This window comes from Pacificispira spongiicola, from assembly GCF_012926505.1.
Lineage (GTDB): Bacteria > Pseudomonadota > Alphaproteobacteria > UBA8366 > Aestuariispiraceae > Pacificispira > Pacificispira spongiicola.
This window is the reverse complement of the sequence record NZ_JABBNT010000005.1, coordinates 454,034-510,869: the sequence shown is the minus strand read 5'-3', so window position 1 is coordinate 510,869 and position 56,836 is coordinate 454,034. Positions and strand designations below refer to the sequence as shown.

Annotated in this window: 54 protein-coding genes and 1 tRNA gene (1 of these 55 only partly in view); 41 read left to right on the top strand and 14 right to left on the bottom strand. The window is 60.8% G+C overall.

The window, feature by feature from the left end; genetic code table 11:
* The first annotated feature begins 14 nt into the window (after positions 1–14).
* The 6 genes from HH303_RS18260 to HH303_RS18235 all read left to right on the top strand — a co-directional run bounded on the left by HH303_RS18260 (position 15) and on the right by HH303_RS18235 (position 3,431).
* Positions 15–509, top strand: coding sequence for a UPF0262 family protein (locus tag HH303_RS18260; RefSeq protein ID WP_169626796.1), 495 nt, complete (start codon positions 15–17; stop codon positions 507–509).
* A 92-nt stretch (positions 510–601) separates the two neighbouring features.
* Entirely contained in the window at positions 602–1,042 is a 441-nt protein-coding gene (locus tag HH303_RS18255; protein WP_169626795.1) for an arsenate reductase ArsC, read from the top strand.
* Between the two features lies 1 nt (position 1,043).
* Positions 1,044–1,631 (top strand): Maf family protein, encoded by a 588-nt coding sequence (locus HH303_RS18250; RefSeq protein WP_169626794.1) that lies wholly within the window; start codon positions 1,044–1,046, stop codon positions 1,629–1,631.
* Positions 1,625–3,019, top strand: coding sequence for a ribonuclease E/G (locus HH303_RS18245; RefSeq protein ID WP_169626793.1), 1,395 nt, complete (start codon positions 1,625–1,627; stop codon positions 3,017–3,019). Before HH303_RS18250 ends, HH303_RS18245 begins: the two co-directional genes overlap by 7 nt.
* A gap of 1 nt (position 3,020) precedes the next feature.
* Entirely contained in the window at positions 3,021–3,245 is a 225-nt protein-coding gene (locus HH303_RS18240) for a DNA gyrase inhibitor YacG (RefSeq protein WP_169626792.1), read from the top strand.
* A gap of 110 nt (positions 3,246–3,355) precedes the next feature.
* Positions 3,356–3,431: transfer RNA gene (locus HH303_RS18235), tRNA-Phe, on the top strand.
* Positions 3,432–3,457: 26 nt separating this feature from the next.
* Here the strand turns inward: HH303_RS18235 and HH303_RS18230 are convergent.
* The gene (locus HH303_RS18230) at positions 3,458–4,078 is read right to left on the bottom strand and encodes a LysE family translocator (protein WP_169626791.1); all 621 of its coding nucleotides are present in this window, start codon (positions 4,076–4,078) and stop codon (positions 3,458–3,460) included.
* 237 nt (positions 4,079–4,315) lie between these two features.
* On the opposite strand from HH303_RS18230, the gene HH303_RS18225 reads away from it, so the two are divergent.
* On the top strand, positions 4,316–5,551 hold the full coding sequence (locus tag HH303_RS18225; protein WP_169626790.1) for an aminotransferase-like domain-containing protein: 1,236 nt from the start codon (positions 4,316–4,318) through the stop codon (positions 5,549–5,551).
* 8 nt (positions 5,552–5,559) lie between these two features.
* On the opposite strand, the gene HH303_RS18220 is transcribed toward HH303_RS18225, so the two are convergent.
* The 3 genes from HH303_RS18220 to HH303_RS18210 are packed head-to-tail and all read right to left on the bottom strand — an operon-like array spanning position 5,560 to position 8,381.
* Positions 5,560–6,060 (bottom strand): peptide deformylase, encoded by a 501-nt coding sequence (locus HH303_RS18220; protein WP_169626789.1) that lies wholly within the window; start codon positions 6,058–6,060, stop codon positions 5,560–5,562.
* Positions 6,057–7,019, bottom strand: a complete 963-nt coding sequence (locus HH303_RS20325) for a GNAT family N-acetyltransferase (RefSeq protein ID WP_169626788.1) — start codon at positions 7,017–7,019, stop codon at positions 6,057–6,059. The genes HH303_RS18220 and HH303_RS20325 overlap by 4 nt, the downstream gene beginning before the upstream one ends.
* Positions 7,020–7,037: 18 nt before the next feature.
* Complete coding sequence (locus HH303_RS18210) at positions 7,038–8,381, bottom strand: glutamine synthetase family protein (protein ID WP_319637464.1); 1,344 nt, start codon at positions 8,379–8,381, stop codon at positions 7,038–7,040.
* Positions 8,382–8,636: 255 nt separating this feature from the next.
* Here HH303_RS18210 and HH303_RS18205 point away from each other — a divergent pair, with 255 nt between their 5' ends.
* The 8 genes from HH303_RS18205 (at position 8,637) to HH303_RS18170 (ending at position 17,091) form a co-directional block, all read left to right on the top strand.
* Positions 8,637–10,022: a glutamine synthetase family protein gene (locus HH303_RS18205; protein ID WP_169626787.1), complete on the top strand. Its 1,386-nt coding sequence runs from the start codon at positions 8,637–8,639 to the stop codon at positions 10,020–10,022.
* A gap of 2 nt (positions 10,023–10,024) precedes the next feature.
* Positions 10,025–11,302 (top strand): NAD(P)/FAD-dependent oxidoreductase, encoded by a 1,278-nt coding sequence (locus tag HH303_RS18200; RefSeq protein ID WP_169626786.1) that lies wholly within the window; start codon positions 10,025–10,027, stop codon positions 11,300–11,302.
* 62 nt (positions 11,303–11,364) lie between these two features.
* On the top strand, positions 11,365–11,703 hold the full coding sequence (locus HH303_RS18195) for a PilZ domain-containing protein (RefSeq protein WP_169626785.1): 339 nt from the start codon (positions 11,365–11,367) through the stop codon (positions 11,701–11,703).
* 176 nt (positions 11,704–11,879) lie between these two features.
* Positions 11,880–13,919 (top strand): TonB-dependent receptor domain-containing protein, encoded by a 2,040-nt coding sequence (locus HH303_RS18190; protein ID WP_319637463.1) that lies wholly within the window; start codon positions 11,880–11,882, stop codon positions 13,917–13,919.
* Between the two features lie 40 nt (positions 13,920–13,959).
* Positions 13,960–14,829, top strand: a complete 870-nt coding sequence (locus HH303_RS18185) for a heme/hemin ABC transporter substrate-binding protein (protein WP_169626784.1) — start codon at positions 13,960–13,962, stop codon at positions 14,827–14,829.
* A gap of 82 nt (positions 14,830–14,911) precedes the next feature.
* A complete protein-coding gene (locus HH303_RS18180; protein WP_227421905.1) occupies positions 14,912–15,943 on the top strand; it encodes a FecCD family ABC transporter permease in 1,032 nt (343 codons plus the stop codon).
* Entirely contained in the window at positions 15,936–16,754 is an 819-nt protein-coding gene (locus tag HH303_RS18175) for an ATP-binding cassette domain-containing protein (RefSeq protein ID WP_169626782.1), read from the top strand. Before HH303_RS18180 ends, HH303_RS18175 begins: the two co-directional genes overlap by 8 nt.
* 28 nt (positions 16,755–16,782) lie before the next feature.
* Positions 16,783–17,091 carry an antibiotic biosynthesis monooxygenase family protein gene (locus HH303_RS18170; protein ID WP_169626781.1) on the top strand — a complete coding sequence of 103 codons (309 nt, stop codon included), beginning with the start codon at positions 16,783–16,785 and terminating at the stop codon, positions 17,089–17,091.
* A 33-nt stretch (positions 17,092–17,124) separates the two neighbouring features.
* Here HH303_RS18170 and HH303_RS18165 read toward each other — a convergent pair whose 3' ends face one another.
* Together HH303_RS18165 and HH303_RS18160 are read right to left on the bottom strand one after the other, a co-directional pair.
* Positions 17,125–18,699, bottom strand: coding sequence for a DHA2 family efflux MFS transporter permease subunit (locus HH303_RS18165; protein WP_169626780.1), 1,575 nt, complete (start codon positions 18,697–18,699; stop codon positions 17,125–17,127).
* Positions 18,696–19,838 (bottom strand): HlyD family secretion protein, encoded by a 1,143-nt coding sequence (locus HH303_RS18160; protein ID WP_169626779.1) that lies wholly within the window; start codon positions 19,836–19,838, stop codon positions 18,696–18,698. The genes HH303_RS18165 and HH303_RS18160 overlap by 4 nt, the downstream gene beginning before the upstream one ends.
* A 216-nt stretch (positions 19,839–20,054) precedes the next feature.
* Here HH303_RS18160 and HH303_RS18155 point away from each other — a divergent pair, with 216 nt between their 5' ends.
* On the top strand, positions 20,055–20,711 hold the full coding sequence (locus HH303_RS18155) for a TetR/AcrR family transcriptional regulator (protein ID WP_227421904.1): 657 nt from the start codon (positions 20,055–20,057) through the stop codon (positions 20,709–20,711).
* A gap of 106 nt (positions 20,712–20,817) precedes the next feature.
* Here HH303_RS18155 and ald read toward each other — a convergent pair whose 3' ends face one another.
* Entirely contained in the window at positions 20,818–21,945 is a 1,128-nt protein-coding gene (gene ald, locus HH303_RS18150; protein WP_169626778.1) for an alanine dehydrogenase, read from the bottom strand.
* A gap of 191 nt (positions 21,946–22,136) precedes the next feature.
* Between ald and HH303_RS18145 the strand changes: the two genes are divergently transcribed.
* Positions 22,137–22,610, top strand: coding sequence for an Lrp/AsnC family transcriptional regulator (locus HH303_RS18145; protein WP_169626777.1), 474 nt, complete (start codon positions 22,137–22,139; stop codon positions 22,608–22,610).
* Between the two features lie 3 nt (positions 22,611–22,613).
* On the opposite strand, the gene HH303_RS18140 is transcribed toward HH303_RS18145, so the two are convergent.
* Together HH303_RS18140 and HH303_RS18135 are read right to left on the bottom strand one after the other, a co-directional pair.
* A complete protein-coding gene (locus tag HH303_RS18140) occupies positions 22,614–23,222 on the bottom strand; it encodes an HAD family hydrolase (RefSeq protein ID WP_169626776.1) in 609 nt (202 codons plus the stop codon).
* 172 nt (positions 23,223–23,394) lie between these two features.
* Complete coding sequence (locus HH303_RS18135; RefSeq protein WP_169626775.1) at positions 23,395–27,060, bottom strand: vitamin B12-dependent ribonucleotide reductase; 3,666 nt, start codon at positions 27,058–27,060, stop codon at positions 23,395–23,397.
* A 350-nt stretch (positions 27,061–27,410) separates the two neighbouring features.
* On the opposite strand from HH303_RS18135, the gene HH303_RS18130 reads away from it, so the two are divergent.
* The 11 genes from HH303_RS18130 to HH303_RS18080 all read left to right on the top strand — a co-directional run bounded on the left by HH303_RS18130 (position 27,411) and on the right by HH303_RS18080 (position 38,382).
* Positions 27,411–29,852, top strand: a complete 2,442-nt coding sequence (locus HH303_RS18130; RefSeq protein WP_169626774.1) for an FAD-dependent oxidoreductase — start codon at positions 27,411–27,413, stop codon at positions 29,850–29,852.
* 120 nt (positions 29,853–29,972) lie between these two features.
* A complete protein-coding gene (locus tag HH303_RS18125) occupies positions 29,973–30,335 on the top strand; it encodes an NADH:ubiquinone oxidoreductase subunit NDUFA12 (RefSeq protein ID WP_169626773.1) in 363 nt (120 codons plus the stop codon).
* Positions 30,336–30,368: 33 nt separating this feature from the next.
* Positions 30,369–30,848, top strand: a complete 480-nt coding sequence (locus tag HH303_RS18120; protein ID WP_169626772.1) for an MlaD family protein — start codon at positions 30,369–30,371, stop codon at positions 30,846–30,848.
* A gap of 12 nt (positions 30,849–30,860) precedes the next feature.
* The gene (mlaD, locus tag HH303_RS18115) at positions 30,861–31,310 is read left to right on the top strand and encodes an outer membrane lipid asymmetry maintenance protein MlaD (RefSeq protein ID WP_169626771.1); all 450 of its coding nucleotides are present in this window, start codon (positions 30,861–30,863) and stop codon (positions 31,308–31,310) included.
* Between the two features lie 24 nt (positions 31,311–31,334).
* Positions 31,335–32,090, top strand: a complete 756-nt coding sequence (locus HH303_RS18110) for a class I SAM-dependent methyltransferase (protein WP_169626770.1) — start codon at positions 31,335–31,337, stop codon at positions 32,088–32,090.
* Positions 32,087–32,509, top strand: coding sequence for a DUF2155 domain-containing protein (locus HH303_RS18105; RefSeq protein WP_169626769.1), 423 nt, complete (start codon positions 32,087–32,089; stop codon positions 32,507–32,509). Before HH303_RS18110 ends, HH303_RS18105 begins: the two co-directional genes overlap by 4 nt.
* Positions 32,510–32,758: 249 nt before the next feature.
* Positions 32,759–34,129, top strand: a complete 1,371-nt coding sequence (cysS, locus tag HH303_RS18100; protein WP_169626768.1) for a cysteine--tRNA ligase — start codon at positions 32,759–32,761, stop codon at positions 34,127–34,129.
* A gap of 27 nt (positions 34,130–34,156) precedes the next feature.
* A complete protein-coding gene (gene cimA, locus HH303_RS18095; RefSeq protein ID WP_169626767.1) occupies positions 34,157–35,746 on the top strand; it encodes a citramalate synthase in 1,590 nt (529 codons plus the stop codon).
* Positions 35,743–36,438: a class II aldolase/adducin family protein gene (locus HH303_RS18090; protein WP_169626766.1), complete on the top strand. Its 696-nt coding sequence runs from the start codon at positions 35,743–35,745 to the stop codon at positions 36,436–36,438. The genes cimA and HH303_RS18090 overlap by 4 nt, the downstream gene beginning before the upstream one ends.
* Position 36,439: 1 nt before the next feature.
* Positions 36,440–37,528: an S-methyl-5-thioribose-1-phosphate isomerase gene (gene mtnA / locus HH303_RS18085; protein WP_169626765.1), complete on the top strand. Its 1,089-nt coding sequence runs from the start codon at positions 36,440–36,442 to the stop codon at positions 37,526–37,528.
* Between the two features lie 116 nt (positions 37,529–37,644).
* Positions 37,645–38,382, top strand: a complete 738-nt coding sequence (locus HH303_RS18080; RefSeq protein WP_227421927.1) for a substrate-binding periplasmic protein — start codon at positions 37,645–37,647, stop codon at positions 38,380–38,382.
* 13 nt (positions 38,383–38,395) lie between these two features.
* Here the strand turns inward: HH303_RS18080 and speB are convergent, their stop codons facing one another.
* From speB to HH303_RS18065, 3 genes are all read right to left on the bottom strand, one after another.
* The gene (gene speB, locus HH303_RS18075) at positions 38,396–39,361 is read right to left on the bottom strand and encodes an agmatinase (protein WP_169626763.1); all 966 of its coding nucleotides are present in this window, start codon (positions 39,359–39,361) and stop codon (positions 38,396–38,398) included.
* 70 nt (positions 39,362–39,431) lie between these two features.
* The gene (locus tag HH303_RS18070) at positions 39,432–40,085 is read right to left on the bottom strand and encodes a ribonuclease T2 family protein (protein ID WP_169626762.1); all 654 of its coding nucleotides are present in this window, start codon (positions 40,083–40,085) and stop codon (positions 39,432–39,434) included.
* 93 nt (positions 40,086–40,178) lie between these two features.
* Positions 40,179–40,907, bottom strand: a complete 729-nt coding sequence (locus HH303_RS18065; protein WP_169626761.1) for a ribonuclease T2 family protein — start codon at positions 40,905–40,907, stop codon at positions 40,179–40,181.
* A 329-nt stretch (positions 40,908–41,236) separates the two neighbouring features.
* On the opposite strand from HH303_RS18065, the gene HH303_RS18060 reads away from it, so the two are divergent.
* The 6 genes from HH303_RS18060 to boxB all read left to right on the top strand — a co-directional run bounded on the left by HH303_RS18060 (position 41,237) and on the right by boxB (position 48,739).
* Complete coding sequence (locus HH303_RS18060) at positions 41,237–42,541, top strand: extracellular solute-binding protein (RefSeq protein ID WP_169626760.1); 1,305 nt, start codon at positions 41,237–41,239, stop codon at positions 42,539–42,541.
* Positions 42,542–42,614: 73 nt separating this feature from the next.
* On the top strand, positions 42,615–43,493 hold the full coding sequence (locus HH303_RS18055) for an ABC transporter permease subunit (RefSeq protein ID WP_169626759.1): 879 nt from the start codon (positions 42,615–42,617) through the stop codon (positions 43,491–43,493).
* Positions 43,493–44,338, top strand: a complete 846-nt coding sequence (gene ugpE / locus HH303_RS18050) for a sn-glycerol-3-phosphate ABC transporter permease UgpE (RefSeq protein ID WP_169626758.1) — start codon at positions 43,493–43,495, stop codon at positions 44,336–44,338. Before HH303_RS18055 ends, ugpE begins: the two co-directional genes overlap by 1 nt.
* A gap of 1 nt (position 44,339) precedes the next feature.
* The gene (locus tag HH303_RS18045; RefSeq protein ID WP_169626757.1) at positions 44,340–45,419 is read left to right on the top strand and encodes a sn-glycerol-3-phosphate import ATP-binding protein UgpC; all 1,080 of its coding nucleotides are present in this window, start codon (positions 44,340–44,342) and stop codon (positions 45,417–45,419) included.
* Between the two features lie 219 nt (positions 45,420–45,638).
* A complete protein-coding gene (gene boxC / locus HH303_RS18040; protein WP_169626756.1) occupies positions 45,639–47,291 on the top strand; it encodes a 2,3-epoxybenzoyl-CoA dihydrolase in 1,653 nt (550 codons plus the stop codon).
* A 20-nt stretch (positions 47,292–47,311) separates the two neighbouring features.
* Entirely contained in the window at positions 47,312–48,739 is a 1,428-nt protein-coding gene (boxB, locus tag HH303_RS18035) for a benzoyl-CoA 2,3-epoxidase subunit BoxB (protein WP_169626755.1), read from the top strand.
* A gap of 72 nt (positions 48,740–48,811) precedes the next feature.
* Here boxB and HH303_RS18030 read toward each other — a convergent pair whose 3' ends face one another.
* Both HH303_RS18030 and HH303_RS18025 read right to left on the bottom strand, forming a co-directional pair.
* The gene (locus tag HH303_RS18030) at positions 48,812–49,456 is read right to left on the bottom strand and encodes a DsbA family oxidoreductase (protein ID WP_169626754.1); all 645 of its coding nucleotides are present in this window, start codon (positions 49,454–49,456) and stop codon (positions 48,812–48,814) included.
* Positions 49,457–49,574: 118 nt separating this feature from the next.
* The gene (locus tag HH303_RS18025; protein ID WP_169626753.1) at positions 49,575–50,480 is read right to left on the bottom strand and encodes a helix-turn-helix transcriptional regulator; all 906 of its coding nucleotides are present in this window, start codon (positions 50,478–50,480) and stop codon (positions 49,575–49,577) included.
* A 160-nt stretch (positions 50,481–50,640) separates the two neighbouring features.
* Between HH303_RS18025 and HH303_RS18020 the strand changes: the two genes are divergently transcribed.
* From HH303_RS18020 to HH303_RS17990, 7 genes are all read left to right on the top strand, one after another.
* Positions 50,641–51,105, top strand: coding sequence for a flavodoxin domain-containing protein (locus HH303_RS18020; protein ID WP_169626752.1), 465 nt, complete (start codon positions 50,641–50,643; stop codon positions 51,103–51,105).
* Between the two features lie 3 nt (positions 51,106–51,108).
* Positions 51,109–51,579 (top strand): 4-hydroxylaminobenzoate lyase, encoded by a 471-nt coding sequence (locus tag HH303_RS18015; RefSeq protein ID WP_169626751.1) that lies wholly within the window; start codon positions 51,109–51,111, stop codon positions 51,577–51,579.
* Between the two features lie 45 nt (positions 51,580–51,624).
* Positions 51,625–53,184: a benzoate-CoA ligase family protein gene (locus HH303_RS18010; protein WP_169626750.1), complete on the top strand. Its 1,560-nt coding sequence runs from the start codon at positions 51,625–51,627 to the stop codon at positions 53,182–53,184.
* Entirely contained in the window at positions 53,181–53,984 is an 804-nt protein-coding gene (locus HH303_RS18005) for an alpha/beta fold hydrolase (RefSeq protein ID WP_319637458.1), read from the top strand. Before HH303_RS18010 ends, HH303_RS18005 begins: the two co-directional genes overlap by 4 nt.
* A gap of 99 nt (positions 53,985–54,083) precedes the next feature.
* Positions 54,084–55,073, top strand: a complete 990-nt coding sequence (locus HH303_RS18000; protein ID WP_169626749.1) for an MBL fold metallo-hydrolase — start codon at positions 54,084–54,086, stop codon at positions 55,071–55,073.
* A complete protein-coding gene (locus HH303_RS17995; protein ID WP_169626748.1) occupies positions 55,070–55,519 on the top strand; it encodes a MaoC family dehydratase in 450 nt (149 codons plus the stop codon). Before HH303_RS18000 ends, HH303_RS17995 begins: the two co-directional genes overlap by 4 nt.
* Positions 55,512–56,836 carry the 5' portion of an NADPH-dependent 2,4-dienoyl-CoA reductase gene (locus HH303_RS17990; protein ID WP_169626747.1) on the top strand. 673 nt of this gene lie beyond the right edge of the window, so the window shows 1,325 of its 1,998 coding nt (coding positions 1–1,325); it begins with the start codon at positions 55,512–55,514; its stop codon lies beyond the right edge, outside the window. Before HH303_RS17995 ends, HH303_RS17990 begins: the two co-directional genes overlap by 8 nt.

The following is a 56,836-nucleotide window of genomic DNA, read 5'->3' as shown; positions in this document are numbered from 1 at the left end:
AGGGAGGATCGGCCATGACCACCGCGAAATTCGATGAAGCGACCGATAAGATCGTCGCGCTCGACCTGGATGAAGGCACCATTATTCGCCGCAGTGTCGAGGTCGAACACGAGCGCAAGGTCGCCATGTACGACCTGCTGGACATGAACCGGTTTCGGCCCGTCGGCGATTTCAAGGGACCTTATAAGGTGCGCCTGGGAATCGAGGACGGGAAACGCATCGTTTTCCGCGTCGATAACGAAAAAGGCGACCATCTGACGGATATCAACCTGCCGCTGTCGCCCTTTCGGCGGATCGTCCGCGACTATTTCCAGATTTGCGGCAGCTATTACGACGCCATCAAGAAGCTGTCGCCCAGCCAGATCGAAACCATCGATATGGCCCGGCGCGGGTTGCACAACGAAGGGGCCGACGTCCTGGTCGACGCGCTGAAGGATAAGATCGAAGTCGATAAGGCGACGTCGCGGCGGCTGTTCACCCTGGTCTGCGTTCTCCATATTCGCGGCTGATCGCGGCGGGAAGGGGGCGAACCGGACGGATGTGGGCGGATCGAATGGCAGGCGGACCGAATGGCTGGCGGAACTAGGGCTGGGCGCGCGAAATGATCTATTCCGCCGACGACCTACCCGATGCTGTCATGTTTTGCTGCACGATGAATTCCATCCGCTCCCCCATGGCGGAAGGGTTGATGAAGCAGCTTCATGGCAACAAGGTTTACGTGGATTCCGTTGGTGCCCGATCCGGGGAATTGGACGGCATGATGGTGCAGGTGATGGGCGAGATCGGCATCGATATGTCCGGCCATCGCTCCAAAACCTTCGATGAGTTGGAGGATACGTTCTTCGACACGATCGTCGCCCTGTCGCCGGAGGCGCAGCACCACGCTGTCGAATTGACCCGGACCATGGCCTGCGATGTCGTGTTTTGGAACACCTTCGACCCGTCGATTATCGATGGCAGCAGAGAGCAAAGGCTTGACGCCTATCGCCAAGTACGCGACCAGATCCGCCAACGTATCCTGAAGACATTTCCGGTAGAATGATTTGACCGACGGCCCCACTTTCGTTTTAGCCTCCGCCAGCCCGCGCCGCCTGGATTTGCTGGCGCAGATCGGTATCGTCCCGCATAAGGTTGTACCGGCGGAGTTAGACGAAACGCCGTTGAAAGGCGAATTGCCGCGCGCCCATGCGCAGCGACTCGCATTGGAAAAGGCGCGTGTCGTTTTCGACGCATTGGAACGTCCGGCCCTGGTCCTGGCGGCAGATACCGTCGTCGGTCTCGGTCGCCGGATCCTGCCGAAGGCAGAAGACGAAAAGACGGCGCGGGACTGCCTCACGCTGCTGTCCGGGCGGCGCCATACAGTGTATGGAGGCATATCGCTGATCGGAACCGACGGAAGGGTCCAATCGCGATTGGTTGAAACGGCGGTCATCTTCAAGCGCCTGCACCCGACGGAAATCGATGCCTATATCGCGTCGGGGGATTGGCGGGGCAAGGCGGGCGGTTATGCCATCCAGGGCCTCGCCGCGGCTTATATCCGCCGGGTATCCGGCTCTTATTCCAATGTCGTCGGCCTCGGCCTGTTCGAGACGGCGGCCCTTTTGAAAGCGAACGGTTTGGGCACATGGTAAGCGCGTCTGAAATTTATATCGAAACCTCACCGGGGGAACGGCGGGCCGGTCTCCTGGATGGGGACGGGCGCGCCATCGCCATTGAAGTGGAACGCCCCTCCCGGCCGCGTCTGACCGGCGCGATCTACTTGGCGCGCGTCCGGTCCATCGACAAACGCCTGGGCGCGGCTTTCCTGGACCTCGGTCCGGCGGGCTCCGCCCTGTTGGCGCGGGCGAAGGACTTGACGGAGGGGGAGGCGATCCTCGTCCAAATTTCCCGCGACGCCCATGACGACAAGGGACCGGCGGCGTTGCGCCAAGTCATCCTATGGGGCCGCTATATCGGATTGCAGCCAGGGCGCGGCAACGGGTTCCAATGCGCGCGCTCTCTGGGCCAAGGGCGGAACCGTGCCATGGCGTTGGAAGCGGCGGAGGCCGCGATCGCCGACCAGACCGATCTAATCCTGCGCGCGCCGTCCTGGACGGTGGAAGGCTCCGTCCTGGCGGCGGAGGCGGCGGCGCTGCGCACGCTGTGGCAGGATATCCAGACGGCGGCGAAGAGCGCGAAAGCCCCCGCCGAATTGCTGCCGCCGACGGATTTCGTGACCTGGATGCTGCGCGATGCAGGGCCGGAGGCACGTATCGCCTTCGATGACCGCCTCGACAAGGCGCGGGCGGAGGAACTGTGCGCAGAGTTCTATCCTGACCTTGCGGATACGCTGGCGCTGCATAGCGGCGGCAAGTCCCTGTTCGATGAGGCGGGCTTGTCCGAAGTCCTGGAAGAGACGCTGGCGCCGGAAGTGCCGTTGCAAGGCGGTGGGCGATTGTTCATTGAGGAAACCCGTGCGCTGACCGCCATCGATGTCGATATCGGTACGGCGGAACAAGGCGGGCCCAACGCGACCAGGGGCCCGTCGAAGGCAGAGGCGGTTCATCGCCTGAACCGTCGCGCCGCAGAGGAAATCGCCCGCCAGATCATCCTGCGCAAGATCAGCGGATTGGTCGTCATCGACTTCGCGGGGATCGAAGGGCGCGGCAAGATGAAGTCGTTGCTGGATGTGTTGCGCAGCCGTTTGCGCGGGGCGGAAGGGCATACCGACGTCCTGGGGATCACCGCCGCCGGATTGGTGGAGGTGACGCGTCAGCGCATTGGCCCCAGCCTTGCCGATCTGTATCTGTCGGACCGTGCCGTCCGTCGCATGTCGCCGGATGCGGAAGCGGCGGAGGTTTTGCGTCGTGCCCTGCGTCTGAAGGGCGCGGGCAAGCCGGTCGCCGATCTCTCCCAGGCCGCGGCCGATGCCTTCAAGGGCACGATGCGCGAAGCGTTGAAGGAGGCCGAAACGCGGCTGGGGCAGGGCATCGAATTGCGCCCCGGTGCCGCGCGTATCGATGTCAGGCTGGAGAAATAGGATGTTGGACCCCGACCGGACGAGCATCACCCAGCGCAAGAAGCCAAAATGCCCGATCTGCGGCAAGCCGACGGAGCCGACGCTGAAACCGTTCTGTTCGACGCGCTGCAAGCAGGTCGATCTGAACCGCTGGCTGGGGGAGGCCTATCGCATCGAAACGGACGAAGGACCGGAGGATCAGATGGACTCCGTCCGGCGGTCGCGGTCGGATGACGAAGACGTTTAGAAGCGGCGATAAAATTCCGTAACAAAGTCCTAAACAGGACTTGTCAGACGCGTTCGTATCCCATAAACAGGCGTCGCTCTGGACGGAACGCCGTCCACTGTGGAGCCTGTGCCCAGGTAGCTCAGTTGGTAGAGCATGCGATTGAAAATCGCAGTGTCGGCGGTTCGACTCCGTCCCTGGGCACCACTTCCCCCTTACAAATTTTGTCGGTTCTATCGGGTTGTGGCTATTAGCACGCTGCCGCCGATCATGAATGTGCCGCCGGTATAGCCCATGCGCCGCCGGGCGCGATGGCTGCGAAACGTTTGGCGGGCGCGGGCGGCGATCATTGCGTAGGCCCCTAATAGAACCATGACGACCAGTGTCGATGTGACTGTCAGGATTGTCAGTTGCGGCAATAGTTCTTTTGCCGGATCGATGAACTGCGCCAGGAACGCCATATAGAAGACGATTGCCTTGGGGTTGAGGATCGCCGTCACCGTACCGGCCCAGAAACTGCCCCAGGATGATGTGACGAGAGGCGCCGTTTCCTGTGTCTCGGTGTCGCGCCGTGCTTCCGCAATCTGGCGATATCCCAAATAGGCCAAATAGACGACGCCCGCCCATTTCACGATTTGGAACAGCGCGGCGGAGGCCGCCAGTATGGCCCCGACACCGGCGAAGGACAGTCCCATCAGGACGATGCCGCCGAGGACGTCTCCAAGGATGCACATCATGGCCGCGCGTTTCCCCCGCGTGATGGACTGTCCGATCACGAGCAGGACGCTCGGTCCCGGGATAAGCGTCAGGACGATGCAGGCGGACGTGAAGGCGAGCCAAGTTTCGATGGTCATACGACAGCTTTTCCCAAATGTTTCCATGCATTCTTGGCGTATCAGGCTCCACCGGACAACAGGTGCCCCGGTCGTCAGTCCTTGCGGTCAGCGGAACAAATACGTGATTAAAAAATGTGATGGTAATTTTATTTCAAAATAGAGGCCCACAAAAAAATATTCTTGATGTTTGTCGTGTGTGGCGCGATATAAGGGCAGTGATGTTGACCTATTATGCTTCTGGGGATCGAAACAACCATGCGTGCCGATTGGACCTCGTTCATTGCTGAAGACGCCCGGGCTTTGACGGCCTCTGAAATCCGCGACCTGTTGAAAGTGGCGGAGCGACCGGAGGTTATTTCCTTTGCCGGTGGGGTCCCCGACGCCACGTTGTTTCCGTTGAGCGAGTTCCGCGCCGTCTATGCCGAATTGATGGCGGACGAAGCCGCGGGCCGGTCGGCGCTGCAATATTCGATCAGTGAGGGGTTGCCGGACCTGCGCTCTTGGATTGCCGACGATATGGCGGGAGATGGCGCGAAGCGATCCATCGACAATATCCTGATCACCAATGGGGCGCAGCAGGGCCTGGATTTGCTGGCGCGACTGCTGCTGTCGCCGGGGACGCAGTTGATTGTGGAAAAGCCCAGCTATCTGGGCGCGATGCAGGCCTTCGCCTGCCGCTCCCCGGCCTATGTCGGTGTCGGCATGGATGCGGAAGGGCCGCTCCTGGCGGAAATGGAAGCGGCGTTCCAGGGCGGTGCGCGGCTTGCCTATCTGCAGCCCGATTTCCAGAACCCGACGGGTCTGCGCTATTCGCTGCAACGGCGCCGCGACGTGCTGGCGCTGGCGCAGCGCTATGGCGCGTTGCTGATCGAAGATGCGGCCTATTGCAAACTGTCCTATGACGGGGCGGCGTTGCCGTCGCTGCTGGCCCTGGATGGGGAAGGGGCGGATAGCGCGGATGCCGGGACCGTCATCCAGTTGGGCACTTTCTCCAAGACACTGGTTCCCGCGATGCGCATCGGCTGGCTCACCGCGCCGCGTCCGCTGATCGACCGGATGGTCCTGATGATGCAGGCCAGCAACCTGCACGTCTCCACCGTCAATCAGGCGGTTGCCCTGCGCGCCGCGAAGAAAGCCTTCCCCGGTCACCTGGGGACGGTGCGGCGGGTCTATCGCGCGAAACGGGATGCGATGGTGTCGGCGCTGACCGACTTCATGCCCGGAAACGTAACCTTCACCCGCCCGGAAGGCGGCATGTACGTCTGGCTGACCCTGCCGGAAGGGTTCGATGCCCGTGCCCTGCTGGAACAGGCGCTGGAGGCGGAAAAGGTCGCCTTCGTGCCCGGACAGGCCTTCTTCTGCGACAAGTCGGGTACGAATACCTGCCGGCTCAGCTTCTCCGCCGGGTCGCCGGAACGGATTCGCGACGGGATCGAACGCCTCGCCAACCTGATCCGGCGCGTCCACAATCAGGTCGGTGAAGCCGCTTAACGAGACGCTTAACGAGTGGGGGCCAGCTTCGAGAACCGCTTCACAAGCCGGTCCCGTTTCAGTTTCGACAGGCGTTGAATCCAGAAGACGCCGTCCAATTGGTCGATTTCGTGCTGGTGGCAGACCGCCAGGAAATCCTCCGCCGTTTCCTCCCATTCCTGCCCCGTCGCATCCTGATAGGACAGGCGGATTTCGGCGGATCGTTCCAGCGTATCCGTGACGCCGGGCATGGACACGCTGCCTTCCTCATGACGGTTCAGGGTCTCCGACATCCAGGTGATGCGGGGGTTGATATAGGGGCGGATGCGGTTCTCGCCCGGCATGTTCAGGATATAGACGCGTAAAGATACGCCGATATGCGGCGCGGTGATGCCGATGCCGGACACGCTGCGCAGGGTGTCCGTCAAATCCGCGATCAGGTCGGTGATGGAGGCGTCGAAGGTCTCAACGGGCTGCGCGGGTTGACGTAGGCCGGGATCGGGATAACGCAGAATCGGTCGGACGGTCATGTATAGAACCCCGCAAGAGTTAGTTCGCGGGCCTGCTTTCCGGCCAGACCGCGTTTGAAATCGGTGACGCCGCCAGCCTCCGTCTCATTGATGCCGCCCAGGTCGAACAAGGCGACGCCGTCTGCCTTCATCCGCTGGATTGCATCCCACAGCAGCAGGTGGTGCCCCTGGATATCGCGACCTTCCGGCAGGGTCCAGCCGACTTGATAAGTCGCGGCGCTGCCGTGGCGGAGGATCAGGACACCCGCGGCGGGCCTGCCGTCCAGCATGGCAAGGCCGATGGGCATGGTCCCGGTTACGCCGAAACTGCGCCCGAACGCCTGCAGCAAATCCGGGGAGGGGCCGCTATATCCTTTCTGCTTCCGGTCATGCATATAAATTCCGGCGAAGGGGGCGAGCGGCTTCGCATTATCGTCCCAGACCAAGTCCGGCGCGGGGCTGCGGGACTCCGCCTTCTTCAATGTCGCACGCCAGCTTTTCCGCATTCCCGCACGGATATCTTCCAGATCCTGCGTCAGGTCCAGCAGCAGCGTTTTGTAGCCGGGTCCCGCCTTCCGCTTGTAGCCCAGGGAGTCGAGCATGGCCCTGTTCGCTTGGGTATCTTCCAATTCCGGGATGATCCGGCGCATACGGCCCAGGCGGCGAGGGTAAAGGTCGGCGAAGGCCTGGAAGAAGGCCGCGTTCTGCCCAGCGGTGCCGAATCCGTAATACCAGACCGGGCCACGGTCCAGGGTCACGGTGTGCAGCGCCCCGCCCAGGGCCCCGGTTTCATATAGCTGCACGAACCCGGCAGGAACGCCATCCCAGGACAGACGCCCAAGGCGGCATATTTGCTTCGTCGCGGCGCAGTGGGCGGCGGCGTAGTCCTTGCTTTGCAGCAGGTTGAGGGGAACGCCTGTCTCGTCCTTCAGGTGCCAGGTCTTGGCCGTCAGGACATCCCATTGGATGGAAAGAGACACGGGCGCTCCCAACTCCCCTTAGACATTCAGCAGCAGGTTTTCGCGTTCCCAGGAACTGATCACTTGCTGATACAGGTCGTATTCGTAGTTCTTGGTGTCCATGTAGGCCTTGGCGAACAATTCGCCCAGCGTGTCCTTCAACGGCTTGGCATAGTTCAGCTTGTTCAGCGCGTCGCCCTGGTGCCGCGGCAGGCCGAAGGCAAATCGATAGGCATCGCCCTCCACCGGGTTGGACGGGCTGATCTTTTCCTTCATGCCGAGATAACCGCAGGCCAGCGTCGCCGCCAGTGCCAGATACGGGTTGGCGTCCGATCCGGCGAGACGGTTTTCGATGCGGCGGGCCTCCGGTTCCGAATCCGGGACGCGCAGGCCGCATGTCCGGTTGTCATGGCCCCAATGCACGTTGATCGGCGCATCGGAATAACGGGCGATCCGGCGGTAACTGTTGACGTTCGGCGCCACCAGCGGCATCGCCGCGGGCATATAGCGCTGCAAGCCGCCGATATAGTTCAACAGCGTTTTCGAATCCTTGCCGGTCTTGGTCGAAAACACGTTCTTGCCCGTATACATATCGACCAGCGACTGGTGAATATGCATGGAGGAACCCGGCTGGTTCTGATGCGGTTTCGCCATGAAGGTGGCGTACATGTCATGCTTCAACGCCGCCTGACGGACGACGCGCTTGAACATGAAGACCTGGTCCGCCAGCTCCAGCGGATCGCCGTGATTGAAGTTGATTTCCATTTGCGCCGCGCCGGCTTCGTGCGCCATGGTGTCGACGTCAAGATTGGCGGCGTCGCAGAAGTCGTAGATATCCTCGACAATCGGGTCGAATTCGTTCGCGGCCTCGATCCCATAAGCCTGACGGCCCGATTCCTGACGCCCGGACATGCCGATCGGCGGCTCCAGCGGATAATCGGGGTCCAGGTTCTTTTTCACGAAATAGAATTCGAGTTCCGGCGCGACGATCGGCTTCAGGCCTTTCTTCGCATACAAATCCAATATTCGACGCAAGACTTGGCGCGGGGCGATATCCACCGGCGTTCCGTCCAGATGATAAACGTCGCAGACGACCTGTGCGACCGGTTCTGGATACCAGGGGACGAGGCGAATCGTATTCGCGTCCGGCACCATGGCGATGTCCCGGTTGGTATCCGACACGACGTCGGTATCCCAGACGAATTCGCCGGTCACCGTCTGGATGAAAATGCATTCCGGAATCCGCATGCCGCGGTCTTCCAGGCCTTTCAGGAATTTATTGGCGGGCAGGATCTTGCCGCGCGCGATGCCGGACATGTCGGGGACAAGGCATTCCACCTCGTCGATATTGCGAGTGGCTACCCATTCGTTCAGATTGGTCACGTGAAGCCTCACCGGCCGCGTCTTAAATCCCCCGGAAGGTCCCGATCCGTCCTCGCGACGGTCGGATTTCTTGGTTCCCCTTCCGCACCAGGACAGCGCGGCTCCAAAGATTGTGATCACATTTTTTATGCCTTATAGTCTTACGAGACCGCAAGCGCTAATCGGCGTTTGATCTTTAAACCTCCTCTTCAGCCACCCGGTTGCCATATTGCGCCGACGGGGGTCGGCGGAAAAATTCAGAAACGGTGATCACGGATGACCGATTGGTTGAGTAAGCAAGAAGTTGACGCCTTTGTGAAGGCTAATCCGAACTTGAAGGGGGTGGATATGCTCCTCCCCGATATGTGCGGCATCCTGCGCGGCAAGCGGATCGGGGTCGAGGCGATCGACAAATTGCATGAAGGCGGCGTGGCCCTGCCGGGGTCTACCTATCTTTTGGATGCGACGGGCCGGAACTGCGAAACGATCCATTATGGGACGCGCGACGGCGATCCGGATTTCAACTGCCTGGGCGTGGCCGGAACGCTGAAACCCGTTCCCTGGGCGAATGCGCCGACGGCGCAGGTCATCGCGTCCATGGTGACGCGCGACGGCGATCCGTTCTTTGCCGATCCGCGCTATATCCTGGCGCGCGCCGCCCAGCCGCTGGTCGATATGGGCTATACGCCGGTGACCGCGATCGAACTGGAATTCTATCTGCTGGATGCCCGCCTGGACGAACAGGGGCGTCCGTCGACCGCCGCGTCCCCCGCGACGGGACAGCCGCAAACGACGACACAGGTCTATGGCATTGAGGAACTGTACGAGTTCGAGGATTTCCTGACAGATGTCGAAGACGCCTGCGTGGCGCAGGACGTGCCCGCCGATACGGCGACGGCGGAATACGGGCCGGGCCAGTATGAAATCAACCTGCATCACGTCGACGATCCGATCAAAGCCTGCGACGATGCCATCCTGCTGAAGCGCATTATCAAGGGCGTGGCGCGCAAGCACGGCATGGTCGCGACCTTCATGGCGAAACCGTTCGCGGAACGCGCGGGCTGCGGCATGCATATTCACCTCAGTCTGATTGACAAGGACGGCAACAATATCTTCGCCGGTGCACACGATCAGGAAACTGGCCTGCCGGTCGCGCCGTCGCTGAAACACGCCATCGGCGGTCTCGCCTCCAGCATGGCGGACAGCATGGCCATCTTTGCGCCGAATGCGAATTCCTATCGTCGGTTCCAATCCAATTCCTATGCGCCGATCAATACCGCTTGGGGCGTCGACAACCGGACTGTCTCCTTGCGTATTCCGCGCGCGGATGCGAAAGGGATGCGTGTCGAACACCGTGTCGCCGGGGCCGATGCCAACCCGTATCTGACGATGGCGGCCGTCCTTGCCGGGGTGCATCACGGTCTGGTCAACAAGATCGATCCGGGGCCGATCGAACGCGGCAATGCCTACGACAAGCCGGTGACGCATTTGCCGCTGCGCTGGTGGCAGGCGCTCAATCAATTCGGCGACAGCACGGTGCTGCCGAAATATCTGGGCGCCCATTACTGCGAGACCTATGCGGCTGCCCGCAGCTTTGAAAACGATACGTTCCAGGCGCATATACCGCCCCTGGATTATGAATGGTACCTGCGCACGGTGTAATGATGGCGAAGTTTGACGCGACACATTCCTATTATCGGGCCACGGCCCATGACGCGCCCAGTCATTTCCCGCTGGAAGGGGAAGTCACGGTGGACGTTGCCGTCCTGGGCGCGGGCTATACCGGCCTGTCCGCTGCCTTGGAACTGGCGGAAGCCGGGTATTCCGTCGCCGTGGTGGAGGCGGAGACCGTCGGTTTCGGCGCGTCCGGGCGTAACGGTGGGCAGATTTGCACCGGGTTCAATAAGTCCATGGCGCAGATCGGCCGGATGATCGGCGAGGAATATGTGCAGACGGCCTGGGAGATCGGCGACGGTGCGTCGAAGCTGGTCAAGGATCGGGTGGAGAAATACGGTATCGATTGCGATCTGAAATGGGGTTATCTGCACGCTGCGGAGCGCAAAAGCCAAATGTCCGACCTGCATGAGATGCAGGAGGAATTCGCCAAATTCGGTTACACGGAAACCGAATTGCTGGTCGGTGGCGACGTCAAACAGCGGATCGGGTCCGACCGCTATGTCGGGGCCTTGTGGGAAGGCCGGGCAGGGCACCTGCATCCCCTGAATTTTTGCCTGGGCTTGGCGAAGGCGGCGAGCGCGGCGGGGGTGAAGATTTTCGAACGCAGCCGTGCGACGAAACTCAATACCGGCGACCGTCCCGCGATCCATACCGCGAAGGGCGTCGTCCGTGCGAAGCACATGATCCTGGCCGGGAACGCCTATCTGCGTGAAACGGAACCGTATCTGTATCGCCGCATCATGCCGGTCGGCAGCTATATCATCGCCACGGAACCGTTGAGCGAGAGCGAGGCGCAAGCCATCCTGCCGCAGGACGATGCGGTGGCGAACTGCAACTTCATCGTTGACTATTATCGCCTCAGCGCGGATCGGCGGATGTTGTTCGGCGGCCGCGCCACCTATTCCGGGATTGAACCGAAGGATTTGGGATCTTTTGTCAGCCCGCGTATGCTTCGGGTGTTCCCGAGGCTGAAAGGCGTGCAGATCGATCATGTCTGGGGCGGCCATATCGGGATTACCGTCGATCGGCTGCCGCATTTGGGTCGGATCGGAAAGAACACCTATTTCGCACAGGGCTATGCCGGGCATGGGCTGGCGCTTAGCAATATGTGCGGTAAGATATTGGCGGATACCCTGCGCGGTCAGGCGGAGAAGTTCGACGTCATGACGCGTTTCAAACATCCCGTTTTCCCCGGCGGGCGGTTCAGAACGCCGTTGCTGACGTTGGGAATGTTCTGGTATCGGCTTAGAGACGCGCTTGCCTAACGACGGATATGGCTTGATCCTTGCATCTATGGGACGGGGGCGTTTCGGGTGAAAGGGTAATCATGTTCAGTCGCCTTATCAGCATTATCAAACCCGGCGACCGCCGCAAGGAACGGCGCGTGAAAGTGCGTCTGCCCGCCGAAGTCGGGGGGATCAAGGGACGATTGACTGATCTGAGCCTCGGTGGCTTCGGCTTCTATCCGGATCAGGAAGGCTTGGATGTTGGGGATGAGGTCATGGCCTCGCTGATGCCGGACGAGTTCACGACATTGGATATCCCCAGTCGTGTCGTCGGCACGGATGAGGAAGGTATGGTCCTGTGCATCGCATTCATGAAGGTGGATGCGGACCAGTTCGACCCGCTTCAAGACATCATCACGACTCAAACGGTCGGCCATTAATTCCATAGAAACAGAGGGTTTCCTGGACGGTCCTGTCGGGGGCCGTTGGGATTTTATTGAATTTACATATTGCAATTGCGAGTAATTCGCACTATCAAGCCCGCCGTAACGGTCACCCAGCCCTCTCGCTAGGCAGCCAGTAAGAACTGCAAAAACGAGAAATAGGAGCTTGGGTCGTGAAAGCGAGAACCATCACATATGCCGGTATTTTGCTGGCGACGGTGAGCCCTGCCGCCCTGGCGCAGGAAACCGAAACCGTGCGAAGCACCACCACCATGGACCGCATTGTCGTGTCCGCCGGTGCGGAAAAAGTGGCCATCGATACGCCGCAGTCGGTGTCCGTCGTCGATCAGGAAGACCTGGATACGGAACAGGCGACCACCATTGGGGATGCCGTCACCGATCTGCCGGGCGTGAAGGCGGTCGGGTCCGACCGGGTGCTGGGGGAAAGCTTCAACATTCGCGGCTTTGGCGCGCCGGAATCGCCGGCGGACGAAAACCGCCTGATCATTACCGTCGACGGTGCCCAGAAATTCTATGAACAGTACCGGATGGGGTCGCTGTTCACCGATCCCGAACTGTATAAGCGGATCGAAGTCCTGCGCGGTCCGGCATCGTCCACGCTTTACGGTTCCGGTGCCTTGGCGGGGGCGATCAACCTGACGACCAAGGATGCCAGCGACTTTCTGCGCGACGGCGAAGATTACACGCTGCGTCAGAAACTCGGCTTCAATTCCAACCGACACGGTTTCCTGACCTCCACAATCGGCGCGGCGGAGCCGGTTGAGAATTTCGAGGTCGTGGGCGCGTTGAACTATCGCCGCTCCGGCAGCTTCGAGGACGGCCATGGCGATGAAATCAACGGCTCCGCCTTCCGCGCCGAGTCGGGGCTGATGAAGGGGAAGTATACCTTCGGGGACGATCTTCAGCATGAGGTGAAGGCATCTTATCAGCTGTGGCACACGGATAGCAGCGGTCAAGATTATGCCCAGACCGGCACGTCCAGCGGTTTCGGCACGATCGACCGCGAAGTCACCGACCAGACGATGGTTTTCGGCTACGGCTACACGCCGGTCGACAACGATCTGATCGATGCCGACGTGACGCTGTCTTACACGAGTTCCCAGAACGAGCAGGATAACGCGTCCAGCCCCGGTGGGTCGCAAATCTACGATCCGATCACTTATGACTATGAAATCTGGAGCTTGCGCGCACAGAACACCGCGTCGTTCGTTGGTGACGGGTATGAAAACTTCCTGACGGCGGGCATGGAATACGTGCTGCAAAAACGTACTGCGGACAAGGAATCCACAACGAGCTTCAGCGGCACGAATGTGAGTATTCATCCGGGCGGGGAAGGTGACCGTATCGGTGTCTTCGCTCAGAACGAGTTCATTTGGAACGATACCCTGACCCTGATCCCCGGTATCCGCGTCGATTGGCAGGAATTGGAGCCGAATGACGACGTGACTGGCAACCGTCAAGATTTCCAAGCCTCTGCTGTCTCGCCCAAATTGGCGGCGATGTACAAGTTGAACCGGAACTGGGGCGTCTTCGGGTCGGTCGCCTATACCGAACGTATGCCGGTTATCGACGAACTGTACGACGGCGGCAGCGGCAATGCCCAACTCGGGTCCGAACAGTCGCTAAACTATGAAGGCGGCGTGTCGATGACGCTCGACAATGTCGCGTTGGAACGGGATGCCCTGTCTGCGAAGGGAACCGTTTTCCTGAACAAGGTCAACGACCTGATTGAGCGGGCGGCGCGCACCGCCCCTTATCGAAATGTGGGGGAAGCGGAGATCAAAGGGGTCGAGTTGGAGGCCTCTTATAACTCCGACTACTTCTACAGCCGGGCCGCCTACACGATGATCCGTGGTGAAGACACGGAAACCGATGCCCATCTGGACACGATCCCTGCGGACGAATTGGTCCTGACGCTGGGCGGCCGCATGCCGGAATACGATTTGGACTTCGGTTGGCGCGGGGTCTTTGCCCGTGAGCAGACGAAATTCAGCTCTACCTTCACCACACCCAGCGACGGCTATGTCGTCCACGACGTCTATGTCAATTGGACGCCGGATGAAGGCTACCTGAAGGACGCGGAATTCCGCTTCGGGGTCGATAACGTCATGGACAAGGCCTATCGCGAATTCCTGGCCAATGACCAGGCGAAGGGCCGGACGTTCAAGCTGACCCTGGCCAAGCAGTTCTAAGACGGTCTTTGGGACCAATCAGGAAAAGGATGGAACGACGATGAAGCTGTTCATGCCGACCATTGCCGGTCTTCTATTTGCCGGGGGCGCCGCTTTTTCGAACGGTGTCGCCGCCGACGAAGCCGCCCCGCAACGTATCGTATCGGCGGGGGGCGACCTGACCGAAATCGTCTACGCCTTGGGCGCGCAGGATCGGTTGGTCGGGGTGGATAGCACGTCGGTCTATCCGGCAGAGGCGACTGGAAAGGCACAGATCGGCTATGTCCGCCGCATCTCGCCGGAAGGGATTTTGTCCCTAGAACCCGATCTTGTCCTTGGTGCCTATGACATGGGGCCGCCGGCGGCATTGGATCAATTGCGCGCCGCCGGGGTCGCCGTGGCCCTGGCGCCGGATCAGGAAACGGTGGACGGCGTTCCGGCGAAAATCCGCTTCGTCGGACAGGCAATCGGTCTGCCGAAACAGGCGGATGCCCTGGCGGCGGAGGTGCGTTCCGCCATGGTCGCCGAAATCGAGAAGGCCCAGGCCTGGACGGGCGAGCGACCGAAGGTCCTGTTCGTTTTGACGATGGGCGAAAGCGGGCTGACCGTCGGTGGGACGGGCAGTTCCGCTGAGTCCATCATCGAAATGGCGGGTGGCATCAACGCGGCGAAATCCATCGAAGGGTACAAACCGATGACGCGGGAAGCGGTTTTGGCCGCCCAGCCCGACGTCGTGTTGATGATGCAGCGCGGCGCGGATCAGCACGGTGGGACCGACAAGGTTCTGGAGCGGCCGGAATTCGCACTGACGCCTGCCGGGAAAAACAAACGGGCGATCATCATGGACGGCATGTTGTTGCTGGGTTTCGGGCCGCGCACGCCGCAAGCGATCGCCGAACTGGGAGAGGCGTTGCGCAAGAATGGCCAGTAGCACCATGTCCTCTCGGGTATCCGCTCCGACAGCCCCCGGTGCTAACCGGGGGTGGTCACGCATCCTGGGCGGGCGGACCGCGATGCTTTTCCTCTTGCTGATGCTGGCGCTGATCCTTGCCGCGCTGGCGGAACTGATCTTCGGGGCCGTCAATCTGTCGCTCGGTGAAATCTACCGGGCCTTGATGGGGGAGGGCGATGCGCTCAGCAGCGCCATCGTCACCGAAATCCGCGCGCCGCGTCTGTTCCTGGGTATGGCGGTCGGGCTTGGGCTCGCAATGTCCGGCTGCTCGCTTCAGGGCGTGTTGCGCAATCCGCTGGCCGATCCGGGATTGATCGGGGTGACGGGTGGGGCAGCGGTCGGCGCGGTCGCGACCATCGTGCTTGGCGACGCCATCATCACCGATTTGCCCATGGCGGTGCGCCCGTTTCTGCTGCCGGTCGCGGCCTTTACGGGCGCGGCCTTCGTGACCACCGTGGTCTTCGGCGTGTCGCGGCGTGCGGGGACGACTTCCATTGCAACCTTGATTCTGGCCGGTGTGGCGATCAATGCCATCGCCGGGGCCTTTATCGGGGCGATGGTCTATATCAGCGACGACCGGCAACTGCGCGACCTGACCTTCTGGACGATGGGGTCTTTGGGCGCGTCCAACTGGACGCTGGTTCTGATTTCCGCGGGCATTGTCCTGGCCGCCGTGGCGGGTATCGCCCGCATGGGACGGGCGCTGGACCTGTTCCAATTGGGGGAACGGGCAGCCTATCACGCCGGGTTAGATGTGGAGGCGACGAAACGCAATGTCGCGATCCTGAGCGCGATTGCGGTCGGCGCGGCAACCGCCGCCGCCGGGCCCATCGGCTTTATTGGTCTTGTCGCGCCGCATATGGCGCGCCTGATCGTCGGGCCGGAACATCGGCTGGTGCTGCCGGCCTCCGCCCTGATCGGCACAACGTTGCTGTTATTTTCCGACCTTCTGGTCCGCACCGCCGTGCCCCCCGCCGAACCGCCGATCGGCTTGGCGACCAGCCTGATCGGCGGTCCGTTCTTCCTGTGGCTGCTGTTGGCGCGGATGCGCACGCGCGGGGGGGGAGTCAATGGGGGTGGGTTCAATGCTTGAAGCCCGTGATGTCACCGTTCGTTTCGGACGCCATATCGTCGCCGTCGATGGGGTCAGCCTGGGCGTGTCGCCGGGGGAGGTGATGACCCTGTGCGGCCCCAACGGCGCCGGAAAATCCACTCTACTGGCCGCTCTGGCGGGCGACCGGTGGAAGGGGGAAGGGTCGGTCCTGATGGACGGCCGCCCACTGCCCAATTATTCCTCCGCTGAATTGGCGACCCGCCGTGCGGTGTTGGAACAGACCCCGACCCTATCCGCCGCCTTCACGGTCGGGCAACTGGCGGGCCTTTCCATTCCGATGCAGGTGCCGCCGGAACGGACGGAAGAAATCGTTCGGGAGTCGCTGGACGATGTCGGCCTTTCCGCCAGGGCCGGTCACCGGGCGGATGTCCTGTCCGGCGGTCAGCGTCATCGCGCGCATCTGGCCCGCGTCCTCGGCCAGCTTGCCGGGGCGGAATACATGGCTAAGGCAGGTGGAAAGGCCTCGACCGGCGGGCGGTACCTCCTCCTCGACGAACCGACGGCGAGTTTGGATCTCGTGCACCAGATCGCGGTCATGAAGGTTGCCCGGCGCGCAGCGTCGCGCGGTGTCGGTGTCCTGGTCGTCCTGCACGACTTGAACCTCGCCGCCGCCTTTTCCGACCGTATCGCATTGCTGTGCCAGGGACGATTGGTCGCGCTGGGATCGGCGGCGGAGGTGATGACCGCCGAGCGGTTGAGCACCATCTATGAAACAGAAATCGACGTGGACCGCGGACCGCAAAACAATTTGCGGATCACCCCGGTCCTCGCGCCATCTGCGGCGGTTTAGTTGCCGCTCTTTAGAAAGGATACAGACCATGTTTGTTGCCATGAACCGCTTTACCATCGTTCCGGGCTGTGAGGCCGAATTCGAGGATGTCTGGCGGAATCGGAAGTCCACGCTTCACGAAATGGAGGGCTTCGTCAGTTTTCATCTGCTGAAAGGCCCGGATACGGAAGACGGCGCGCTCTATGCCTCGCACACGATCTGGAAGGATCGCGGGTCGTTCGAGGCCTGGACGCAGTCCGACAATTTCCGTCAGGCCCATGCGAATGCCGGGAACAACAAGAAGCTTTATGTCGGCCCGCCGAAATTCGAAGGCTTCGAATCCGTCGTCGGCGACTGATCCGGACCGTCACCGTCCAAGAGAAGAAGACCGTCAGTGACCACCGCCGCCACCACCGGGGGCGGCGGGTTTCTGCATCATCGGCGTCGCTATGACGAGCAGCACGAACAAAACCGTCAGCACGAAAAAGACATCGGCAAAGGCCATGACGGAGGCCTGCTGCCGCACCATGCCATAGAGGGAACTCAGCGCGGCGGTATCGGCCAAGGGGCCGAGCGGGCTGAAGCCCGACGTCATCGTTTCCAGAGCCTTGTCGGCGACGTCGCGGCCCCAGGTCAGCGTTTCGCGGATGCGCGCGATATGCAGGTCTTCCCGGTCGGACAGGATCGTATTGATGATCGCAAGACCGACGGCGCCGCCCAGATTCCGCGTGACGTTGAACAGGCCGGACGCGTTTTTCAGCGTGGCGACGGGCAGAGTTCCCAGCGACAGGTTGGTGATCGGCACCATGCAGATCATCAGCGATACGCCGCGTAGAACCTGCGGCCAGAACAACTCCCAGAAATCCCATTCGACCGTGATTTTGGACGCTTCCCAGGTGCCGAGCCCGAAGCCCAGGAATCCCAACGCCACCATGACTCGCGGGTCGAGGATACGCATCAGGCGCCCGGCCACCGGTGCCGTCAGGAACATGCAGATGCCCGTGACGAACATGGTCTCGCCAATCATCAACGCCGAATAGTCGCGCACCCTGGCCAGATAAAGCGGATACAGATATGTCAGCCCGTACAGCCCAATCCCCATGGCGAAGCTGAAGGTCGCGCCGGTGGCGAAATTGCGGTTTGCGAAGGATCGCAGATCGACAATCGGCTCCCTTGCCATGAAGGCCCGCAAAAAGAAGACGACTCCGGAAATGGCGCCGACGGCGGCGAACAGGACGATTTCGTGATCGTCGAACCAGTCGTTCGCCGGACCTTCTTCCAGCACGAATTCCAAACTGCCAAGAAAGGCTGCCATGGACAGCAGCCCCAACCAATCGAACCGATCCAGAAGGGACAGGTCCGGTTCGTCGAAATCGACCAGGATCAAAGTGGATATCGTCACCAGAATGCCGGGGACGATGTTGATCAGGAACAGCCAGTGCCAGGAAAACAGTTCCGTCAGGTAGCCGCCGATGGTCGGCCCGATTGTCGGGGCCAGGGTGGCGACCAACCCGATCAGAGGGGAGATCACCGGCTGTTTCTCGCGCGGAAAGACCGAAAAGGCGGCGGCAAAGACGGTCGGGATCATGCCGCCGCCGATAAAGCCCTGCAGCGCGCGATAGATGATCATTTCGTCAATCGACGTTGCGGTCGCGCACAGGAAGCTCATGAAGGTGAAACCGCCGCAGGATACCGCGAATAGCCAGCGCGTGGAAAAGGCGCGCGACAGGTAGCCTGACAGCGGGATCATGATGACTTCCGCGATCAGGTAGCTGGTCTGCACCCAGGAGATTTCGTCCGCGCTGGCCGACAGACCCGCCTGGATTTCGGTCAGGGACGCGGACACGATCTGGATGTCCAGGATCGCCATGAACATGCCGAAAACCATGCACAGGAAGGCAATGACCTTCCGGGGCGTTACCTCGGAGACGGCCTGGGGGACGGCCTGAACGCCGCCGCCGCTCATTTCCAGGTGTCCGTTTGCGCGAGGGCCGGTTGTTGACGGGTATCGATGCTGACCACCACCGACATGCCCGGCCGCAGAACGGCACGCCCCGCATGCGGGGCTTCCACGGATATGCGGACCGGCAGACGCTGCACGATCTTGGTGAAGTTGCCCGTGGCATTTTCGGGCGGCAGCAGGCTGAACAAGGCGCCCGACGCCGGTGACAGGCTTTCGACTATTCCGGTCCAATCGTTTTCCGGATAGGCATCGACGGCGATGGTCACCTTCTGGCCGGGTTCCAGATGCGCCAGCTGCGTTTCCTTGAAATTGGCTTCGATATAGACGTCCTGGATGGGAACGATGGCCATCAGGCGGCTGCCTTGCTGGACCAGTTGCCCGACTTCGACCGACTTGTTGCCGACAAGGCCGGATACCGGCGCGCGCACGACGGTGAAGGAAAGGTCGCGTTCCGCCTGGGATAGGGCGGTCAGCAGGGATTCCATTTCGCTTTCCGCTTCGGCGCGTTGCGCGTCCAGAACCTGAACGTCGGCTTTTGCCGAATTGACGGCGGCGATATTGGCGCTGACGGCGGCGCGGGCCTTGTCGCGGTCGGCGCGAGCGTCATCGACGGCCTGCGCTGTGACATAGTCGCCCTTGGACAGTTTGCTTTGCCGTTCAAAGGCGCGGGTGGCTCGGTTCAGTTCCGCCTGGCTGGACGCAAGATTCGCTTCCGCTTCTTCGATATCGGTTTTCGCGGCTTCCACTTGGACGGCGATACGATCAATGGCGGCCTTTTGCGAAACGATCCGGTCCTGCGCCGCCTGAACGGCCAACCGATAATCCGCGTCATCGATACGCGCGATTTCCGCACCGGCCTGGATATACTGGTTTTCCTGAACGGAAACGGATTGGACATAGCCGGAAACCTTCGCCGACATCAGCGTCATATCGGCGGCGACATAGGCATCGTCCGTGCTTTCTACGAAGCGGCCATTCGTCCACCAATTATAGCCGAAGTAGCCGCCGGTGCCGATCGCGGCCATTAGGATGACCAAGGGGATCAAACGCTTCGGCTTGAAACCGCGTCTCTTGCGAGGGCTCTGTGCATCGTCCCCGTCGACGGGCTGGATATTCTGAACGGTGGATGGGGCGCTGCTCATGGTGCTGTCCTTGAAAAGTATTGACCGAACCGTTCGGTCAATGGCATTTATATATCTGACCGAACCGTTCGGTCAATGATTGCCGAGGCTTTATTTTGCGGCGAAGAAATTTTTGACCGGATCGGTGTCCGCCCGCTCAACGGTTTTGTCGCGTGGGGCGAGTCGGCATACCATCTGGTTTCCTGAATGGGACCACCCTTTATCGGATGTAAGACTATGAGCAGTGCCGCACAGATGACCAACCCAATCGACGCGACGTTCGACGAAACGGAATCGCAGAAGCGGAAGGACATCCTGGAAGGGGCCCGCGCGGTTTTCCGGGCAGAAGGCTTCGACGGTGCGAGCATGGGCAAGATCGCGGCCGCCGCGAAGGTCTCAAAAGGAACGCTCTACGTCTATTTCGACAGCAAGGAGGCCTTGTTCCGGGAATTGGTGATTGCCGATCGGAAGGATGCGGCGGAACGGATTTTCCGGATCGAACCGGCGGAGGCGGCCGATTTTGTCGAGGCGCTGACGGAACTGGGAATCCGCTTTACCAGTTCGATGTTGAGCCGCGACCACATCGCGCTGATTCGCATGGTGATGGGGGCGTCAGAAAAATTCCCTGAGGTCGGCCAGGAATTCTTCCGTACCGGTCCCAGTTACGGCATCAGCCGATTGGCGGACTGTCTTCGTCAGCAGGTAGAGGCAGGGCAATTGCAGATCGACGACGATCTGGAACTGGCTGCGGCGCATTTCCTGAACCTCTGTCAGGGCAATTTGGCGAAGCAGGCCTTGTTCGGCATTCGCGATGTGCCGACGCCCGAAGAAATCCGCCGTACCGTCGAGAGTGCGGTCCGTATTTTCATGCGGGCCTATGGCAAGACGGCGTAGCGCGGTCCCTGTGCATTCCTAGAAAAGCAAAACCCGCCTCCCCGAAGGAAGGCGGGTTCAAGCGCCGACATGGTTGGGATATCGACGCCGGTATGCGTTGAAACAATCAGTAGGGAATGCCCAGCACTTCCTCGGTGGCCGTGAAATCCAGGCCATGGGCCTCCGACACGGCCTTATAGGTGACCTTGCCCGCCGCGACGTTCAGGCCCTGCCGCAGATGCGGGTCCTGTGCCAGTGCGACGCGGTAACCCTTGTTCGCCAAGGCCAGCGTGAAGGGCAGAGTGGCATTGTTCAGCGCGAAGGTGGAGGTCCGCGCCACCGCGCCCGGCATATTCGCGACGCAGTAATGCACGACGCCTTCTTCCACGAAGGTGGGGTCGGCATGGGTCGTCGGACGCGACGTTTCCAGACAGCCTCCCTGATCGATGGCGATGTCGACGACGACCGATCCGTCCGGCATGGTCTTCAGCATCTCGCGGTTGATCAGTTTCGGGGCGGCGGCGCCCGGTACCAGGACCGCGCCGATGACCAGATCCGCCTCCTGGATCGCGCGTTCGATGGCGTCGACCGTGGAATACAGCGTCCGCAGGCCGGTGCCGCGGAACATGTCGTCCAGTTGCGCGATCCGGTCCAGGTTGCGTTCCAGGATGGTGACTTCCGCCCCCATGCCCAGGGCGATCCGCGCCGCGTTCATGCCGGACACGCCGCCGCCGATCACCAGAACCTTGCCCGGCGGGACGCCGGGAACGCCGCCCAGCAGGACACCGCGGCCGCCTTGGGCCTTTTCCAGGCAATGGGCGCCGGCCTGCGGGGCCATGCGGCCCGCGACCTCGCTCATCGGGGCCAGCAGCGGCAGGCCGCCGCGCGGGCTGGTCACCGTTTCGTAGGCGATGGCGATGGCGCCGGACTTGATCAGACCTTCGGTCTGTTTCAGGTCGGGGGCGAGATGCAGATAGGTGAACAGGACCTGGCCGTCGCGCAACATGGCGCATTCCTGCGGCTGCGGTTCCTTGACCTTCACGATCATATCCGCCTTGTCGAAAATGGATTTCGCGTCGCCCAGAATTTCCGCGCCCGCCGCGCGATAGTCGTCGTCGCTGATCCCGATGCCAGCCCCGGCATTGGTCTCCACAACCACCCTATGGCCGTTATGCGTCAGTTCGCGGACGGCGAAGGGGACGAGCCCGACGCGGTATTCGTGGTTCTTGATCTCTTTCGGTACACCGATGAGCATGTGTTCAATCCCTGAATATTGTTGTGCGGCCTTCGCCGTTTTTTGCCGGGTCCCCGGTCGTGCGGGCCGTTCCCGAATACGGATCAGTCTACCGAAAAACGCTGGAAATGTACTTGCGTATAAGACCTCGCGGATCGGTGTTTTTGGTGATAAATAGCAAAAGATCATAAAAAATGGGAAAATCCACCGAAATGAAACTTGATGATACCGATATCGCCCTTTTGGAAGCGTTGCAGCGAAACGCCAGAGCGACCCTGGCCGAACTGGCGGAGCAAGTGTCGATGTCAGCCTCCACCGGTCAGCGCCGATTGGCGCGGTTGGAGGAGTCCGGATTGATAGAGGGGTATACGGCCCTACTGGACGAAGACCGGTTGGGATATGACGGCAGCGTTATCGTGCAGATCACGTTGAACGCGCAAAGCGAAGCCGCGCTGAGCGCCTTTGAGACGGCGGTCGTGGATATCCCGGAACTGGTCGAATGCCATCTGATGGCGGGGGAGGCGGACTATCTGCTGCGTCTCGTCGTGCGGGATATGCGCGATTTCGAGCGTATCCACAAAATGCATCTGTCGCGGCTGCCGCATGTCGCGCGGCTGCAAAGCAATATGGCCCTGCGCCGCGTCGTGCGGAAACCGCCGCCGGTACCGCGCCCGAAATCCGCTTAGCGGTCAGCGATCCAGATTGAGCGCCGCGATGTGGTCGGCCAGTCGTTCGGGTGTCGTGAAGATGTGGGTTTGGAAGCCGAAGGCCTCCGCCGCCTTGGTGTTTTCCGGACGGTCGTCAATGAACAGCGTTCTTGCCGGATCGATTTTGAAACGGTCGATGACCAGCTGATAGATTTCCGGCTCCGGTTTGATCACCCCTTCATACCCGGACACGACCCGCCCGTCGAACGTGTCCAGATAGGGATAGACCGCAACCGTACGCTCAAAATTCTCCGCACCGTAATTGGACAGGGCATAGGTCGGGAAGCCGCGCGCCTGTAGGTCGGTCAGGATGTCGACACTGCCCTGAACCGGGCCGGCGATGGTTTCGACCCATCGCATCCCGTATTCCCGCGCCGTGTCGAGATGATGCGGCGCATGGGCTTCTATTTCCGCCCATTGTTCGTCCCAGCTTTGCCCGCGATCCATATTCAGGATGCGTTGCTGGGTCACCGCTTCCTGTCGGAAGGCACGGATCGCGCCGTCGTCGGGCAGCAGCTTGCGCAGCAGGTGGTCGGGGTTCCAGTCCACGAGGACTTCGCCGATATCGAACAGGAAGGTATCTATCGTCATGACGGTCGTTTAACCCGCTTCCGTGACAAATTTATGGCGGATTCTTTGGTCACGTTGCCCGGTCGGAAAAACGCCCCCGGCGGGTACTGCCGGGGGCGAGTCACAGGGAGCACCGTTGGCGCGGAAGGGAACCGCGCCGGGGCCCGACGAAACTTAAGGGAAGGGCCGGGCCCTACGAACACCCGCTGGTCGCGCCACAAGTGACGCATTTCAGGCAGGTGCCGTTCCGCACGAGGGTCATGTTCCCGCAATCACCGCAGGGATCGCCCTCATATCCCTTGGCGCGCGCTTCGCGGATCCGGCCCAGCCGGTCGTCCACTTGCTCACGCACCACCTCGTCGACCGCCACGGCGGCGGCTGCCGCCACACCGGTCTCCACAATCTGTTCCATGACGCTGCCCGTTCCGGTGTGGGGCGTCGATGCCATCGGTTGGCTCATCACGCTGGTGAAGGCCGCCAAATCGGATTTCCGCACGAAGCCCCGGCTGGTGATGCGTTGGATCGCCTCGATTGCCTGGGCTGCCGGTTCCGGCAGGTCGCCCTGGGTCTCGCCGCGGCCCATCGTGTCGGGCAGCATGTCTTCCGGCTGCACATGGGCAAGGTCGTCGCGCGCGAGATAGCTGATCGCCACCTCGCGGAAGATATAGTCGAGGATCGAGGTCGCCATCTTGATGGCCTCGTTTCCTTCGACCATGCCGGACGGTTCGAACCGGGTGAAGGTATAGGCCTCCACATATTCTTCCAGCGGTACGCCATATTGCAGGCCGATGGACACCGCGATGGCGAAGTTGTTCATCAGCGAGCGGAAAGCGGCGCCTTCCTTGTGCATATCGATGAACAGTTCGCCGAGGCTGCCGTCTTCGTACTCGCCGGTGCGCAGATAGACCTTATGCCCGCCGACGATGGCCTTCTGGGTATAGCCCTTGCGGCGATGCGGCAGTTTCTTGCGGCCCGCGCGCTTTTCGATGATGCGTTCGACGATCCGTTCGGCGATGACCGGGACGGCCTGGGCCGCCGTGCCTTCCGCAAGATCGTCGATCACGTCGTCGTCGCCCAGGACGGCTGCGGCCAGCGGCTGGGACAGTTTCGACCCGTCGCGATACAGCGCGTTCGCCTTCAGGCCCAGCTTCCAACTGAGCATATAGGCGGCCTTGCAATCCTCCACCGTCGCCGAATTCGGCATGTTGATGGTTTTGGAAATCGCCCCACTGATGAACGGCTGGGCCGCGGCCATCATGCGGATATGGCTGTCCGTCGACAGGTAGCGCTTGCCCAGCTTGCCGCAGGGATTGGCGCAGTCGAAGACCGACAGATGGTCGTCCTTCAAATGCGGCGCGCCTTCCAGCGTCATCGCACCGGAACAATAGATGTTCGCGGCCTCGATCTCCGCCTTGCTGAAGCCCAGATGGGCCAACATGTCGAAGCTCATATCGTCCAGGGACGCAGCGTCGATCCCCAGAACCCCGGTGCAGAAGGTTTCGCCCAGGGTCCATTTGTTGAAGGCGAATTTGATGTCGAAGGCATTGGCGACGGCGGTTTCCAGCTTGGCGATCTCTTCGGGACCGAAGCCTTTTTCCGTCAGCGTCTCGTGGTTGATGCCCGGCGCGCCGGACAGGGACCCGTGACCGACGGCGTAGCGTTCGATCTCGATAATCTCCCGCTCACCGTAGCCGAGGACGCGCAACGCCTCCGGCACCGTGCGGTTGATGATCTTGAAATACCCCCCGCCGGCGAGCTTCTTGAACTTCACCAGGGCGAAGTCCGGCTCGATCCCGGTCGTGTCGCAGTCCATGACCAGCCCGATCGTGCCGGTCGGCGCGATGACGGTCGCCTGCGCGTTGCGGTAGCCATGTGCTTCCCCGGCCTTCACGGCGCGGTCCCAGGCCTCGCCCGCCGCGACGGCGATCCGCGAGTCCGGGCAGTTCGGCACGTCCAGCGGCACCGGCGTGACGGCAAGGTCCTGGTAGCCGTCGGCCCAGCCATGGGCGGCGATGCGGTGATTGCGCATGACGCGCAACATGGCGTCGGCGTTCTGGGCATAGCCCGGGAACGGGCCCAGTTCCGCCGCCATCTCAGCGGAGGTTTCATAGGCGACCCCGGTCATCAGCGCTGTGATCGCACCGCAAAGCGCGCGGCCCTCGTCGCTGTCATAGGACAGGCCGTTGGCCATCAGCAGACCGCCGATATTGGCGTAGCCCAGACCCAGGGTCCGGTATTTGTAGGACAGTTCGGCAATGGCCTTGGACGGGAACTGCGCCATCAGAACGGCGATTTCCAGCGTCACGGTCCACAGTCGGACAGCGTGGCTGAACCCGTCTATGTCGAACTTCCGGTCCTTGCTGCGGAACTGCATCAGGTTCAGCGAGGCCAGATTGCACGCCGTGTCGTCCAGGAACATGTATTCGGAGCATGGATTGGACGCGTTGATGCGACCGGATGCCGGGCAGGTGTGCCAGTCGTTGATCGTCGTATCGTACTGGATGCCCGGATCGGCGCTGGCCCAGGCGGCGACGCCGACCTTTTCCCACAGATCGGCGGCGTTCACGGTCTGAGCGACTGAACCGTCCAAACGATTGCGAAGATGCCAATCCTTGCCGGTTTCAACGGCGCGCAGGAAGTCGTCGGTCACGCGCACCGTGTTGTTGGCGTTCTGGCCGGAAACGGTGTTGTACGCATCCGAGTCCCAATCCGTGTCATAGGTCGGGAATTCGATTTCGGTATAGCCCTGCCGCGCGAACTGGATCACGCGCTGGACATAGTTTTCCGGAATGCGCACACGGCGCGCGGCGCGTATTTCCGCTTTCAACGCACTGTTTTTCAGCGGGCTATATGCATCGTCGCCAAGATCGGCACTCGCCTCGTGGCAGGCCTGCATAATGGCGTTCAGATGTTTGGCGTGCAGCTTGGACCCGGTGACCAGCGCCGCGACCTTCTGTTCCTCCAACACCTTCCAATCGATGAAGGTTTCGATATCGGGGTGATCGATATCGACCACGACCATCTTCGCCGCGCGGCGCGTCGTCCCGCCGGACTTGATCGCGCCCGCCGCCTTGTCGCCGATTTTCAGGAAGCTCATCAGGCCGGAGGACCGCCCGCCGCCGGACAGCGGCTCTTTCTCGCCCCGGATACGGGAGAAATTGGTGCCCGTGCCGCTGCCGTATTTGAACAGGCGGGCCTCCCGCACCCAAAGGTCCATGATGCCGTTTTCGTTGACGAGATCGTCGTCGACGGACTGGATGAAGCAGGCATGCGGCTGCGGATGTTCATAAGCGGATTTGGATTTGGTCAGCTTGCCGGTCTTGTAGTCGACATAGTGATGGCCCTGGCCCGGACCGTCGATACCATAGGCCCAATGCAGGCCGGTATTGAACCATTGCGGGCTGTTCGGCGCGGCCATCTGCTTGGCCAGCATGTAGCGCATTTCATCGAAATAGGCCTGGGCATCGTCGGTGCTGTCGAAATAGCCGCCCTTCCAGCCCCAATAGGCCCAAGTTCCGGCCAATCGGTCGAAAACCTGCACCGCCTTGGTTTCGCTGCCGAAGCGTTCTTCCTTGGGCAGTTTCTCCAGCGCCGCCTCGTCGGGGATCTGACGCCACAGAAATTCCGGAACGTCCTTTTCCTTCACCGGCTTGGTTGCCGCCGGGACGCCCGCCTTGCGGAAATATTTCTGGGCGATGACGTCGCCCGCGACCTGGCTGTATTGCGAGGGGATTTCGATGTCTTTCAGCTGAAAGACGACGGTTCCGTCCGGATTGCGGATTTCCGAATCCGTCTTGCGGAACTCAATGGCCGCATAGGGCGACTCGTTCTTTTTCGTGAAACGCCGTTCGATCCGCATACTACCGATGACCCCCTTGGATTTCTCACGTGATCGCCAGATCGCGCGCACCGTTCCCACCCGATTATAGGCTCGGAATCAGACTTTTCGCCGTTCGGCGCGCAACATCTTGTGAAACTAACACCAGAGTACACCATCCATAGTCAGACACAAGAACTAGTGTCTCGCATTTTACATATTTCGATATCTTGATTTTTGAGAGACTCGGTGCTTCCCCTTGATTCCCGGGCTTTGCCGTGGAAAGCATCGAAACGTTGCCGTAGGTTGATGGTTGAAGGCGGTTTTGGATGCGGGAGTTAGGCCGTCGTCGTTCCGATAGTTCACTTTAAAATCTGCAAGGTGCTGGTTACATGCAATCACATGCCAAGGTCGTCGTCGTAGGCGGGGGGTGCGTAGGGGCATCGATCTTGTTTGGTCTGACCGAACATGGATGCAGTGACGCGATATTGATCGAACGCAGCCAGCTTACGGCGGGATCGACATGGCACGCAGCCGGACTCCTCGTGACGTTTGTCCGGTCCAACGTCATCAGCCAGATGACGATGGAGACGATCCGAATCTATGGTGAGGTCGAAAAGCGGCTGGGTTCATCCTGCGGGTTGCGACAGGTTGGACAGCTTCGCGTGGCCAACACTCAGAAACGCTGGGACGAATTCCAGAGCTATATCGGGATCGCCGAAGCGGCTGGGGTGCCTGCGGTCTTGCTGACGCCGGAAGAGGTGCAGGAAAAGCACCCGTATCTCTCGCCGAGCGACACGATTTTCGGCGGTATCTTTCACCCTGAAGACGGTTACATCAATCCGGCCGACATAACGCAGGGACTGGCCCGGCTCGCGCGGGACAAGGGCGCGAAAATCTATCAGAACACCGAAGCGCGGGCCTATGAACAACTGTCCGACGGAGGTTGGAAGGTCATCACCTCCGAGGGGGAGATCACCTGCGAACACCTTGTGTTTGCGACCGGGAACTATGCCCGGGAGAATGCGAAACGTGTCGGGCTCGACCTGCCCTGCATTCCGATCGTTCATCAATATTGGACCACCGAGGTCATCCCCGACCTCAAGGAGCGAAAGGCCGCGGGCTTGCCGGAATTTCCGATCCTGCGGGACGAGGACTACGGCGCCTATCTGCGCGAGGATGTCGGCGCGTTTCAATTCGGCCCCTACGAGTTCGAGAAGGACTTGAAACTGTTTGCCGTCGACGGGGTTCCCAAGGATTTCGGCGCCGATCTGCTGCCGGAGGATTTCGACGCCGTCGAAGGGCAGTGGGAGCGCGCCATTGAGCGCGTGCCCGCGCTGGGAGAGGTCGGCATCAAGGCGAATACCCGTGGGCCGTTCCAGATGACGCCGGACGAATTGCCCTTGTGCGGCCCGGCGCCGGGCCGCGACGGGCTCTGGCTTGCGGAGGGCGTTCCTGGCGGCATCCTTTGGGGCGGCACCATGGGGGAACGCTTGAGCCGTTGGATTCTGAACGGTGATCCCGGCATCGACATGTCGGCCCTCGACCCCCGGCGTTTCGGCAATTACGTGACAAAGCGGTGGACGGCCGACAAGGTTCGGGAGACTTGGGGGAACCATATGCATGCGCGCGTCCCTGGCGAAGTCTATCCCGGTGCGCGCCCTCAAAAGACGGTTGGATCGTACGATCTGTTGACGGCGAGAGGGGCGGTTTGGACGGTACTCAACGGTTACGAATTACCCAGCTGGTACGCACCCTCGCCGGAATTGGCCGTGCCGGAATTCAGTTATCGTAAAACCGAGCATATGAAGTATGTCGAGGCCGAAGTCCGAACCACGCGGAACGCGGCGGGCCTGATCGAGATGTCGCCGATGACCAAGTTCCGGGTGCGCGGACCCGGCGCGGCGGATTGGCTCGACGGTATTATGGCGAACAAACTGCCGTCGGTCGGTCGCATCGGGCTGAGCGTTGCCTGCAACGGCAATGGCGGGATAGACGCGGAATATACCATCGTCCGATATGCCGATAACGACTTCTACCTTGTCAGTACGCCGAGCGGAGAAGTTTACAATTTCGATCGCCTGTCGCGCATCCTGCCCAAGGATGGCAGCGTGACGCTCGAAAACATATCCGATCAATTGGGCGTTATCGCCATCGCCGGCCCAAAATCGCGCGACATTCTTCAACCGCTGACGGACAATGATTTGTCGAATGAGGCCTTTCCCTGGCTTTCTGCGCAGAGGGGCGAGGTCGGCTATGCGCGCGACGTTCACTTGCTCCGCGTCAGTTACACCGGGGAACTCGGATGGGAACTGCACCATCCGGTTGCGTATAATCGACACTTGGTCGACACCCTGCTCAAAGCGGGTGCGGCGCACGGGCTGGTGCCGGTGGGGCTGAAAGCCCTGGACTCCATGCGCCTGGAGAAATCGTACCGGGCGATCCACACCGAACTGGCCCAGGATATCACGCCCCTCGAGGCGGGCCTGGACCGCTTCGTGAGGCTTGATAAGGGCGAATTCACCGGGCGTTCGGCGCTCGTGGCGCAAAAGAAGGCAGGGTTGCGGCGCGTGCTAGTCACGCTGACGCTTCCGGCTGCCGATACCTCAGTGGTGGCGGACGAGGGTGTCTATCGGGACGGTACGTTGGTCGGCCGCGTCACGTCGGGCGGTTACTCCTATCACTTCGGACATGACATCGCGATGGCCCTCGTATCGCCCGAGGCGGCGGTCGAAGGCACGAAGCTTCACGTGTTGATACACAATGAGATGCGTGCCGCCACGGTGGTTCATGACAGCCTGTATGACCGAGCTAGCGAAAAGGCGCGTCTTTGAGGTCAAGCGTTGTTCTCGTTGTTTTCGTCTCTCCGCCGCATCCCCAGGCTGGACGAACCGGGGCGGCTTTGTCATAGTCGCCGCGATCTGATCAACCGTATGTCTTGACGGGATTTATCCATGGCGAATGCGATTACCCGGGTGATTACCTGGTTGCGCGGCGAGCGTGTCGGCGAAGACGCGCTGGGCAATGTTTATTACCAGGATCGGAAGGCCACGCCGGGGCAACGCCGTCGGCGCTGGGTCATCTACAAGGGCGGTCAGGACGAAGCGTCGCGGGTGCCGCCGGAACATCATGCCTGGCTGCATTACACGATGGATGCGTTTCCCGCGCCCGGAAATCGCCAAAAATATGCCTGGGAACGGGACCATTTGGCGAATACGACGGGCAGTGCCGAAGCGTATCGTCCGCCGGGACATACGCTGGCGGGCGGTCATCGTGCGGCGGCAACGGGCGACTATCAGGCCTGGACGCCGGAATAACGGTCACACGGCGTATATCCTATCGGGGATTTCATGCGACCAGCGTCGAAGGAAACACGACAGATTCTAATCGGGGCGGCGACGGTCGTCGCCCTCGCGGTTTTTTTCGCCTGGGGCTATCGCCACAATCCGGAAAAGCATGACAGCAACGGCTATCGCCTGTTCGCGCTGTTCGAATCGGCCACCGGCCTGACGCCGGGCAGCCCGGTTCTGTTGGCCGGGATTCCGATTGGATCGGTACGCAGCCTGACGCTCAAGAAAGACACGAATCAAGCCATCGTCGAAATGACGATCGCTGAAGATCAAAAAATCCCGATCGATAGCGAGGCGTCGATCTTCAGCAACGGTTTGGCGGGCGGCAAATATATCCGCGTATCGCCGGGTGGGGATTTGGAGACTTTGGCGCCGGATAGTTTCTTCGATTATGTCCGCGGATCCGTCGATTTCGTGGAATTGTTCGAGAAGATCATTCAAATGGCCGAAGCCCGGCGCGGCATTACGCCGGAACAATAAAGGGTCCTGGGAATGCAGCGCAGCGTGATCGAAACCATCATGGGTGCCGTCGTTTTGGCGGTGGCGGCGTTGTTCCTGTCATTGGCCTATCGGGCGACCGACCTGGCGGGACGGGACAGTGGGTACACGCTGGTCGGTCATTTCACCGCTGTGGATGGTCTGACCTTGGGATCGGACGTTCGTGTCGGCGGCGTGAAGGTCGGGACCGTGACGGATCAATATATCGACCCGGAACTGTTCGAAGCCGTGGTCAAGTTGTCGATCGAGGACGGCGTGAAACTACCGACCGACAGTTCGGCCCAGATTGCGAGCGACGGGCTGTTGGGCGGGCGGTTCGTCAATCTGGTTCCAGGCAAGGACGATGCGATGCTGGAAGACGGCGCGGAAATCACCGACACCCGCGACGCGGTGGCGTTGGAAGATTTGCTGGGCCGCGCCATTTTCCTGATCGCGGATGAATGATCCGCAACCTGTGACAGCCAACTTATGACAATCGCCAATCAACACTGGGACCCGGATCGTTACCGGCAAAACGCCGGTTTCGTGGCGGAACTGGGCATGCCGGTGGTCGAACTGCTGGCCCCGCAACGGGGGGAACGGATTCTCGACCTTGGCTGCGGCGATGGGGCGTTGACCGCGAAGCTGGCGGCGATGGGCTGTGTCGTCACCGGCTGTGACGCCAGCGTCGATCAAATCCGCAAGGCACGGGAAGACGGCCTGGACGCCCATGTCATGGATGGGCAGGCCTTGACGTTCGAGGGGGAATTCGACGCCGTTTTCAGCAACGCCGCCCTGCATTGGATGAAGAAGCCCGATGCGGTGATTTCGGGTGTGGCGAAAGCCTTGAAACCCGGCGGTCGTTTCGTCGGGGAATTCGGTGGGGCCGGAAATGTGCAAACCTTGCGCACCGCGCTGCGCACGGCCGTGGCGGTGCATGGTGTCGACCCGGACGCGGCCGATCCCTGGTATTTCCCGACGGTGGAAGACTATCGCGCGCGTCTGGAAGCTGCCGGTTTCAATGTGCGGTCCATCGAATTGATCGAGCGGCCCACGCCGTTGCCCGGCGATGTCGGCGGCTGGCTCGCGACCTTCGGCGAAAGTTTCCTGAACCGGCTGGACCCGACAATCCGGGAAGGAACGGTAACGGCCTTGCGCGCGTCCCTGCGCCCGGTCCTGACGGATCCGGACGGTGTCTGGATCGCGGATTACGTCCGGCTAAGATTTTCGGCGGTGTTGGCATGAAACGACTGATTCCCCTGACGCTTCCCCTGACCGCCGCCCTGGCGCTGACGCTCACGACGGTTTCTCCCGCTTGGGCGGAGCCGAAGAACACGGCGGTGCTGCAAGGCCTGGACAAGGTGACGGCACAGGTTTCGACCTTCGAAGTCGCGATCGATCAGCCGATCGATTTCGGGGCGCTGCGCATCCGTGTGCGCCATTGCGACAAGACGCCGCCGGAAGAAAAGCCGGAAGCCGCCGCCTTCGTGGAAATTGACGAATTGCGGCCGGGTCAGGATCAAAAGGTTCTATTCACCGGCTGGATGTTTGCGTCCAGCCCCGGTCTGAACGCGGTGGAACACGCGGTCTATGACGTCTGGGTCCTGGATTGCGTCGATCGCGGTTTGCCGGAAGAGGGCGAGCAGCCGGCGGATGCGCAATAGCCGGTCCGTCATCGCTATCCCCTTGCCAAGCATGGGTTGCCGCGTATAGTGCCGATCCAGGAACCACCACCCGTTGACGGAACCGCGACATGACCGCGTCGATCTGCATTATCGGGATTATTACCGGCTGCTGCCTGTCGCGGCGGCCGTCGGTGGTGCCTGTCTGAGATTTCCTTCCCGGATTGGACGACTGAACGGACCCCGCGGCAGACCAGCCAGCGGGGTTTAACTTATGCAAGTGAGAGTGTGATGGACCTGAAGATTTACGATACCAGCCGACGCCAGAAAGTGACGTTCGAACCCCGGATCCAGGGGAAGGTCGGCATGTATGTCTGCGGGCCGACGGTTTATGATCGTATCCATATCGGCAATGCGCGGCCGCTGGTTGTCTTCGACGTGTTCGCGCGGCTGCTGCGGCGCGGATATGACGTCACCTATGTCCGCAACATCACGGACATCGACGACAAGATCAACGCACGGGCCAAGGAACGCGGCATCGATATCCGCGACCTGACCGAAACGACGGTCGACCGCTTCCGGGAAGACTGCGCGGCGCTGAACGTCCTGCCACCGGACCACGAACCGCGCGCGACGGAAACGATTGCGGAGATGATCGCGCTGATCGAAACGCTGATCGAACGCGGTCATGCCTATGCCCTGGAAGACGGGCATGTGCTGTTTTCCGTGCCGTCCTGGCCCGACTACGGCAAGTTCGCCAACAAAGACCGGGACGAGCAGATTTCCGGCGCCCGCGTCGATGTCGCCAGCTACAAGCGCGACCCGGCGGATTTCGTGCTGTGGAAACCGTCCGACGCGGAAACGCCCGGCTGGCCGAATCCCTGGTGCGAGAAGGGCCGACCCGGCTGGCATATCGAATGCTCCGCCATGTCGGAGAAGTTTCTGGGCCCGGATTTCGATATCCATGGCGGCGGGATCGACCTTGTCTTCCCGCATCATCAGAACGAAATCGCGCAAAGCTGCTGCGCCCATGCGGAATCGGAACGCGGCGATCGCTTCGCGCGCTATTGGATGCATAACGGCTATCTGATGAGTGAGGGCGAGAAGATGTCGAAAAGCCTCGGCAACTTTTACACCGTCGCCGAGTTGCTCGAAGAGTTTCCGGGGGAGGCGTTGCGCCTCGTGATTCTGCAGGCGCATTACCGGCAGCCGCTGGATTTCTCCAAGGACAAATGCCGGGAGGCGAAGGCGGCCCTGGATCGTCTTTATCGACTGAAACAGACGGCGCTAACCCACGGCGTCGATCCCTCGGTGGACGGTGCTTTTGTTTCGGCGCTGTCGGATGACCTGAATGTGCCGCTGGCATTAGCGAAGCTGCATGAGCTGGCCGAAGGCATCGACACGGCCGAAGGCGCTGCGCGCTTCCTCGGTGCGCTGGACCTGCTGGGTATCGCGCAGATGGAACCGGATGTTTGGTTCAAAGGGGCGGATGCGGGCGACGGACCGTCTGCGGAGGAAGTCGAGTCCCTGATCGAGGCTCGCAAGGCGGCCAAGGCGGCGAAGAATTTTGCCGAGGCGGACCGTATCCGGGACGAATTGAAGGACAAAGGCGTCGTCCTGGAGGACAAACCCGGCGGTGTCACCGAATGGCGACGGGCTTAACACAAGAATAATGGTAAGGCGGAAACGATGAGCGAGCGTATCTATCTTTTCGACACGACGCTGCGCGACGGCGCGCAGACGCAGGGTGTGGATTTCTCCGTGGCGGATAAGGTCGCCATCGCGCAGGCGCTCGATCAGATCGGTATCGACTATATCGAAGGCGGCTGGCCCGGCGCCAATCCGACCGACGACAGTTTCTTCGACAAGCCGCCGAAGCTGTCCAAGGCGAAGCTTGTCGCCTTCGGCATGACGCGGCGTCCGGGACGGTCGGCGGAAAACGATCCGGGCCTTGCGCCGCTGCTGAATTCCCAGGCCCATGCCATGTGTTTGGTGGGGAAGAGCTGGGACTATCACGTCGACGTGGCGCTGGAGATCGAGCGGGAAGAGAACGTCCGCATGATTTCCGATTCCATCGCGCTGGCCGCCGCGCGTAAGGAAGAGGCGATGTACGATGCCGAACATTTCTTCGACGGCTACAAGGCCAACAAGGAATTCGCGCTGTCCTGCGTGAAGGCGGCCTATGAGGCAGGGGCGCGGTGGGTCGTGCTGTGCGATACCAATGGCGGGACCCTGCCGCATGAGGTGGAAGCGATCGTCCGCGAGGTGACGGAGCACATACCCGGCGACCGCCTGGGCATCCATGCGCATAACGACACGGAAAACGCGGTGGCCAACTCGCTGGCTGCGATCCGCGCCGGGGCGCGTCAGGTGCAGGGCACGATCAATGGGCTGGGCGAACGCTGCGGCAATGCCAACATGATTTCCCTGATCCCGACGCTGATGCTGAAAATGGGATTCGATACCGGAATCGCGCCGGAAAAATTGCAGGAAGTTACGGGTCTGTCGCGGTTGCTGGACGAACGGTTGAACCGTGTACCGAACCGGCACCAGCCCTATGTCGGGGCGGCGGCCTTCACGCATAAGGGCGGGCTGCATGTTTCCGCCGTCGCGAAGGACCCGAAGACCTACGAACATATCGATCCGGCCCTGGTCGGGAACAAGCGGCATGTCGTGGTGTCGGATCAGGCCGGTCGGTCGAATGTCGTCGCGCAACTGGCCGAAAGCGGGATCGAATTGGATGATGCCGCGATGCGCCGTTTGCTGGACGACGTGAAGCAACGGGAATTCCAGGGCTATGCCTATGACGGGGCGGAGGCGAGTTTCGAACTGCTGGCCCATCATGCGAAAGGTGACGTGCCGGACTATTTCGATATCTCCCGTTTCCGGGTGATGGACGAACGCCGCCACAATGCGGTGGGCAAGCTGATCACCGAATCCGAAGCGACGGTGCAGGTCGAAGTGCAGGGGCGTACCGTCATGCGCGTCGCCATGGGCAACGGACCGGTCAACGCGCTGGACACCGCCTTGCGCGAGGCGGTGGTGGAAATCTACCCGGATCTCGCCGGTATGCAGTTGGTGGATTACAAGGTCCGTATCCTGCCCCCGCCGAAAGGCACGACCGGGACCGACGCCGTCACCCGCGTGACCATCGAAAGCGAGGATGACGACGGTTTCCGCTGGTCCACGGTCGGGATATCCGCGAACATTATCGACGCTTCGGTCATCGCGCTTTACGATGCTTACGCCTATAAGCTCATGCGTGATGGGGTGCGATGAACACGCCGGGAAATACACCGGGAAGTACACTGGGCCGGAACGAACGGCAGGCCCTGTCCCGGAAGATCATCGACACCTGTCTGGCGATGAACGCATCGGGCATCAATCAGGGAAAATCCGGCAACCTGTCCGCGCGCTTCGGCGACGGTATGCTGATCACGCCCAGCGGTGTCGCCTATGACAAGCTGAAGCCGATGGATATCGTGCTGATGGCGCTGGACGGGACGGTGGAACCGGGCCAGTTGCTGCCGTCCAGCGAATGGCGCATGCATGCGGATATCTATCGCCATCGACCGGAAGCCCAGGCCGTCCTGCATGCCCATCCGACCCATTGCACGGCGCTGGCCTGCCGCCGGGAGGGTATTCCGTCCTTTCATTACATGGTGGCCATGGCGGGTGGCAGCGACATTCGCTGTTCGGACTACGCGACTTTCGGGACGGAGGCGCTGTCAAACACGATGATCGCGGCGCTGGAGGGGCGAAAGGCCTGTCTACTGGCCAATCACGGCATGATTTGCTTCGAGGGTGATTTGGGCAAAGCCCTGGCCCTCGGCATTGAGGTGGAAAGCCTGGCGCGACAGTATCTCGCCGCGCGGCAGGGGGGCGAACCTGTCATCCTGTCCGATGCGGAGATGGCGGAGGTCATCGAGAAATTCAAAACCTACGGCAAGCAGCCGACCAAAGAGGCGTGAGATGGAAATCGACGGCAAACCCTACCGCACCATCTGGGTCGAAGATCCCGGCAAGACGGTCGGCGTGATCGATCAGACCAAGCTGCCGCATGTTTTCGAGACGCTGACCCTGGCGTCGCTGGAAGACGCGGCGGTCGCGATTGAGGATATGATCGTGCGCGGTGCGCCTTTGATCGGGGCGACGGCGGCTTACGGGTTCTGTCTGGGCCTGAATGCCGACAGCAGCGATGCGGGCGTATCCGCGATTTATGATCGTCTGTACCGCACGCGCCCGACGGCGGTGAATCTGCGTTGGGCCTTGGACGAGATGCGGGCGCTGGTCGACAACCGGGCCCCGGCGGAACGCGCGGCACTGGCCTGGGAACGGGCGGCGGAGATTTGCGACGACGATGTCGAAATCTCCAAAGCGATTGGGCGCAATGGTCTGGCGCTGATCGAGGAAATCGCCGCGACGAAGCCGGCGGGGGAGGCGGTAAACGTCCTGACCCATTGCAATGCCGGTTGGCTGGCGACCGTCGATTGGGGGACCGCGACCGCGCCGATCTACATGGCCTATGAAAAGGGCATCAAGGTCCATGTCTGGGTCGACGAGACGCGCCCCCGGAACCAGGGTGCGAGCTTGACCGCCTGGGAGTTGGGCCGCCACGGTGTGCCGCATACGCTGATCGCGGACAATGTCGGCGGTCATTTGATGCAGCATGGTTTGGTGGACATGTGCATCGTCGGGACCGACCGCACCACCGCGCAGGGCGATGTCTGCAACAAGATCGGTACTTATCTGAAGGCCCTGGCGGCACAGGATAACGGCGTGCCGTTCTATGTTGCCCTGCCGTCGACCACGATCGACTGGACCGTTGCCGACGGCGTTCGCGAAATCCCCATCGAACAGCGCAAGGGCGAGGAATTGACCAAGATCGCCGGTCGGCTGGAAACGGGCGAGGTCGTCACCGTCGACATCGCACCGGAAGGCGTGCCGGTTCGTAACGACGCCTTCGACGTCACGCCCGCGCGGTTGGTGACGGGCCTGATCACGGAGCGCGGTGTCTGTGCTGCCAGCGAGCGGGGTCTAAAGGGTCTATTCGACCGCTAGTCGATCCACGACCCGGCGATTCTTGCGGCGTCGCCTCAGCATGGCTGTTAGGATCGGCTTACAAATGCCTCCGTACGACCGATTGGTGAGGCGACGGGAGTAATCTTGTGTCTGCAATGAAATACATGGCGGCACTGTTTTGCTGTATCTGGTTCATGGCGTCGTCTTGGGCAGCGGAACCGAGGCCGGTTACGATCGCTACTCTGGATTTTCCCCCCTATGTCAGTAATCGTTTGCCGAACAAGGGCTGGGCCTGGGAAGTGGCCCGGACCGTACTGCGTCAGCAGGGATACGAACCGAACCTTCTGATCATGCCATGGATACGTGCCCTGAAATTCGCGGAGGAAGGGGAGGTCGACGCCCTATTCATGGCGAACAAGACACCGGAAAGGGAAAAATGGGCCGTCTTTTCCGATCCGATCGGAGAGGAAGTGTCGGTTGCCTTCAAGCTGCGCGATAGGCAATTCGGTATCCGTGACCTGAGCGACTTAGCGACCCATACAGTCGTCGCATTGCGAGGGTCTAATGCGTTCGATGTGCTGCGACGGGGCGGTGTCGAGGCCGTTCCGGTTTCCGAGATGCTGAATGGGTTTCAAATGGTCCTACAGGGCCGCGCGGATATGTTTGTGACCGACAGATTCGCTGGACGTGCCTTCCTGCGCCAGCATTTCACGGACGATCTGGTGAATCGGATCAATATCGAACAGCATCTGGTCGACGTGAACCGGCTACACCTTGCGATTTCCAAAAAGGTGCCGGACCATATGGATATCCTGACCGCCTTTAATAATGGCTTGGCACAGGCGCGGCAAAACGGGCTTTACGACAGGATACAGAAAAGCCACGGATTTTAAGTTGCCGTCTTTCCTATGACGACTTTCCTTGTGCGTGAAAAATGAAGCCAAGCACGTTCATCAGCAATTGGGCGGCTAGAAACGCTGTCGACCCGGAATGATCGTAGTCAGGGGCGACCTCGACAAGGTCGATGCCGACGATTCGTCCTTTCCCGGTCAGGCCCTGCAGGATTTCCAGGACCTCATAATACAGGAAACCGCCGTGGCTGGGTGTGCCCGTCCCAGGGGCGATGGACGGATCGAATCCGTCGATATCGATGGTCAGGTAATAGCGTGCGCCGTCCGGCACCTTTGCCAGCACGCCGTCGCGGCCAAGTTCCCGGCAATGACGGACCGACAGGATCGTCGATCCCGCCTTGCGCGCCGCGTCGTAATCCTGCCGGTTGGACGAAGAGACGTTGCGGATGCCGAGCTGCGTGAATCCGGTAACATGGTTTAATTCCGATGCCCGGCGCAGCGGATTGCCGTGGCCGTAGCGCACGCCGTGACGTTCATCGACGAAATCCAGATGCGCGTCGATATGCACGATATGAACGGGGTCCTGATCGTCGAATGCGCGGATGCAGGGGATATGCACCGAATGGTCGCCGCCCAGAACGACGGGCAGGGCACCCGCCTTCAGGATTTTTCGAACGCCGTATTCGATATTGTCGTGGCTGCGGATCGTATCGGTATGAATGATATCCGCATCGCCGATATCGACCATCCGTACCTTGTCGACCGGTAGATAGGTGACGTCGTCTTCGAAGTCGTAGGCCCCGTCATGGCCGAAGGAAAATAGGGTGGAGGCTTCCCGGATCGAGCGGGGCCCGAACCGCGCGCCGGCGCGATATTGCGTGCCCATGTCGAACGGCGCGCCCAGCACGGCGATATCCGCGTCGATCGCGTCCCAGTCTAGGCAGACCGGCTGTTTGCCGAAGGTGCAATGCCCGACAAAAGGCAGGTTCAGGCGCCCGGATTCGTAACCGTGTTTTGACATGCTGAATTCCCCCTTAGAGACCGATCCGGGGGAGTTTAGGCGGGCGTTGGCCGGTGCGAAAGCGTGAAGATCAATCGTTGAACCCGGCGGCGTCGACGCGGCCGGACCGGCATTCCGTCGGCATGGAAACCGATCGCTGGATCATGTCCTCAAGGGATTGCCCGGCGACCGTTCCCGCAAGACCGATGCGCATTTCGACAATCAGGTTCTGCTCATCCTTCTTCTTGCACAGCAATTGAATGCGAAAGCCCGCCCCGTCGCCAAAGGCGATATCGACGATCTGGATAACGTCGATATAGGCGAGGTCGACGCCGATGGACTCTTCGAACAGTTTCTTCACAGGGGACGCGTTCAGTTCGTCCAGAAGCTTCAGCGAATCCCGGAAATAGGCTTCCGGCGTTGGATCTTCGTGACAAGTCCCGTGCTTAATCCATTCGTGCCGGTCCAAATAGGACTGACTGCCCGGCATGGCGGCGTCCAGCCGCGCTCGCAGGCCGGACGGCAGGTTCAGCGTCGGCAGCTTGTCCCAGTCGCCCTGCTTGTCCGCGGCGATGTGTTCTTCGGAGACCCCGCAATAGAAATTCCCACGCGGTTCCGGCCACAGACCGTGCAGGGAGAATTGCCGCGCGTCGACACGATCCGGAGTTTGGCTCTCGCATTCCGGCTTCGCTCGGTTCAATTCGCAGAAGGAGGGCTGCCAGGACACCGCAAGAACGTAGCTCATCGGTTCCGACGCTAGGGTACAGCTTGGCGAGAAGAAAATCAGGAGTGCCACGACCCTAAGGCAGGTTTTCATCAGCTCTTCCCTTCGATGGGCTCAGGGCTTTCCAAGCCCGACCGGATCGATCTCCCCCGACTCGCAACTATCGTCGCGTTCCTGGGCCAACCGGATCATGTTGCTCAGATTCTTGGCGGAGACGTCGCCCGCCAGATTGATCCGCATTTCGACGATCAGCTTCCGACCGCCGGTGTTTTTGCAATGCAGGCTGACCTTTGACCCGGCGCCGCGGCCGAAAGCCTTGTCGAACGCTTGGGAAACGGCCTCCGATGTCAGGGTCGTTCCCACCGAATTCGTGAACAGCGACGTGATGGGCGAGGTGTTTATCTGATCCAGCAGGTTTACGGAATCGCTGAAATAGGCCTCTGGCTCCGCCCGATCATAGCATGTTCCATGCTTGATCCATTCATGCCGGGCCTGGTTCTCCTCCGTTCCGGGCATCGCTTCCGACAGGGATTCTTTCAGTTCCGGGGGCAACTCAACCTTAGGCAGCTTGGACCAATCGCCTTGCTTGTCCGTTTCCCGGACCGTCGGCGAGACGTCGCAATAAACATGGTCGGGAGATTCGGGCCAAAGGCCATGCAGGGCGAACCGTCCCGTTTCCGCCGTATCGACCGTCTGACCATTGCATTCCGGCAGGTCGCGGTTGAACTCGCAAAAAGCCGGCTCCCAGGAAAGGGACAGGGTATAGGCAGGCTGATCGTCCGCGCCCGCTGAAATCGGCCAAAGCAGCAGTGCGAAAGCGACGATGAACGTTCGAGAAATCATATCCTGTCTTCGCAATCGGGGTCCGTTTTCAAGATAGGGGCGCGTCGCGTTGAAATCGAGCGTACATGGAGACGCCATAGAGATACAGCACCAGCGGATGGAACGGTCTTCCTGTTCGGGCGACATAAAAGCGTAAGCAAACTGTCAGCTTTGCGTCCGAAATCGATCACAAATTCGACCGATAAGCGAAACCGGCCTTTCATGAAGCAGGCTTAGACGGGGCAGTCTCATTCTCGCGTTGGGTTCGGGTACCGTTTTCCATGCCTGGAAGTCGGACCTGGGAGAGGCAGCGAGAGATTTCCGAACAGGTCCGTCAAGGAGAACAGGACATGCAACGCAAAATGCTTTTCGCCGCCGCGCTCGCGGGGGTGATGGGGGCTTCCGGCCTGGCGCAGGCCGAGCCGACCGAAATCACGCTTTGGCACGCCATGGGCGGTCGGTTGGGTGAAGTGGTCGATGAAATGACCGCCGAATTCAATGCCAGCCAGGACGAATACAAGCTGACCTCGATCTACAAGGGCGGCTATGAAGACACGATGACGGCCGCCATCGCGGCCTTCCGTGCCGGTCAGCAGCCGGATGTCGTGCAGGTGTTCGACGCGGGGTCCGCGACGATCATCAACGCGCCGGGCGCCGTCTTCCCCGTGGAAGACCTGATGAAGAAATACGGTGTCGGTTTCGACATCGATGCCTATATTCCGGGCGTCCGCTACTTCTATGCCGACTCCGACGGCAAAATGATCGGCATGCCGTTCAATTCCTCCACGCCGTTGCTGTACTTCAACAAGGAAGCCCTGACGAAGGCCGGTGTCGAGCCGCCGAAGACCTGGGAAGATTTCGAAGCCATCGCGCCGAAACTGGTCGAAGCCGGTTACGTGCCGCTGGCGCAGAGCCACAGCCCGTGGATCTTTGCCGAAAACTTCCATTCCCGTCACAACATCCAGATGGCGACGGCGAATAACGGCTTCGACTCGACGGATGTCAAAATTCTGTACAACAACGACGCCATGAAGATGCATTGGTCCAAGGTGAAGGACTGGAAAGACAAAGGCTATTACGGCTATTACGGCCGCAACTGGGGCGACAACCAGGATGCCTTCGTTCAGGGTAAGGTCGCCATGTGGCTGGGCTCCTCCGGCTCCTTCGGCGGACTGCGCAAATCCGCCGATTTCGATTTCGGCACGACCTACCTGCCGTATTGGGAATCGATCACGAAGGACCCGAAAGGCACCTTCATCGGCGGTGCGGCCCTGTTCGCGCTGTCCGGCAAGTCGGATGAAGAATACAAGGGCGTCGCCAAATTCTTCGAATACATGACCAAGCCGGAAACGCAGTTCTTCTGGCACAAGGAAACGGGCTACGTTCCGATCACGACCGATGCCTACGCGCTGGCGAAGAAAGCGGGCTATTACGACGAAACGCCGGATGCCGAAGTCGGCATTCAGCAGCTCAGCCTGCCGGCGGGCGAATGGACCAAGGGCTATCGTCTCGGCTACTACGTCCAGATCCGTGAAGTCATGTACAAGCATTTCGAGCAGCTGTTGAACGGCGACGAAACCGTCGACGCGGCCTTCGACGGTATCGAAACGGAAAGCGACGAACTGCTGGACCGTTTTAAAGACACCTACAACTGATCGTCACGGTCGGTCGGGGAGGAGGCGGCGGCCTTACGTCGCCTCCGTCCCGGTTCTTTACGGATTAGTCGTCATGAAACGGGTTCAATTCAGCGGCACGCCGCTGCCCTATTTTTTCGTCCTGCCGCAGATCGCGATCGTCATCGTCTTCTTTCTGTGGCCCGCGGCCCAGGCCGTCTATAAGTCGTTTCTGTTGGAAGATGCTTGGGGCCTGACCAGCCAATTCGTCTGGTTCCGAAACTATGAAGACATGGTGCTGGATGCCGACTGGGTGAACACCGCCGTCTTTACCGTCATCTTTTCCATGATCATTGCTTTTGCCTCTCTTGCCATTGCGCTGACGCTCGCGGTGCGCGCGAACGATATCCTGCGCGGGGCATCGACCTACAAGACGTTGCTGATCTGGACCTATGCGGTCGCGCCCGCGGTCGCCGGGCTGATCGGCAATCTGCTTTTCAATCCGCTGATCGGCAGCATGACCCATCTGCTGCACGCGCTGGGCTGGGAATTCGATCGGGCGTCAAACGGGTTCGACGCCGCCTTCATGATCTCCCTGATCGCCGTTTGGAAGCAGGTGTCGGTGAATTTCATCTTCTTCCTGGCCGGATTGCAGGGGATTTCGAAATCGGTTCAGGAAGCGGCGATCTTGGATTGCCGTAGCCGCAGCAAACGGTTCTGGACCATCACTTTCCCGCTATTGGCGCCGACGACCTTCTTCCTGCTGGTCATCAACATGACCTACGCCTTTTTCGACACATTCGGGATCATCGACACGACGACGCGCGGTGCGCCCGGCGGGTCGACGCAGACGCTGGTTTACAAGGTCTATACCGATGGGTTCATCGGGGCCGATCTGGGCGGCAGCAGCGCGCAGTCGGTTGTCCTGCTGCTGATGGTGCTGGTGCTGACCGCCTTCCAGTTCCGCTTCATCGAACGGAAGGTTCACTACTGATGAAACCGCGCCAGATAATCGATCATATCGTTCTGATCCTGGGCTGTCTGTTCATGGTGTTGCCGGTCTGGATCGCGCTCACCAGTTCGACGCATTCGGCGGAAACGTTGTTCCGGGAAGGCTTGCAACTGTGGTTCGGGGATCAGTTCGTCGAAAACTATCGGGCTGTTCTATTGGAACAGGGCGGGGTGACGAAGACATCGACGGCGCTGCGCATGCTGTTCAACAGTTTGATCCTCGGTCTCGGCTTCGCTGTGGGCAAGATCGTGATCTCGATGCTGGCGGCCTATGCCATCGTCTATTTCCGCTTCAAGATGGCGGAATTCCTGTTCTGGATCATTTTCCTGACGCTGCTGCTGCCGTTGGAAGTGCGCATTGTGCCGTCCTATGCGGTCGTCGCGCAATTGGGGCTGTTGAACACCTATACCGGTCTGATCGTGCCGTTGATCGCATCAGCGACCGGGACCTTCTTCTTCCGACAGTTCTTCAAATCCGTGCCGGACGAATTGCTGGAGGCCGCGCGGATCGACGGCGCCGGGCCGATCCGGTTCTTCATCGATATCCTGTTGCCGCTGTCGAAGACGATGATGGCGGCGATCTTCATCATCATGTTCGTCACCGGTTGGAACCAATATCTCTGGCCGCTGATCATGACGACCGACGACAGTATGTACACGATCGTCATCGGTATCAAACAGGCGTTCCAGGTTCTGTATGAAGGCGGCGAGCTGCCCCGTGTGCAGGAGGCGTTTGCGCTGACCATCCTGGCGGTGCTGCCGCCGGTTCTGGTTGTTCTGTTCTTCCAGCGCTGGTTCGTGCGCGGTCTTTTGGAAAGCGAGAAATAAGATGGCTGACATTGCTATTCGAGATGTCGAAAAGCGCTACGCCAACGGCGCGCATGCGGTGAAGGGCGTGTCCGTCGATGTGGCGGACGGCGAATTACTGGTCCTGCTGGGCCCGTCCGGCTGCGGCAAGTCCACCTTGCTGCGTATGGTCGCGGGGCTTGAAACCATCACGGACGGGGAGGTCGCGATCGATGGCGCGCGGGTCAACGATGTCTCCCCGGCGGACCGGGATATCGCCATGGTGTTCCAGAACTACGCGCTGTATCCGCATATGTCGGTCTTCGACAATCTGGCTTATGGCCTGCGCAATCGCGGTGTGACCAAGGCCGATATCAAACACCGCGTTGATGAAGCTGCCGCCATTCTGGGGATTGAGGACTATCTGGACCGTCGCCCCAATCAACTGTCCGGCGGTCAACGTCAGCGCGTCGCCATGGGCCGCGCCATCGTGCGGGAGCCCAAAGCCTTCCTGTTCGACGAACCGCTGTCCAACCTGGACGCCAAGTTGCGCGTCCATATGCGGATCGAAATCAAGCGCCTACAACGCCGCCTGGGCGTCACCAGCCTGTATGTCACCCACGATCAGGTGGAGGCGATGACCCTGGGCGATCGTTTGATCGTCCTGAACGCGGGCAAGGCGGAACAGATCGGCACGCCGATGGAACTGTATGAAAATCCGCAGACCTTGTTTGTCGCGGGGTTTATCGGCACTCCGGCCATGAACCTGCTGCCGGGCAAGCTGGAAAACGGCGGCGTGACTTTTGAAGGGGGCGCCAACCTCCAACTCCCAGACATGCTTTCGGGCAAGGCCGCTTCAAAGGATGTCGTTCTCGGAATTCGGCCGGAACATTTGCATGCGGCGACCGGGCAGGCGGAAGTCGGTTTTACGGTGACGACCGACCTCATTGAACACTTGGGGGCGGATACCTTGCTGCATGGGCGGCTGGGCGGTAACGGCGGACCGGCTCTGACGGCCCGCTTGCCGGGCAAGGTGTTCGGATCGGAATCCGATCGAAACGGATTTGGTATCGTCCCGGACAAGCTCTTTCTTTTCGATGCCGGGACGGGCCATCGCATCTGACCGATAGGGCCTGTTTGACGAAAAGCCGCGCCATTGTGCGCGGCTTTCTTTTTTCCCAAAACACGCACTATAGTTCCTTGCGTATTTCGGTGAATGAACTATAGTGCATGTTAATCAACGGGCGATGGCGGCGGTTTCCGCGGCATTCCGTCCGGCAATTCAAACCGGCTCCGTGACCGTCGATCGGTCGGGCAGCCTAGAAGAAAGAGCGAGTTAGGGATGGCCTACGAAAATCTGATCACCTATGACCGCGATCCGGAAAGCTACAAGCACTGGACGCTCGACGTGGACGGCGACGTCGCCACTCTGACGCTGAATGTGGACGAGGACGGCGGCCTGCGCCCCGGCTATAAGCTGAAGCTCAACTCCTACGACCTGGGCGTCGACATGGAACTGCACGATGCGCTGCAGCGCGTGCGTTTCGAACATCCGACGGTCAAATCGGTGATCCTGACCTCCGGCATGGACCGGATGTTCTGCGCCGGCGCGAACATCTACATGCTGGGCACCTCCACCCATGGCTGGAAGGTCAACTTCTGTAAGTTCACCAACGAAACCCGCAATTCGATCGAAGACAGTTCGGAAGTATCCGGCCTGAAATTCATCGCGGCGTGCAACGGCACGACGGCGGGCGGCGGCTATGAAATGGCGCTGGCCTGCGACGAGATTTTCCTGATCGACGACCGGTCCAGCGCGGTCAGCCTGCCGGAAGTGCCGCTTCTGGGCGTGCTGCCGGGCACGGGTGGCCTGACCCGCCTGACCGACAAGCGCAAGATGCGCCGCGATCTGGCCGACGTCTTCTGCACGTCGACCGAAGGTGTGCGCGGTCAGCGCGCGAAGGAATGGAACCTGGTCGATCATATCGCACCGAAGCAGGTCTTCATGGACAAGGTCCGCGAACGCGCCGCCGAGCTGGCCAAGACCAGCAAGCGCCCGTCCAAGGCCGAAGGCGTCAAGATGACGCCGGTCAAGCGCGAGGTCCGCGACAACGGCTATTCCTATCCGACGGTGGACGTGACGATCGAAGACCGCATCGTCACCCTGACGGTCAAGGCGCCGACGGAAGCCGTGCCGTCCGACATCGATACGATCCTGAAGCAGGGCATGGACTGGTGGCCGCTGGCCATGACGCGCGACCTGGACGATGCGATCCTGATGCTGCGCACCAACCATGAAGAAACCGGCCTGTGGCTGCTGAAGACCGAAGGCGACGCCCAGCGCGTGCTGGAGGCCGACGCCGCCGTTCTGTCCAACCTGGACAACTGGTTCGTGACGGAAGTGATGGCGATGATGCGCCGGACCTTCGCACGCATCGACGTGTCCTCGCGCAGCCTGTTCGCGGTCATCGACGAGGGCAGCTGCTTCGCCGGCAGCCTGCTGGAACTCGCCTTCGCGTCGGATCGGTCCTACATGCTGTCCCTGCCGGACGATGAGGCGGCCACGCCGAAAATCATCCTGGGCGACATGAATTTCGGCCCGATGGGCGAAGTGAACGGCCTGACCCGCCTGCAAACCCGCTTCCCGGGCGAACCGGCGGTGAACGATCGTCTGAAGCCGATGATCGGTCAGGAACTGACCGGTGAGGACGCGGAAGAGGCGGGCCTCGTCACCTTCGCGCCGGACGATCTGGATTGGGAAGACGAACTGCGCCTCGCCATCGAAGAACGCGCGTCGCTGTCCCCGGACGCCCTTACCGGCATGGAAGCGAACCTGCGCTTCGGCGGTCAGGAAACCATGCTGACGAAGGTCTTCGGCCGTCTGTCCGCCTGGCAGAACTGGATCTTCATCCGCCCGAACGCGGTTGGAGAGAAGGGCGCCCTGAAACTCTTCGGAAGCGGCACCAAGGCCGATTTCGACTGGAAACGCGTATAACCCACGGGAGGTTCCAAGTTATGGCTGCGATCGATTACCAAGAACGTATTCCGAATAACGTCGATCTGAACAACGACCGCCGTCTTCAGCGCGCGCTGGAGCATTGGCAGCCGAAGTTTCTGGACTGGTGGAAGGGTCTGGGGCCGGAAGGTTTCATGGGGGCCGACGTCTATCTGCGCACGGCCGTTTCCGTCGATGCGAAAGGCTGGGCCCATTTCGGTCATGTCAAAATGCCGGAATACCGTTGGGGTATTTTCCTGGCCGATCGCGACCCGAACCGCACCATCGGTTTCGGTGACGAGATGGGCAAGCCGGTCTGGCAGGAAGTCCCGGGCGAACACCGTTCCGTTCTGCGCAACCTGATCGTGACCCAGGGCGATACGGAACCGGCGTCGGTCGAACAGCAGCGTCTGCTGGGTCAGACCTGCCCGTCGCTCTACGACCTGCGCAACCTGTTCCAGGTCAATGTCGAGGAAGGCCGCCACCTGTGGGCCATGGTCTATCTGCTGCACGCCTATTTCGGCCGCGACGGCCGCGAGCAGGCGGAAGAACTGCTGATGCGTCATTCGGGCGATGCGGACAACCCGCGTATCCTGTCGACCTTCAACGAGCCGATCGACGATTGGCTGAGCTTCTTCATGTTCACCTATTTCACCGACCGGGACGGCAAGTATCAGCTGAAATGCCTTGCGGAGAGCAGCTTCGATCCGCTGTCGCGCACCTGCCAGTTCATGCTGACGGAAGAAGCCCACCACATGTTTGTCGGCGAAACCGGCATCGGCCGCGTCGTGAAGCGCGCGCTGGAAGTCATGCAGGAAGCGGGCACCGACGATCCGGAAGCCATCCGCAAGGCGGGCGCCATCGACCTGCAACTGCTGCAGCGTTACGTGAACTTCTGGTTCTCGTCCTGCTTGGACCTGTTCGGCTCCGAAAAGTCGTCCAACGCCGCGTCTTACTTCGCGTCGGGCGTGAAGGGCCGTGCGGATGAAGCGTCCTACGAAGATCACGTCTGCATCGACAGCATCTTCGAACTGGAAGTGCCGGACGAAAAGGGCAAGGCGACCATCGAAGAAGTGCCGATGCGCAACGCGATGAACGAAGTCGTGCGTCAGGCCTATATCAAGGACTGCATGGTCGGCGTCACCCGCTGGAACCGTTTGATCAAGAAGGCCGGTTTCGACTTCGAAATCACGCTGCCGAGCGAACGTTTCCGCCGCGGCATCGGCCCCTGGGCCGGCATGCCGATGGACCCGCAGGGCAACATGCTGTCGCAGGAAGAATACGAACGTCGCAAGACCGAATTCCTGCCGACCGAAGCCGACCGGGCCTATGTGAAGAGCCTGATGAAGCCGGTCATGGAACCGGGCAAGGTCGCCAGCTGGATCGCGCCGCCGGATCGCGGTATCAACAACCAGCCGGCCAACTACGAATACGTCCGCGTTCACTAAGATCGTCGGATAGAATTAAGAAAGGCCCCTCGCTCCGGCGGGGGGCCTTTTCCTTTGGCGGTGGCGCTTCCGTTATTCGGCCTGGGTCAGGGCATCGAGAATTTGTCCGAACCGGTCCGTGCCTTGCGCTCCTGAAACCAAGTGTTGGCGGTTGAATATGATCGCCGGAACGCCGGAGATACCGGCATCTATCCAAAATTTCTGAGCCGACCGGACATCGCTCGCGAAACGCTGATCGGTCAGTACGGCGAGCGCCTCGTCGCGGTCCAAGCCGATCTCACCGGCAATATCGGCGAGGGTCTCGACTTGTCCCACCGCGCGACCGTCCGTGAAATGCGCGCCGAAAAGGGCGAGTTTCATATCATGCGCCCGACCGTGCAGCCCCGCCCAATGGATCAACTGATGAGCCAGAAAGGTGTTCTGCATTCTGGTGTCATCTGTGAAGTGGAATGCAAAGCCAAGGTCTTCCCCAATGTCCGTAAGGCGCTTGCGATTGGCGTCGCTGTCTTCGGCAGAAATGCCGTATTTTTCCATCAGATGCTCGCGCAAATTCTGACCGTCTTCCGGCATTTGGGGATTGAGTTCGAAGGGATGCCAGCGGATTTCCGTCGAAATCCCCTTTTCGTCCAGGGCGGCTTTCAACTGGTGATACCCGACGACACACCACGGGCACATCACATCCGAAACAATGTCGATCTCTAGGGGGGTGTCGGCCATTTTTCGATTCCAATTCTGCCTATTCGGCGGGCAAGCGGCCCGGCATTGATGAGTAGGATTGAAAGGTGGCGCGATGATCGGAAAAGGCAAGAAAGCCGGGTCGGCTGGACTGTTTGCTTTAGCGCAGCAACCCGCGCGCCAGGGATTCCAGGGCGTCGAGGCTGTCTTCGACGCTGCGCCCGCTGGTGTCCAGGACGGCGTCGGCCTGACGATAGGCCGGGTCGCGGGCGGCGAGGATGGCTTTCAGGTCTTCCATCGCCTCGTCATTGCGGGCCATGGGACGGAAGTCGCCCTGTTTCAGGACCCGGTTCATATGTTCTTCGGGGCGGGCCTTGATCCAGATCGTATGGCAGCGATCCAGCAGCAGTTGAAAGGTCGAGGATTCCGACACGATCCCGCCGCCGGTCGCGATGACGGCGGTCTTGTTCTTGTCGATCGTCGTTTCCAGGGCGCGGCGTTCCAGGCGGCGGAAGGCGGGTTGGCCGCTGAGCGCCAGGATTTCCCCGATGCTGCCGCCATAGTCCTTTTCGACCAGCCGGTTGATTTCCATGAAGGGCATATGCAGCCGGTCGGCCAGCAGGCGGCCCAATGTGGACTTACCGCCGCCGCGTAAACCGATCAGCGCGATGCGCCCGGCCTTGTTCGTCGCCAATCCTTGGGGGGAACACGGATTGCTGCCGACCCGGTCGAGGGCGATGCGGGCCTCGGGCAGGAGTTCCGGCGGCAGGCTGCGCAGCCGCGCGATCAGCGGCGCGAGTTCGGGGGAGGCGAGTTCCGATTTTTCCCCGCTGACCAATTCGGTGAGCGGATAGTCGACGGCGGTGGAAATCTGACGCAGCACGGCGACGGTCGGATTCCCGGTTCCGCTTTCCAGTTGCGCGAGGTATCGTTCGGAGACGCCGGAATCCCGGGCGAGGATACGGCGGGCCATGCCACGACGGGCGCGGGCTTCACGCACGCGTTCCCCCAGTTCCGCCAGATAGGCGTCCAGGTCGGGATCGCTGTTGTCCTGCCGTTCGCTCATTGCCTGTTTCTCAACGCTTCTATTTACTTATCGGTTTATGTGACATTTTAAGACGAAAAATGCACTATGGTTCTTTCCACACCCCCAGACATGCACTATAGTTCCTGTTGAAAGGGCTCCGCAAGGGGCGTGAACTAAATATTCAGGGATAGGGTGACGCATGAGCAACGAGGTCAAGATCCTGGTCGGTACGATGACAGGGACCGCTGAACTGGTCGCCGACGAAATCGTCGATGTGTTGGACGGCAAGGGCGCCGATGTCGAAGTCCTCCTGATGGACGATCTAAAGCCGGATGTCCTGAAACCCGGTCCGCTGTATATTCTCTGCGTTTCCACTTATGGGCAAGGGGACGTTCCGGACAACGCGCAGGCTTTCTTTGCGGCACTGTCCGAACAGAAGCCAGACCTGTCCGGCATTTACTACGGCGTGTTTGCGCTGGGTGACCGAACCTATATGCAGACCTTCTGCTTCGGCGGTCAGAAATTCGACGAGTTGCTGTCCGGTCTGGGCGCGACCCGTTTGGGCGACCGCAAGGAACATGACGCATGTTCCGGCGAGCTGCCGGAAGACCTTGCGGCGGAATGGGCGGAACAATGGTTCGAAGCGGCCGCAGAGGCGGCGTGATCCATGACGCTTGAGGATTTCAAAGCGATGATGGTGGAGGTTTCCGGCACAATCGGAAACCGTCCCCTCAATGCCGATCTGGATGCCTTCCTGAACGAGACCTATCCCGGTAACGGCGATATGGTGTCCAGGATCGGCGAGGCGTGCCGCGCCGGGATCAAGGACGGCTGGCTCTGTCAAAACGAACATGGCGGAATCAAGTTCGGTCGGCCGATCAAGCCGTCCGAGGAAACCGCCAATTTTTCCGTCGACGTCGTCCTGATGGACGATTGCCGCGGACCCCACCACGCCCATCCGACGGGGGAGATCGATCTGATCCTGCCGGAAGAGGACGGGGCGGAGTTCGACGGGCGCGGCCTCGGCTGGCTCGTCTACGAACCGGGAACGGCGCATTATCCGACCGTCAGCGGCGGTAAGGCGATCGTTCTGTATCTCTTGCCGAACGGCGCAATCGAATTCACGCGCACCAAATAACAATAAAAACGTCGCGCGGTTCAGTTACTTTGGGAGGAAGATGGGATGGCCGGACACTCAGCCGGTGGTGACCTGTATAATGCCGCGGAAGACCTGATCGGTCGGAACCTCGCGGCGGGCCGTGGCGACAAACCGGCCTTCATCGACACGAATGGCAGCCATAGCTACGGTGATCTGGACCGCGAAACGAAGAAATTCGCCAGCGCGTTGGCCAGTGCCGGGGTTCGGATGGAGGAGCGCCTGCTGCTCTGTCTTCTGGATACGATCGACTTTCCGGTCTGTTTCCTGGGCGCCATCCGCTATGGCGCCGTGCCGATTCCGGTCAATACGCGCCTGACGGCGGAAGACTACGACTTCATGCTGGAAGACAGCCGCGCGCGGGTGCTGGTTGTATCGGAAGCGCTGCTGCCGTCCTTCCTACCGCATATCAAAAACCATCCCTTCCTGGAAACGGTGCTGGTATCGGGTAAGGACGGACACGGGTTTACGCTTCTGTCCGATTTCGTCGCGGGTCAGTCCGAAGACTTCCAAACAGCGCCCACACGCCCGGACGATATGTGCTTCTGGCTGTATACGTCGGGTACGACCGGCAAGCCGAAAGGCGCGGTGCATCTGCAAACGCACCTGATCGATACGGCGGACCTGTATGCGAAGCCGATCCTGGAAATCAACGAAGACGACATCGGCTTTTCCGCCGCGAAGCTGTTCTTCGCCTATGGATTGGGGAATGGATTGACCTTCCCCATGTCTGTCGGGGCGACGTCCGTCCTGCTGGAAGGACCGCCGACGGCCGATGCCGTGTGCCAGATTTTGAAAGAACAGAAACCGACGATATTCTATGGCGTGCCGACGCTGTACGGCATGTTGCTTGCCTCCGGGGCACTGCCGAAGAAGGGAGAGCATTCGGTTCGTATCGCGACCTCTGCCGGGGAAGCCTTGCCGTCCGAACTGGCGCGGCGCTTCACGGATGTGACGGGCGTTCGGATTCTGGACGGCCTCGGCTCCACGGAAATGCTGCATATCTTCCTTAGCAACCGGATCGACGATATCACGCCGGGCGCGTCCGGGTTGCCGGTGGACGGCTATGAATTGCGGCTTGTCGACGACGACGGCACGGTGATCGAAGAGGCTGGTCAGATCGGCATGCTGGAAGTGAAGGGCCCGACCTCCGCCATGTTTTATTGGAACCAGCGCGAGAAAAGCCGCGAGACGTTCCAGGGGTATTGGACGCGCACGGGCGACAAATACACCCGCGACGAACGCGGCGTGTACGCGCATGCGGGTCGGTCCGACGATATGCTGAAGGTCGGCGGTATCTATGTGTCCCCGGTCGAGGTCGAAAGCGCCATTCTGAAACACGAATCCGTGCTGGAAGTCGCCGTGGTCGGTCATGCCGACCATGACGGTCTGATCAAACCCAAGGCCTTCGTCGTGACCCGACAGGAAATCACCGGCGACGCGGCCCTGGCGGATGAGATCAAGGCCTTCGTGAAGCAGGCGTTGGCGTCCTACAAATATCCGCGTTGGATCGAATTCATGGACGACCTGCCGAAAACGGCGACGGGTAAGATTCAGCGGTTCAAACTGCGGGACGGGTTCGAGTGATCGAACCGGATCGTTTCTTCGCAACCGTCGGGCAGGCGCCGAACGCGCACCGACTGGAATGTGAGCGTTACGCCGCGAGCACGCCGGGCCTGCCGACGATCGTCATGCTGCATGAAGGGCTGGGCTCCGTTTCCATGTGGCGCGATTTCCCGGCCCAGGTCGCGGACGCAACCGGCGCGGAGGTGCTGGTCTATTCCCGCTATGGCTATGGCAAGTCGACGCCCTGCACGACGCACCCGGTCGGCGATCGCTATATGCATCGCGAGGCGTTGGAGGTCCTGCCGGAATTGCTGGACACGCTGGGCATCGACAAGCCTGTGCTGCTGGGCCATTCCGACGGCGGGTCCATCGCCCTGATCCATGCCGGTGGGGCCGGGCGTCCCGTCGCGGGGGTGATCACCCTGGCGGCGCATGTCTTCAACGAAGATGTCTGCGTCGCATCCATCGAACAGGCGAAGACGGCATTCGAAACCACCGATCTGAAGGACAAGCTGGGCCGCTATCATGACGACCCGGAATCGACCTTCTGGCTGTGGAACCAAGCATGGTTGGCCCCCAGTTTCCGGCACTGGAATATCGAGGAATACCTGCACAGAATCACCTGTCCGGCGATGGTCATCCAAGGCGAAGACGACGAATACGGCACCCAGGCCCAGGTTGAGGCGATCACATCGCAGGTTGCCGGAGAGGTCGAGGGCTGTATCCTGCCCGCATGCCGTCATTCGCCGCATCGGGATCAGACGGAAAACGTGCTGAATTTCATACGCGGCTTCATGGAAAGACCGGATATTTCCGGTTAGGCGCATGCACGCCGGTCAGAAAGGTCCACTATGTCATTCCCGTCGATGAAACCGGCAGAGATTGAATTTCCTTGGCCCGAACCGCCGGGACCGGGGGAGATGATAGAAGTCGCGGACGGTGTGTTCTGGGTCCGCATGGCGATGCCGATCTCGCTGGACCATATCAATCTATGGCTCCTTGCGGACGGCGACGAATGGGTCGTCGTCGATACGGGCTACGGCCATGATGAAACCTGCGATCTGTGGCGGCAGCTCTTCAGCGGTGTCGCTGCGTCGCGGAAGCCGGGCCGTTTGATCTGTACGCATCATCACCCTGACCATTTCGGTCAGGCCGGGTGGCTGGAACGGGAATACGATATCCCGGTCTTGATGTCGGAAAAGGAATGGCTGCTGGGCACCTTGCTGGCCCGGCTCTCCGATGACCGCTTCGCGGCCGATCAGGACCGGTTCTATGACCGGAACGGTGTCCCGCAGGACTTGCGCCATCGTCTGCATACCGTCGGCAACGAATACCGCAACCGCCTGGGCACGCCGCCGGACACGTTTCAGCGCCTGCGCGACGGCGATACGCTTTCCATCGGGGGCCGCGACTGGACCATCATGATGATGGAAGGCCATACGGAGGAATTGACCGGGCTGTATTGTCCGTCGCTTCGGGTTTTCATCCCAGGCGATCAGGTCCTGCCGAAGATCACGCCGAACATTTCCGTCCATTGGTTCATGGATGGGCAGGAACCGTTGTCCGATTACCTGAAAAGCCTGGACGAGATCGGGGAACATCTGCCGGAAGACACGCTGGTCCTGCCGTCCCATAAGCTGCCGTTCTATGGCCTGCATCCGCGTCTGGCGGATTTGCAGCGGCATCACGCCGACCGTCTGGCCGTGCTGATCGATGCCATGGCGGATGGTCAGGCGCGCGATGCCTGGCAGCTACTGCCGACCATTTTCCCCCGCGCCATCGAAGACGAACATGTCATGTTCGCCCTGGGCGAGAGCATTGCGCATCTTGCGCATTTGGTGACGCTCGGGAAAATCGATCGGCTGCGCGAGGGCGGTAAGGTTCTCTATCGGATACGGGATGCGGAATGAGCGGACGCTATATCGAAGATTACACGGTCGGCGAGGTGATTGTCGCCCCGTCGATTTCATTTGATGAAGACTATATCATCGGTTTCGCACAGGAATACGATCCGCAGGGCATTCATATTGACCGGGATTATGCCGAAAACGGTCCGTTCAGCGGGTTGATCGCCAGCGGCTTCCAAACCGTCGCGGCCAGTTTCGCCAGCTTTCTGCGCATGGGCTATTTCGTGGAAACCTCGCTCGCCGGGCCGGGCATGGATGAAATCCGCTGGGTAAAGCCGGTGCGGCCGGGCGACAGCCTGACCCCGCACATTACGGTCGCGGAAGCCCGCGTTTCCAAGTCCAAGCCGGACCGCGGCATCCTGCATCTCGCCTGGGACGTCCGAAATCAGGACGGCGAAACCGTTCTGACCATGTCATCCATGACCATGATCAAGGCGCGCAATGGCTGATACGATCTTTCCCAATCTCTTCACCCCGATCCGCGTCGGAAAACGGACCCTGCCGAATAGGCTGGTCATGGGCTCCATGCATACGGGGCTGGAGGAGATGGAGGGCGGCGAAGAACGGCTCGCCGCCTTTTACGGGGAACGCGCGGCGGGCGGCTGTCCGCTGATCGTGACCGGGGGATTTTCGGTGAATGCGGCGGGGCGATTGAATGCCCACGCCGCCAGCTTCGATACCGACGCCATCGCCCGGGCGCATAAGCCTATTCCGGCTGCCGTCCATGCTAATGGCGGTGCGATCCTCCTGCAGTTGCTGCATGCCGGACGCTACAGTTATCACGCAGACAGCGTCGCGCCGTCGCCCATTCGGTCCCCGATCAACAAACAGACGCCGCGTGAACTGACCGACGCGGAAATCGAGGCGACCATCGAGGATTTCGCCCGATGTTCCGTTCTAGCGCGAGATGCCGGGTATGACGGTGTCGAGATCATGGGGTCCGAAGGTTACCTGATCAACGAGTTCACGGCCCCCTGTACCAATCACCGCACCGACCGTTGGGGCGGGTCTTTCGACAATCGCTGCCGCCTGCCGATTTCTGTGATTGAGGCGGTGCGGAAGGCGGCGGGTCCGGACTTCATCATCATGTACCGCTTGTCGGTCTTGGATATCGTGGAAGGCGGCAGCCCCCTGGAGGAAGTCCTGGAACTCGCACGCCGTGTCGAGGCGGCGGGCGCCGATATCGTCAATTCCGGCATCGGCTGGCATGAAGCCCGCGTCCCGACCATCGCGCAGGCCGTGCCGCGTGGCGCCTTTGCCTGGGCCACCGCGCGCGTGAAACCGGCCCTGACATCGATTCCCATCGTGGCGGTCAACCGGATCAACACGCCGGAAATCGCGGAGGAAATCGTCGCCACCGGCCAGGCGGACATGGTCAGCATGGCGCGGCCGTTGCTCGCGGATTCCCGTTTCGCGGAAAAGGCGGCGGCGGGTCGACCGCAGGCGATCAATACCTGCATCGCCTGCAATCAGGCCTGCCTGGACCATTATTTCCTGGGCGAGACCTGTAGCTGCCTCGTCAATCCGCGCGCTTGCCACGAAACCCTTCGGACCTGGACCAAGACGGACGCGCCGAAATCCATCGCGGTGGTCGGCGCCGGCCCGGCTGGTTTGTCCTGCGCGGAGGTTTTGGCGGATCGCGGGCATCAGGTGACGCTGTTCGAGGCGCAGTCCCATATCGGCGGCCAGTTTTCCCTGGCCAGCGCGGTGCCGGGGAAGCAGGAATTTCTGGAGACCCTGCGCTATTTCACCCATCGGATCGACGA

Excerpts from the sequence above, each read along its gene's own strand:
- HH303_RS18260 (WP_169626796.1), top strand. The coding sequence starts at position 15 with ATGACCACCGCGAAATTCGATGAAGCGACCGATAAGATCGTCGCGCTC.
- HH303_RS18255 (WP_169626795.1), top strand. The coding sequence starts at position 602 with ATGATCTATTCCGCCGACGACCTACCCGATGCTGTCATGTTTTGCTGC.
- HH303_RS18245 (WP_169626793.1), top strand. The coding sequence starts at position 1,625 with ATGGTAAGCGCGTCTGAAATTTATATCGAAACCTCACCGGGGGAACGG.
- HH303_RS18240 (WP_169626792.1), top strand. The coding sequence starts at position 3,021 with ATGTTGGACCCCGACCGGACGAGCATCACCCAGCGCAAGAAGCCAAAA.
- HH303_RS18230 (WP_169626791.1), bottom strand. The coding sequence starts at position 4,078 with ATGACCATCGAAACTTGGCTCGCCTTCACGTCCGCCTGCATCGTCCTG.
- HH303_RS18225 (WP_169626790.1), top strand. The coding sequence starts at position 4,316 with ATGCGTGCCGATTGGACCTCGTTCATTGCTGAAGACGCCCGGGCTTTG.
- HH303_RS18220 (WP_169626789.1), bottom strand. The coding sequence starts at position 6,060 with ATGACCGTCCGACCGATTCTGCGTTATCCCGATCCCGGCCTACGTCAA.
- HH303_RS18205 (WP_169626787.1), top strand. The coding sequence starts at position 8,637 with ATGACCGATTGGTTGAGTAAGCAAGAAGTTGACGCCTTTGTGAAGGCT.
- HH303_RS18200 (WP_169626786.1), top strand. The coding sequence starts at position 10,025 with ATGGCGAAGTTTGACGCGACACATTCCTATTATCGGGCCACGGCCCAT.
- HH303_RS18195 (WP_169626785.1), top strand. The coding sequence starts at position 11,365 with ATGTTCAGTCGCCTTATCAGCATTATCAAACCCGGCGACCGCCGCAAG.
- HH303_RS18185 (WP_169626784.1), top strand. The coding sequence starts at position 13,960 with ATGAAGCTGTTCATGCCGACCATTGCCGGTCTTCTATTTGCCGGGGGC.
- HH303_RS18180 (WP_227421905.1), top strand. The coding sequence starts at position 14,912 with ATGCTTTTCCTCTTGCTGATGCTGGCGCTGATCCTTGCCGCGCTGGCG.
- HH303_RS18175 (WP_169626782.1), top strand. The coding sequence starts at position 15,936 with ATGCTTGAAGCCCGTGATGTCACCGTTCGTTTCGGACGCCATATCGTC.
- HH303_RS18170 (WP_169626781.1), top strand. The coding sequence starts at position 16,783 with ATGTTTGTTGCCATGAACCGCTTTACCATCGTTCCGGGCTGTGAGGCC.
- HH303_RS18165 (WP_169626780.1), bottom strand. The coding sequence starts at position 18,699 with ATGAGCGGCGGCGGCGTTCAGGCCGTCCCCCAGGCCGTCTCCGAGGTA.
- HH303_RS18160 (WP_169626779.1), bottom strand. The coding sequence starts at position 19,838 with ATGAGCAGCGCCCCATCCACCGTTCAGAATATCCAGCCCGTCGACGGG.
- HH303_RS18155 (WP_227421904.1), top strand. The coding sequence starts at position 20,055 with ATGAGCAGTGCCGCACAGATGACCAACCCAATCGACGCGACGTTCGAC.
- ald (WP_169626778.1), bottom strand. The coding sequence starts at position 21,945 with ATGCTCATCGGTGTACCGAAAGAGATCAAGAACCACGAATACCGCGTC.
- HH303_RS18145 (WP_169626777.1), top strand. The coding sequence starts at position 22,137 with ATGAAACTTGATGATACCGATATCGCCCTTTTGGAAGCGTTGCAGCGA.
- HH303_RS18140 (WP_169626776.1), bottom strand. The coding sequence starts at position 23,222 with ATGACGATAGATACCTTCCTGTTCGATATCGGCGAAGTCCTCGTGGAC.
- HH303_RS18135 (WP_169626775.1), bottom strand. The coding sequence starts at position 27,060 with ATGCGGATCGAACGGCGTTTCACGAAAAAGAACGAGTCGCCCTATGCG.
- HH303_RS18130 (WP_169626774.1), top strand. The coding sequence starts at position 27,411 with ATGCAATCACATGCCAAGGTCGTCGTCGTAGGCGGGGGGTGCGTAGGG.
- HH303_RS18125 (WP_169626773.1), top strand. The coding sequence starts at position 29,973 with ATGGCGAATGCGATTACCCGGGTGATTACCTGGTTGCGCGGCGAGCGT.
- HH303_RS18120 (WP_169626772.1), top strand. The coding sequence starts at position 30,369 with ATGCGACCAGCGTCGAAGGAAACACGACAGATTCTAATCGGGGCGGCG.
- mlaD (WP_169626771.1), top strand. The coding sequence starts at position 30,861 with ATGCAGCGCAGCGTGATCGAAACCATCATGGGTGCCGTCGTTTTGGCG.
- HH303_RS18110 (WP_169626770.1), top strand. The coding sequence starts at position 31,335 with ATGACAATCGCCAATCAACACTGGGACCCGGATCGTTACCGGCAAAAC.
- HH303_RS18105 (WP_169626769.1), top strand. The coding sequence starts at position 32,087 with ATGAAACGACTGATTCCCCTGACGCTTCCCCTGACCGCCGCCCTGGCG.
- cysS (WP_169626768.1), top strand. The coding sequence starts at position 32,759 with ATGGACCTGAAGATTTACGATACCAGCCGACGCCAGAAAGTGACGTTC.
- cimA (WP_169626767.1), top strand. The coding sequence starts at position 34,157 with ATGAGCGAGCGTATCTATCTTTTCGACACGACGCTGCGCGACGGCGCG.
- HH303_RS18090 (WP_169626766.1), top strand. The coding sequence starts at position 35,743 with ATGAACACGCCGGGAAATACACCGGGAAGTACACTGGGCCGGAACGAA.
- mtnA (WP_169626765.1), top strand. The coding sequence starts at position 36,440 with ATGGAAATCGACGGCAAACCCTACCGCACCATCTGGGTCGAAGATCCC.
- HH303_RS18080 (WP_227421927.1), top strand. The coding sequence starts at position 37,645 with ATGAAATACATGGCGGCACTGTTTTGCTGTATCTGGTTCATGGCGTCG.
- speB (WP_169626763.1), bottom strand. The coding sequence starts at position 39,361 with ATGTCAAAACACGGTTACGAATCCGGGCGCCTGAACCTGCCTTTTGTC.
- HH303_RS18070 (WP_169626762.1), bottom strand. The coding sequence starts at position 40,085 with ATGAGCTACGTTCTTGCGGTGTCCTGGCAGCCCTCCTTCTGCGAATTG.
- HH303_RS18065 (WP_169626761.1), bottom strand. The coding sequence starts at position 40,907 with ATGATTTCTCGAACGTTCATCGTCGCTTTCGCACTGCTGCTTTGGCCG.
- HH303_RS18060 (WP_169626760.1), top strand. The coding sequence starts at position 41,237 with ATGCAACGCAAAATGCTTTTCGCCGCCGCGCTCGCGGGGGTGATGGGG.
- HH303_RS18055 (WP_169626759.1), top strand. The coding sequence starts at position 42,615 with ATGAAACGGGTTCAATTCAGCGGCACGCCGCTGCCCTATTTTTTCGTC.
- ugpE (WP_169626758.1), top strand. The coding sequence starts at position 43,493 with ATGAAACCGCGCCAGATAATCGATCATATCGTTCTGATCCTGGGCTGT.
- HH303_RS18045 (WP_169626757.1), top strand. The coding sequence starts at position 44,340 with ATGGCTGACATTGCTATTCGAGATGTCGAAAAGCGCTACGCCAACGGC.
- boxC (WP_169626756.1), top strand. The coding sequence starts at position 45,639 with ATGGCCTACGAAAATCTGATCACCTATGACCGCGATCCGGAAAGCTAC.
- boxB (WP_169626755.1), top strand. The coding sequence starts at position 47,312 with ATGGCTGCGATCGATTACCAAGAACGTATTCCGAATAACGTCGATCTG.
- HH303_RS18030 (WP_169626754.1), bottom strand. The coding sequence starts at position 49,456 with ATGGCCGACACCCCCCTAGAGATCGACATTGTTTCGGATGTGATGTGC.
- HH303_RS18025 (WP_169626753.1), bottom strand. The coding sequence starts at position 50,480 with ATGAGCGAACGGCAGGACAACAGCGATCCCGACCTGGACGCCTATCTG.
- HH303_RS18020 (WP_169626752.1), top strand. The coding sequence starts at position 50,641 with ATGAGCAACGAGGTCAAGATCCTGGTCGGTACGATGACAGGGACCGCT.
- HH303_RS18015 (WP_169626751.1), top strand. The coding sequence starts at position 51,109 with ATGACGCTTGAGGATTTCAAAGCGATGATGGTGGAGGTTTCCGGCACA.
- HH303_RS18010 (WP_169626750.1), top strand. The coding sequence starts at position 51,625 with ATGGCCGGACACTCAGCCGGTGGTGACCTGTATAATGCCGCGGAAGAC.
- HH303_RS18000 (WP_169626749.1), top strand. The coding sequence starts at position 54,084 with ATGATAGAAGTCGCGGACGGTGTGTTCTGGGTCCGCATGGCGATGCCG.
- HH303_RS17995 (WP_169626748.1), top strand. The coding sequence starts at position 55,070 with ATGAGCGGACGCTATATCGAAGATTACACGGTCGGCGAGGTGATTGTC.